The organism is Bacillus sp. Bvel1, from assembly GCF_014872755.1.
Classification (GTDB): domain Bacteria; phylum Bacillota; class Bacilli; order Bacillales; family Bacillaceae; genus Bacillus; species Bacillus velezensis.
In genome coordinates this window covers 115,344-171,264 of the sequence record NZ_JAAOBZ010000006.1, presented here as the reverse complement: position 1 = coordinate 171,264, position 55,921 = coordinate 115,344, and the positions used below count along the sequence as shown (strand labels likewise).

General features: G+C 47.6%; 61 protein-coding genes and 1 pseudogene (2 of these 62 only partly in view). 30 read left to right on the top strand and 32 right to left on the bottom strand.

Annotated elements, in window-relative coordinates; genetic code table 11:
- The 3 genes from HAP68_RS04945 to HAP68_RS04935 form a co-directional block, all read right to left on the bottom strand.
- A protein-coding gene (locus HAP68_RS04945) for a monooxygenase (protein WP_003155157.1) crosses the window boundary here: on the bottom strand, window positions 1-656 show its start. Its footprint begins 826 nt before the window's first position; 656 of the gene's 1,482 nt are visible here — the first part of the coding sequence; its start codon is at window positions 654-656; its stop codon lies off the left edge, out of view.
- A gap of 145 nt (window positions 657-801) precedes the next feature.
- Window positions 802-1,317 carry a signal peptidase I gene (lepB, locus tag HAP68_RS04940; protein WP_024085096.1) on the bottom strand — a complete coding sequence of 172 codons (516 nt, stop codon included), beginning with the start codon at window positions 1,315-1,317 and terminating at the stop codon, window positions 802-804.
- Complete coding sequence (locus HAP68_RS04935; protein WP_024085095.1) at window positions 1,314-1,940, bottom strand: TVP38/TMEM64 family protein; 627 nt, start codon at window positions 1,938-1,940, stop codon at window positions 1,314-1,316. The genes lepB and HAP68_RS04935 overlap by 4 nt, the downstream gene beginning before the upstream one ends.
- Window positions 1,941-2,092: 152 nt before the next feature.
- On the opposite strand from HAP68_RS04935, the gene HAP68_RS04930 reads away from it, so the two are divergent.
- The 4 genes from HAP68_RS04930 (at window position 2,093) to HAP68_RS04915 (ending at window position 4,597) form a co-directional block, all read left to right on the top strand.
- Window positions 2,093-2,452, top strand: a complete 360-nt coding sequence (locus HAP68_RS04930) for a YhjD family protein (RefSeq protein WP_003155160.1) — start codon at window positions 2,093-2,095, stop codon at window positions 2,450-2,452.
- A gap of 120 nt (window positions 2,453-2,572) precedes the next feature.
- The gene (locus tag HAP68_RS04925; RefSeq protein ID WP_003155162.1) at window positions 2,573-2,773 is read left to right on the top strand and encodes a DUF3311 domain-containing protein; all 201 of its coding nucleotides are present in this window, start codon (window positions 2,573-2,575) and stop codon (window positions 2,771-2,773) included.
- The gene (locus HAP68_RS04920; protein WP_015388467.1) at window positions 2,770-4,239 is read left to right on the top strand and encodes a sodium:solute symporter family protein; all 1,470 of its coding nucleotides are present in this window, start codon (window positions 2,770-2,772) and stop codon (window positions 4,237-4,239) included. Before HAP68_RS04925 ends, HAP68_RS04920 begins: the two co-directional genes overlap by 4 nt.
- Before the next feature lie 40 nt (window positions 4,240-4,279).
- Window positions 4,280-4,597 carry a YbjQ family protein gene (locus HAP68_RS04915; protein ID WP_003155166.1) on the top strand — a complete coding sequence of 106 codons (318 nt, stop codon included), beginning with the start codon at window positions 4,280-4,282 and terminating at the stop codon, window positions 4,595-4,597.
- A gap of 32 nt (window positions 4,598-4,629) precedes the next feature.
- Here the strand turns inward: HAP68_RS04915 and HAP68_RS04910 are convergent, their stop codons facing one another.
- Window positions 4,630-4,899 (bottom strand): excalibur calcium-binding domain-containing protein, encoded by a 270-nt coding sequence (locus tag HAP68_RS04910; protein ID WP_024085094.1) that lies wholly within the window; start codon window positions 4,897-4,899, stop codon window positions 4,630-4,632.
- Window positions 4,900-5,094: 195 nt separating this feature from the next.
- On the opposite strand from HAP68_RS04910, the gene HAP68_RS04905 reads away from it, so the two are divergent.
- Window positions 5,095-5,805 (top strand): YrpD family protein, encoded by a 711-nt coding sequence (locus HAP68_RS04905; RefSeq protein WP_003155170.1) that lies wholly within the window; start codon window positions 5,095-5,097, stop codon window positions 5,803-5,805.
- 134 nt (window positions 5,806-5,939) lie between these two features.
- On the opposite strand, the gene HAP68_RS04900 is transcribed toward HAP68_RS04905, so the two are convergent.
- The 3 genes from HAP68_RS04900 to HAP68_RS04890 form a co-directional block, all read right to left on the bottom strand.
- Window positions 5,940-6,311 carry an iron chaperone gene (locus HAP68_RS04900; protein ID WP_015388468.1) on the bottom strand — a complete coding sequence of 124 codons (372 nt, stop codon included), beginning with the start codon at window positions 6,309-6,311 and terminating at the stop codon, window positions 5,940-5,942.
- Window positions 6,312-6,337: 26 nt separating this feature from the next.
- Entirely contained in the window at window positions 6,338-6,706 is a 369-nt protein-coding gene (locus tag HAP68_RS04895; protein WP_003155175.1) for an iron chaperone, read from the bottom strand.
- A 144-nt stretch (window positions 6,707-6,850) separates the two neighbouring features.
- A complete protein-coding gene (locus HAP68_RS04890; RefSeq protein WP_003155179.1) occupies window positions 6,851-7,429 on the bottom strand; it encodes a competence protein ComK in 579 nt (192 codons plus the stop codon).
- A 315-nt stretch (window positions 7,430-7,744) separates the two neighbouring features.
- Here HAP68_RS04890 and HAP68_RS04885 point away from each other — a divergent pair, with 315 nt between their 5' ends.
- Window positions 7,745-7,978: an IDEAL domain-containing protein gene (locus HAP68_RS04885; protein WP_003155181.1), complete on the top strand. Its 234-nt coding sequence runs from the start codon at window positions 7,745-7,747 to the stop codon at window positions 7,976-7,978.
- A gap of 30 nt (window positions 7,979-8,008) precedes the next feature.
- On the opposite strand, the gene HAP68_RS04880 is transcribed toward HAP68_RS04885, so the two are convergent.
- Window positions 8,009-8,866, bottom strand: a complete 858-nt coding sequence (locus tag HAP68_RS04880; protein ID WP_024085092.1) for an SDR family oxidoreductase — start codon at window positions 8,864-8,866, stop codon at window positions 8,009-8,011.
- A gap of 124 nt (window positions 8,867-8,990) precedes the next feature.
- On the opposite strand from HAP68_RS04880, the gene HAP68_RS04875 reads away from it, so the two are divergent.
- From HAP68_RS04875 to HAP68_RS04850, 7 genes and pseudogenes are all read left to right on the top strand, one after another.
- Window positions 8,991-10,514: an FAD-dependent oxidoreductase gene (locus HAP68_RS04875; protein WP_024085091.1), complete on the top strand. Its 1,524-nt coding sequence runs from the start codon at window positions 8,991-8,993 to the stop codon at window positions 10,512-10,514.
- Window positions 10,430-11,170: pseudogene (locus HAP68_RS19765) on the top strand (protoglobin domain-containing protein); the annotation flags it as partial. The gene HAP68_RS04875 and the pseudogene HAP68_RS19765, both read left to right, overlap by 85 nt.
- A 243-nt stretch (window positions 11,171-11,413) precedes the next feature.
- The gene (locus HAP68_RS19760) at window positions 11,414-11,929 is read left to right on the top strand and encodes a methyl-accepting chemotaxis protein (RefSeq protein WP_369719112.1); all 516 of its coding nucleotides are present in this window, start codon (window positions 11,414-11,416) and stop codon (window positions 11,927-11,929) included.
- Between the two features lie 130 nt (window positions 11,930-12,059).
- A complete protein-coding gene (locus tag HAP68_RS04865) occupies window positions 12,060-12,617 on the top strand; it encodes a biotin transporter BioY (RefSeq protein ID WP_024085089.1) in 558 nt (185 codons plus the stop codon).
- 11 nt (window positions 12,618-12,628) lie between these two features.
- A complete protein-coding gene (locus HAP68_RS04860; protein ID WP_041482357.1) occupies window positions 12,629-14,065 on the top strand; it encodes an acyl-CoA synthetase in 1,437 nt (478 codons plus the stop codon).
- Window positions 14,053-15,144 carry an acetyl-CoA C-acyltransferase gene (locus HAP68_RS04855; RefSeq protein WP_003155187.1) on the top strand — a complete coding sequence of 364 codons (1,092 nt, stop codon included), beginning with the start codon at window positions 14,053-14,055 and terminating at the stop codon, window positions 15,142-15,144. Before HAP68_RS04860 ends, HAP68_RS04855 begins: the two co-directional genes overlap by 13 nt.
- 50 nt (window positions 15,145-15,194) lie before the next feature.
- Window positions 15,195-15,770: a histidine phosphatase family protein gene (locus HAP68_RS04850; RefSeq protein WP_014304741.1), complete on the top strand. Its 576-nt coding sequence runs from the start codon at window positions 15,195-15,197 to the stop codon at window positions 15,768-15,770.
- A gap of 14 nt (window positions 15,771-15,784) precedes the next feature.
- Here HAP68_RS04850 and HAP68_RS04845 read toward each other — a convergent pair whose 3' ends face one another.
- Window positions 15,785-16,663 carry an ABC transporter substrate-binding protein gene (locus tag HAP68_RS04845; RefSeq protein ID WP_015388471.1) on the bottom strand — a complete coding sequence of 293 codons (879 nt, stop codon included), beginning with the start codon at window positions 16,661-16,663 and terminating at the stop codon, window positions 15,785-15,787.
- Window positions 16,664-17,151: 488 nt separating this feature from the next.
- On the opposite strand from HAP68_RS04845, the gene HAP68_RS04840 reads away from it, so the two are divergent.
- Window positions 17,152-18,300 (top strand): S8 family peptidase, encoded by a 1,149-nt coding sequence (locus HAP68_RS04840; protein WP_024085087.1) that lies wholly within the window; start codon window positions 17,152-17,154, stop codon window positions 18,298-18,300.
- Between the two features lie 44 nt (window positions 18,301-18,344).
- Here HAP68_RS04840 and HAP68_RS04835 read toward each other — a convergent pair whose 3' ends face one another.
- Window positions 18,345-19,595, bottom strand: a complete 1,251-nt coding sequence (locus HAP68_RS04835; RefSeq protein WP_003155197.1) for a M48 family metallopeptidase — start codon at window positions 19,593-19,595, stop codon at window positions 18,345-18,347.
- Between the two features lie 154 nt (window positions 19,596-19,749).
- Between HAP68_RS04835 and HAP68_RS04830 the strand changes: the two genes are divergently transcribed.
- Window positions 19,750-20,145, top strand: coding sequence for a YhfM domain-containing protein (locus HAP68_RS04830; protein WP_007409201.1), 396 nt, complete (start codon window positions 19,750-19,752; stop codon window positions 20,143-20,145).
- Between the two features lie 47 nt (window positions 20,146-20,192).
- Here the strand turns inward: HAP68_RS04830 and HAP68_RS04825 are convergent, their stop codons facing one another.
- The 4 genes from HAP68_RS04825 to HAP68_RS04810 all read right to left on the bottom strand — a co-directional run bounded on the left by HAP68_RS04825 (window position 20,193) and on the right by HAP68_RS04810 (window position 24,333).
- Window positions 20,193-21,734 carry a fatty acid--CoA ligase family protein gene (locus tag HAP68_RS04825; protein ID WP_003155200.1) on the bottom strand — a complete coding sequence of 514 codons (1,542 nt, stop codon included), beginning with the start codon at window positions 21,732-21,734 and terminating at the stop codon, window positions 20,193-20,195.
- Window positions 21,735-21,865: 131 nt separating this feature from the next.
- On the bottom strand, window positions 21,866-22,510 hold the full coding sequence (locus HAP68_RS04820; RefSeq protein ID WP_024085086.1) for an SDR family oxidoreductase: 645 nt from the start codon (window positions 22,508-22,510) through the stop codon (window positions 21,866-21,868).
- Window positions 22,511-22,590: 80 nt separating this feature from the next.
- Window positions 22,591-23,586 (bottom strand): lipoate--protein ligase, encoded by a 996-nt coding sequence (gene lplA, locus HAP68_RS04815; RefSeq protein WP_003155205.1) that lies wholly within the window; start codon window positions 23,584-23,586, stop codon window positions 22,591-22,593.
- Window positions 23,587-23,598: 12 nt separating this feature from the next.
- Window positions 23,599-24,333, bottom strand: a complete 735-nt coding sequence (locus HAP68_RS04810) for an MBL fold metallo-hydrolase (RefSeq protein WP_003155207.1) — start codon at window positions 24,331-24,333, stop codon at window positions 23,599-23,601.
- A 151-nt stretch (window positions 24,334-24,484) separates the two neighbouring features.
- Between HAP68_RS04810 and yhfH the strand changes: the two genes are divergently transcribed.
- Window positions 24,485-24,625: a protein YhfH gene (gene yhfH / locus HAP68_RS04805; protein WP_012117221.1), complete on the top strand. Its 141-nt coding sequence runs from the start codon at window positions 24,485-24,487 to the stop codon at window positions 24,623-24,625.
- Window positions 24,626-24,858: 233 nt separating this feature from the next.
- Window positions 24,859-26,148, top strand: a complete 1,290-nt coding sequence (locus HAP68_RS04800; RefSeq protein WP_003155211.1) for a cation:dicarboxylate symporter family transporter — start codon at window positions 24,859-24,861, stop codon at window positions 26,146-26,148.
- Between the two features lie 40 nt (window positions 26,149-26,188).
- Here HAP68_RS04800 and HAP68_RS04795 read toward each other — a convergent pair whose 3' ends face one another.
- The gene (locus HAP68_RS04795) at window positions 26,189-27,220 is read right to left on the bottom strand and encodes a M42 family metallopeptidase (RefSeq protein WP_015388474.1); all 1,032 of its coding nucleotides are present in this window, start codon (window positions 27,218-27,220) and stop codon (window positions 26,189-26,191) included.
- A 131-nt stretch (window positions 27,221-27,351) separates the two neighbouring features.
- Between HAP68_RS04795 and HAP68_RS04790 the strand changes: the two genes are divergently transcribed.
- Together HAP68_RS04790 and fabHB are read left to right on the top strand one after the other, a co-directional pair.
- Window positions 27,352-27,573, top strand: a complete 222-nt coding sequence (locus tag HAP68_RS04790; RefSeq protein ID WP_003155215.1) for a hypothetical protein — start codon at window positions 27,352-27,354, stop codon at window positions 27,571-27,573.
- Window positions 27,574-27,710: 137 nt separating this feature from the next.
- The gene (fabHB, locus tag HAP68_RS04785; RefSeq protein WP_003155217.1) at window positions 27,711-28,688 is read left to right on the top strand and encodes a beta-ketoacyl-ACP synthase III FabHB; all 978 of its coding nucleotides are present in this window, start codon (window positions 27,711-27,713) and stop codon (window positions 28,686-28,688) included.
- A gap of 50 nt (window positions 28,689-28,738) precedes the next feature.
- Here the strand turns inward: fabHB and HAP68_RS04780 are convergent, their stop codons facing one another.
- From HAP68_RS04780 to HAP68_RS04755, 6 genes are all read right to left on the bottom strand, one after another.
- Window positions 28,739-31,072, bottom strand: a complete 2,334-nt coding sequence (locus tag HAP68_RS04780) for a YhgE/Pip domain-containing protein (protein ID WP_003155218.1) — start codon at window positions 31,070-31,072, stop codon at window positions 28,739-28,741.
- Window positions 31,073-31,146: 74 nt separating this feature from the next.
- Window positions 31,147-31,719: a TetR/AcrR family transcriptional regulator gene (locus HAP68_RS04775; protein WP_003155219.1), complete on the bottom strand. Its 573-nt coding sequence runs from the start codon at window positions 31,717-31,719 to the stop codon at window positions 31,147-31,149.
- 147 nt (window positions 31,720-31,866) lie between these two features.
- Window positions 31,867-33,300, bottom strand: coding sequence for a protoporphyrinogen oxidase (gene hemY / locus HAP68_RS04770; protein WP_003155220.1), 1,434 nt, complete (start codon window positions 33,298-33,300; stop codon window positions 31,867-31,869).
- A gap of 27 nt (window positions 33,301-33,327) precedes the next feature.
- The gene (hemH, locus tag HAP68_RS04765; protein WP_003155221.1) at window positions 33,328-34,263 is read right to left on the bottom strand and encodes a ferrochelatase; all 936 of its coding nucleotides are present in this window, start codon (window positions 34,261-34,263) and stop codon (window positions 33,328-33,330) included.
- 75 nt (window positions 34,264-34,338) lie between these two features.
- A complete protein-coding gene (gene hemE / locus HAP68_RS04760) occupies window positions 34,339-35,400 on the bottom strand; it encodes a uroporphyrinogen decarboxylase (protein WP_003155222.1) in 1,062 nt (353 codons plus the stop codon).
- A gap of 123 nt (window positions 35,401-35,523) precedes the next feature.
- The gene (locus HAP68_RS04755) at window positions 35,524-37,665 is read right to left on the bottom strand and encodes a transglycosylase domain-containing protein (protein WP_024085084.1); all 2,142 of its coding nucleotides are present in this window, start codon (window positions 37,663-37,665) and stop codon (window positions 35,524-35,526) included.
- A 122-nt stretch (window positions 37,666-37,787) separates the two neighbouring features.
- On the opposite strand from HAP68_RS04755, the gene hmoB reads away from it, so the two are divergent.
- The 3 genes from hmoB (at window position 37,788) to HAP68_RS04740 (ending at window position 41,047) form a co-directional block, all read left to right on the top strand.
- Complete coding sequence (gene hmoB / locus HAP68_RS04750) at window positions 37,788-38,288, top strand: heme-degrading oxygenase HmoB (protein WP_003155224.1); 501 nt, start codon at window positions 37,788-37,790, stop codon at window positions 38,286-38,288.
- A 117-nt stretch (window positions 38,289-38,405) separates the two neighbouring features.
- Complete coding sequence (locus HAP68_RS04745; protein WP_003155225.1) at window positions 38,406-39,791, top strand: hypothetical protein; 1,386 nt, start codon at window positions 38,406-38,408, stop codon at window positions 39,789-39,791.
- 68 nt (window positions 39,792-39,859) lie between these two features.
- Window positions 39,860-41,047, top strand: coding sequence for a M20 family metallopeptidase (locus HAP68_RS04740; protein WP_024085083.1), 1,188 nt, complete (start codon window positions 39,860-39,862; stop codon window positions 41,045-41,047).
- 23 nt (window positions 41,048-41,070) lie between these two features.
- On the opposite strand, the gene HAP68_RS04735 is transcribed toward HAP68_RS04740, so the two are convergent.
- Genes HAP68_RS04735 through ecsA form a run of 3 tightly spaced genes read right to left on the bottom strand, consistent with a single transcriptional unit; the run spans window position 41,071 to window position 43,780 of the window.
- The gene (locus HAP68_RS04735) at window positions 41,071-41,775 is read right to left on the bottom strand and encodes an EcsC family protein (RefSeq protein WP_003155229.1); all 705 of its coding nucleotides are present in this window, start codon (window positions 41,773-41,775) and stop codon (window positions 41,071-41,073) included.
- Window positions 41,776-41,817: 42 nt separating this feature from the next.
- Window positions 41,818-43,044: an ABC transporter permease gene (locus tag HAP68_RS04730; protein WP_007409219.1), complete on the bottom strand. Its 1,227-nt coding sequence runs from the start codon at window positions 43,042-43,044 to the stop codon at window positions 41,818-41,820.
- Entirely contained in the window at window positions 43,037-43,780 is a 744-nt protein-coding gene (gene ecsA / locus HAP68_RS04725; protein ID WP_003155231.1) for an ABC transporter ATP-binding protein EcsA, read from the bottom strand. Before ecsA ends, HAP68_RS04730 begins: the two co-directional genes overlap by 8 nt.
- A gap of 490 nt (window positions 43,781-44,270) precedes the next feature.
- On the opposite strand from ecsA, the gene HAP68_RS04720 reads away from it, so the two are divergent.
- From HAP68_RS04720 to HAP68_RS04710, 3 genes are all read left to right on the top strand, one after another.
- A complete protein-coding gene (locus HAP68_RS04720; protein ID WP_003155232.1) occupies window positions 44,271-44,708 on the top strand; it encodes an HIT family protein in 438 nt (145 codons plus the stop codon).
- Window positions 44,709-44,844: 136 nt separating this feature from the next.
- Entirely contained in the window at window positions 44,845-45,924 is a 1,080-nt protein-coding gene (serC, locus tag HAP68_RS04715; protein ID WP_024085082.1) for a 3-phosphoserine/phosphohydroxythreonine transaminase, read from the top strand.
- 120 nt (window positions 45,925-46,044) lie between these two features.
- Complete coding sequence (locus HAP68_RS04710) at window positions 46,045-46,563, top strand: tryptophan transporter (RefSeq protein WP_003155234.1); 519 nt, start codon at window positions 46,045-46,047, stop codon at window positions 46,561-46,563.
- A 57-nt stretch (window positions 46,564-46,620) separates the two neighbouring features.
- Here HAP68_RS04710 and yhzF read toward each other — a convergent pair whose 3' ends face one another.
- A complete protein-coding gene (gene yhzF / locus HAP68_RS04705; RefSeq protein WP_007409223.1) occupies window positions 46,621-46,812 on the bottom strand; it encodes a membrane protein YhzF in 192 nt (63 codons plus the stop codon).
- A 117-nt stretch (window positions 46,813-46,929) separates the two neighbouring features.
- Here yhzF and HAP68_RS04700 point away from each other — a divergent pair, with 117 nt between their 5' ends.
- Both HAP68_RS04700 and HAP68_RS04695 read left to right on the top strand, forming a co-directional pair.
- Window positions 46,930-47,286: a YtxH domain-containing protein gene (locus HAP68_RS04700; protein WP_007409224.1), complete on the top strand. Its 357-nt coding sequence runs from the start codon at window positions 46,930-46,932 to the stop codon at window positions 47,284-47,286.
- 179 nt (window positions 47,287-47,465) lie between these two features.
- Complete coding sequence (locus HAP68_RS04695) at window positions 47,466-48,077, top strand: HTH-type transcriptional regulator Hpr (RefSeq protein WP_003155240.1); 612 nt, start codon at window positions 47,466-47,468, stop codon at window positions 48,075-48,077.
- On the opposite strand, the gene HAP68_RS04690 is transcribed toward HAP68_RS04695, so the two are convergent.
- Window positions 48,074-48,415 (bottom strand): YhaI family protein, encoded by a 342-nt coding sequence (locus tag HAP68_RS04690; protein WP_003155243.1) that lies wholly within the window; start codon window positions 48,413-48,415, stop codon window positions 48,074-48,076. The two genes, HAP68_RS04695 and HAP68_RS04690, sit on opposite strands and share 4 nt — an antisense overlap.
- A 211-nt stretch (window positions 48,416-48,626) precedes the next feature.
- Here HAP68_RS04690 and HAP68_RS04685 point away from each other — a divergent pair, with 211 nt between their 5' ends.
- Entirely contained in the window at window positions 48,627-49,157 is a 531-nt protein-coding gene (locus tag HAP68_RS04685; RefSeq protein WP_007409225.1) for a DUF3267 domain-containing protein, read from the top strand.
- 60 nt (window positions 49,158-49,217) lie between these two features.
- Window positions 49,218-49,436: a hypothetical protein gene (locus tag HAP68_RS04680; protein ID WP_003155245.1), complete on the top strand. Its 219-nt coding sequence runs from the start codon at window positions 49,218-49,220 to the stop codon at window positions 49,434-49,436.
- 56 nt (window positions 49,437-49,492) lie between these two features.
- Here HAP68_RS04680 and yhzE2 read toward each other — a convergent pair whose 3' ends face one another.
- Window positions 49,493-49,579: a sporulation protein YhzE2 gene (yhzE2, locus tag HAP68_RS04675; RefSeq protein WP_003155248.1), complete on the bottom strand. Its 87-nt coding sequence runs from the start codon at window positions 49,577-49,579 to the stop codon at window positions 49,493-49,495.
- Window positions 49,580-49,703: 124 nt separating this feature from the next.
- Window positions 49,704-49,790, bottom strand: a complete 87-nt coding sequence (gene yhzE1 / locus HAP68_RS04670; protein ID WP_017417375.1) for a sporulation protein YhzE1 — start codon at window positions 49,788-49,790, stop codon at window positions 49,704-49,706.
- Window positions 49,791-49,948: 158 nt separating this feature from the next.
- Here yhzE1 and HAP68_RS04665 point away from each other — a divergent pair, with 158 nt between their 5' ends.
- Window positions 49,949-50,800: a peptidylprolyl isomerase gene (locus tag HAP68_RS04665; protein WP_003155249.1), complete on the top strand. Its 852-nt coding sequence runs from the start codon at window positions 49,949-49,951 to the stop codon at window positions 50,798-50,800.
- A gap of 39 nt (window positions 50,801-50,839) precedes the next feature.
- Here the strand turns inward: HAP68_RS04665 and HAP68_RS04660 are convergent, their stop codons facing one another.
- From HAP68_RS04660 to HAP68_RS04645, 4 genes are all read right to left on the bottom strand, one after another.
- On the bottom strand, window positions 50,840-51,067 hold the full coding sequence (locus tag HAP68_RS04660; RefSeq protein WP_014304727.1) for a sporulation YhaL family protein: 228 nt from the start codon (window positions 51,065-51,067) through the stop codon (window positions 50,840-50,842).
- Between the two features lie 114 nt (window positions 51,068-51,181).
- Complete coding sequence (gene yhaM / locus HAP68_RS04655) at window positions 51,182-52,126, bottom strand: 3'-5' exoribonuclease YhaM (RefSeq protein ID WP_003155251.1); 945 nt, start codon at window positions 52,124-52,126, stop codon at window positions 51,182-51,184.
- 73 nt (window positions 52,127-52,199) lie between these two features.
- A complete protein-coding gene (locus tag HAP68_RS04650; protein WP_024085080.1) occupies window positions 52,200-55,082 on the bottom strand; it encodes an ATP-binding protein in 2,883 nt (960 codons plus the stop codon).
- On the bottom strand, window positions 55,079-55,921 hold the 3' portion of the coding sequence (locus tag HAP68_RS04645; RefSeq protein WP_014304725.1) for a metallophosphoesterase family protein. It continues 381 nt past the right edge of the window; only the last 843 of its 1,224 coding nucleotides appear in the window; its start codon lies off the right edge, out of view; it ends in the stop codon at window positions 55,079-55,081. The genes HAP68_RS04650 and HAP68_RS04645 overlap by 4 nt, the downstream gene beginning before the upstream one ends.

Genomic DNA, 55,921 nt, shown 5'->3' with positions numbered 1-55,921 from the left:
GAAACGATGAGGACGCGGAAAAGTCCGTCCGTAAGAGGGATAATCACAACCGATCCCTCCAGCCGGCACGTTGAAAAAAAGGAAGATTCGGGCGGATGTTTCAAAGCGGCATCACAAAGGGTTCCTGTTAAGTCGGCATCAGTGCCCGAAAAAGCGATGCCCGCCTGTTTCCGGACAATGCTCCCCGCTCCGTCTGTACCCGCGGCATATAAGCTGTGAAGAGTGCGGATTCCGCTTTCGTCCCGGAACACCGTCTCCACTCCGTCATCCGTCTGGGTGACAGCCACCGCTTCCGCCCCGCGGATGATGTCTGCGCCGAGACTTGATGCATACTCCTCCAACATCCGCTCCGTTTCTGCCTGTGGCAGCATTAACGAATAATTCTGCTTCGTATCCAGCCGAGAAAAATCCAGCCGTGTATCCAGCATGGAAAAATGGCCGGAAGACACCTTCGTCCCTTTTTCCAAGAAGCGTTCCAATATGCCTCTCATGGCAAAAAGCTCAAGTGTGCGCGGATGCATGATAAGCGCTTTGGAATACGGCACCGTCTTCTTCAATCGTTCAATGACAGTCGTTTTCACTCCGGCCAGCGCCAGTTCTGATGCAAGCATAAGCCCGACCGGACCTCCCCCGATAATGGCAGCCTGTGTTTTCATTTCATCAGCCCTCTTTCATATTTTTGTTGTGCGCGTAACAAAAATATGAAAAATAAAACGCCTCCTTTTTTGTTGCGCGCGTAACAATTTTCATTATAGTCTTTCCTCCGCTTTTTGACAATCATTTCCGAAAAAAAGACGCCGTTCACTTGGCGTCTGATTCACTGATGACTCCGACAATGTCTTTATCCTTAATCGGACCGAAATGACGGCTGTCGAGGCTGTATATGCGGTTGTCGCCAATAACAAAGTATTGTCCCTTCGGTATGCTTTTGCGCCCGGTCGTTTCCTTCAGCGTATAATCACCGGTCACATGGCTCCCGGCGGACAATGATGACTTTAACGGTTTTAAAAACGGTTCCGCCACCCGTTTTCCATTCACATACAGCTGATCCTCCCTGTATGCGAGTGACTCGCCGGGGAGCCCGATGACACGTTTGATCAGCACTTTGCGGTGCGGGCCTTTAAACAGAACAATATCGAAACGGCGGATCGTTTTGTAACGATGGGAAAACTTGTTGACCATCAGCTCATTTCCTTGTTTAAAGGTCGGATTCATGCTGATTCCTTCGACTTTATAATCAATAAAAATGGCATTCTTTAATTGTATGGCCAAAACAACGATAAGCACGCCGGCTATAAACCAAAATCGTTTTTTCAAGATTCCTGTCTCCCTCCGTCTTTCTCATGCTGACTGATTCTTGTCTGTAAACGCCGTTCGATATGCTTTCCGGCATACCACAGCACCGCGATCACCATTATGGCGCCCGCCATCCTGAAAGGCTGTGTAATGAGTGCGTGAAGATCATACCCGATAAAACTGATCATAAAGATCATAACCATTTTCCCCATCGCGGCTGCTGATATAAACTGCAGCGCCCCCACCCGTGACAGACCGGCAACGATATGAACCGCAGCGGACGGCGTAAAGGGGAAGCAAAGTAAAATAAACAGCGGACCGAAACCGTGCCGCTCAACCCAGAGCATCATCCGCCTTATGGTCTGATGCCTGCGGATGAAACCGAAAGCTCTTTTCTGTCCGAAACGGCGGACGGCATAAAACATCAGCATCGATCCTGACGCAGACCCGAGCCATGACAGAAAAAAACCTTCCCACAAACCAAATGCATTCGTATTCGCCACCACAAATACAACGAGCGGCAAAAACGGAAGAAACGCTTCAATAAAAGGCAATACAGCCGCAGCCGCCGGGCCGAAAGCTCTATAGCTTTGGAACCATTCCGTCAGCTGTTCCTCAGTCAAATATGATAAAAAATGCTCCAACGTTTATACTCCTTAACGAGTTTGTCTATCCTTATTCTACACATTATCTCCAAAAAACGAAAATGTTTACGGGATTTTCCGTCTTGAAATATCGTGTAAGCGAGTATAAAATAAGAACAAACGTTCTCTTTTTTAAGAAAGAAGGAGTATTTATGCCTGACATTCGGAGCGGCTCCCGCGATCTCATCGAAAAAGGGCTGTTTCTGCCCATGGCGGCCGCCATCCTGAACCGGGACCTCGAAGCGCTTGATTCGTGCCCGTTCAAATTAAAACAACCCTATAAACAGCTTATCAGCTGCTCTTTAAAATTAGCACAAAAGGATTTGAGTGATGTTCGAAAAGAGTTAAGAAAGCGTAAAATTAAAATATACGAAGCGGAAAGAGACGAAGCATTTACGCTTTATATATGCACCATTAACGGCTATGAAGAAAAACACCGTTATTTCAACCCGAGAATACGGGAACAGGTAACCGCCTTATTGGAATATTACCTGTCTCTTGCGACCATTTAAAAAGCAGCCGGGACTGCTTTTCCTTTTCAAAAAATAAAATTCAGACTATTCACACTATACATTCGACATGATTTTCTTTATAATCGGGACACGCTGTTTTCAATGAAAAGGAGGAATGTTATGAAACTGATTCATGTTCTCGCCGCCCTGCCCTTTTTCGGAATTCTCGCCGGCATTCCATTTGCCAACCGGGTGACGCCTTATGTTTTCGGAATGCCTTTCATTCTCGCATATGTCGTCATCTGGGCGGTGCTGACTTCCGTTCTGATGGCCGCCGTTTACAAATTGGACAAAGAAAACAAGGCGGGTGAGACGGAATGAATGCAGCATTTCCCGTAATGGCCGCCGTGCTCCTGTTTTGTGTATATCTCGGAATCCGGGCCCGAAAAGGAAAACATATGGACCTTGAACAATGGACGGTGGGCGGACGCGGCTTCGGCACGATGTTTGTCTTTTTATTAATGGCGGGAGAAATATACACGACCTTTACATTCCTCGGCGGAAGCGGATGGGCTTACGGAAAAGGAGGCCCGGCCTTTTATATTATCGCGTACGGCTGCCTTGCCTACATTTTGTCATATTGGCTTCTGCCAGCCGTGTGGACTTACGCCAAACAACACAAACTGATGTCGCAATCAGATTTTTTCATTTCAAAATACAACAGCCCGCTCCTCGGCATTCTCGTATCGCTCGTCGGCATCGCATCCCTCATCCCCTATCTCGTCCTGCAGCTGAAAGGGCTCGGATTAATTGTTTCAGCAACGTCATACGGACAGATTCCGCCCTCCGCCGCTGTCTGGATCGGCGCTGTCTCCATCACGATTTATGTGATGATTTCAGGAATCCACGGTTCAGCGTGGATATCCGTCGTCAAAGATATCATGATTTTAGGCATCGTCCTGTATTTAGGTATTTATCTGCCCATTCATTATTACGGCGGGTTTACGGAGATGTTCAAACAAATTGACGCCGCAAAACCCGGTTTTCTCACGCTGCCGGAAACCGGACAGAGCGTTTCCTGGTTCAGCTCAACGGTTTTGCTGACCGCCCTCGGCTTTTATATGTGGCCTCATACCTTTGCCGCTTCCTATTCGGCGGAGCATCCGCGGGTGTTTCGGAAAAACGCGATCATCATGCCTCTTTATCAGCTCGTCCTGCTGTTTGTCATCTTTACCGGATTTGCGGCGATTCTGCAGGTGCCCGGTTTAAAAGGGGCGGACACGGATCTCGCCTTATTAAAGCTGTCTGTGAAAACCTTTGATCCCTGGTTTGTCGGGCTGATCGGATCGGCGGGCATCCTGACGGCGCTTGTACCCGGTTCAATGATATTAATGGCCTCAAGCACGCTGTTCGCCAAAAATGTGTACAAAGCCATTCTGCCCGGCACGACTGACGAAAAAGTCTCACGGCTCGCAAAATACGCCGTACCCGTTATCGCGCTGATTTCCGTATATTTTACGCTGAAAGGCGGAAATACCATCGTCACCTTGCTTTTAATGGGCTACAGCCTTGTCACCCAGCTTTTCCCCGCCCTCTTATTCAGCCTGCCGAAGCGGCGTTTCATCACAAGCCACGGCGCTTTTGCCGGCATAACGGCCGGGGTCGGAACAGTGGCCTTCATTACGCTGACCGAATCAACCGTCGGAACCCTCTTTCCGTTTCTTCCGCAGATCGTTAAGGATATGAATACAGGCATCATCGCGCTGGTTCTGAACATTGCCGTCATGTTTGCCGTCAGCGCCGCAGTCAGAAAAAAACAAATCAGCGCAGCCGAAAAGGCGGCTTAATGATAAAATAGCGGTAAGACACATGAAGGGGGAAAGCCGCATGATCATGACAACGACCGAAACCGTCGCCGGAAAACAGATTACGGAAGTAAAAGGCTTGGTGACAAGCAGTATCGTCCAGTCCCGTCACATCGGAAAAGATTTGCTTGCAGGCTTAAAATCTGTCGTCGGCGGCGAATTGAAAAGCTATACCGAAATGCTGGAAGACTCCAAAAAAGCGGTGAAAGAGCGGCTGATCAGAGAGGCGGAGCAGCTCGGAGCGAACGCCATCGTCGGCCTGCGGTTCGAACTGACCGCAGGACAGAACACATCCGAATTAATCGGATACGGAACCGCCGTCACCGCCGAATCCATTTAAAAAAACAAGCCTCTTTAAAGAGGCTTGTTTTTTTATTTCTCACATGCGATATAGTCTTTATCCTGGTCAAGTCTTTTATTTGCATTATAAAGCGCTTTTGATACATACGGCTTGTACTTTGTTCTGCCGCCCTTGTTTTTCACTTTCGACGATTTGGCCACGCCGCCCTTATACACCTTATTCAGCGCCTTACAGTTTTGATACGTTTTTACCTTTGTTTTCGCTTCTGCCGTCTGCCCCGCTCCGTATGAACAACCGAACACCAGGCCGAAAGACAAAAGCACAGCTGCCGTCTTTTTCATTTCTATCCTATCCCCTTTCCTGAATCATGTTGTATGACTGAACATATCATAGTTCAAATAATCTCCATTTACAAGATAAATAGGAAAATAGTTTTAATTTACGTCCGCCCGTATATCTTTTATGGAATTTTTCCCAAAACCTTTTATAATATGAATTGATAGCGCTATCTGACTATGATGATAGGAGGAGAAATGATGATGAAAAAAGGGCTTGTTGCGGGTGTTCTCACTACAGCCGTTCTATTCGGCGCATGTACGGCGGATATTCCGGGGGTGATCAGTCCCAATACGGCGGAAGCGGCGTCCCAGCTCAGTAAAGGAATCGGCGGAAGGGCCTATCTGAACAGCACGGGCTCAGTTCTCGTCACGAAAATTCAGCTTCCAAGCTCGATTCAGGTGTCAAATGGGACAGCCTATATTTACTCAGGATTTACCGGAGGCACAGAGGCTGATATCGGGCTTCAGTACAGTGACACCTATCATGTATGGAAACCGATCATGAAAGTCGGTTCAAAGGGACAAGGCCAGGTCCGGTATCTGGAAGGAGAAAGCCAATTCACTTATACGAAAGGCTTCCGGCCCGGCAGCACCGTACAGCTGACCATTTACAAAAATCTGAACGGCAATACCCGCGCCACATATTGGGGCACGAATAATGACGGATACACCGGCCGCATCATCTCAGAACTCGCCCAAACCAATGTAGGCTCTGTCTCAAAATGGAAAGCGCTCGCCACCGTCGCGGTCACATCAGAGGATCAGCGCCCTTACATCAAATCAAACTTCTCGACAGCCTTTACGAACATCACGATCGACAATAAAGCAGTCACACCTGTGATTGATACACAGGATTTTGCCAAATTGACAGTGTCAGGAAGCAGCGTCAGCATGTCTGTCGTCAAATAAAGAATTTTGAACGCACGATTTCTGTCATCGTGCGTTTCGTAAGGGTCTGCCGGATACGCAAATCCCTTATTTTTCGGATTACGTTTAATAAAAAAACAGCCCTCCTCAGGGTTGTTTTTTTAACATTTCTTTCATTATTTCCGCCAAAACGCTGAGCAGTCCGCCTTATCCTTGATATTAAATTGAATCATGCGTTCAAGCAGCTCATAATACACCGGTTCAGTCCATTGAATTCTGAACAAACGGGAAGTAGCGCTGTAGCCGGCACGGGCAATGCCGTCGGCAAAATGCGCAATTCCAGCTTCTTCGGGAGAAACACTTACATGATGCTTTGCTGCCGCAAAGCCGATAATAAAGGTGCCGTGATCGGTAAACATCGGCGTGTTCCACTTGATCTGCGGTGTTAAACCCGGGAATTGCTCAGACGTCCACGACAGGATTTCCTCCATTCGCAGACGATGGTCAGGGCTGTCGATACTTGATAAATAGTCTTTGAAAACGTCCATGTCTTCCTCCTTCAACATCACGTCCGCTAACGCCAAAACCCCGGATTTTCAGCTTTTTCCTTGATGTTAAATTCGATGATCTTCTTAAGCAGATCATAGTGCACCGGATCAGTCCACCGAATTCTGAACAGGCGTGAAGAAGCGCTGTACCCGGCTTGGGCGATGTCATCGGCAAAATGCTCCATCGTCTCTTTTTCAGGTAAAATGCTCAAATGATTTTTTGCCGCGGCAAACATAATGATATAGGTGCCGTGATCGGTAAATGTCGGTTTGTTCCACTTGATCTGCGCTTCTAAGTTCGGAAATTGGTCAGCCGTCCACGACAAAATTTCTTCTGCTTTGAGACGGTGATCCGGGTTATCGATTTCTGATACATATTTTGCAAACACATCCATGCCCATCTCTCCTAAAATGAAATATCATTACTCTTTACATCATCATAGCCAACAGACGGACACGATACAACTCTATCCGGGCATGTAAATCGAAAAAGCCCTTCCCAAAAGGAAAGGGCCCGTCCCTTCACATCACAGCTTTCTCTAATATCTCTCCCCCAGCTCCCGCAAAATAAAGTCGTAGATCATTCTTGTCCGCTCTTCTTTCGGATACAGCATGAATTCCTGCCGCTTCGGGATATGACTGCCCATCCTGTCCTGAAAAGTGGTTCTGAGATAGGCGGTTCTGTAAACCTGATTTTCAAAAGAATGATAGGATACTTCCAGTTCCATCGTTTTGCCGTTTGAGAACGTGACCGCTGTGTCATCAAATGCCGTCGGTTGAAAATCTTTAACGTGCACATGAGATATCCAGCCGCATTGAGGCCTTGCAGAAGAAAGTGTAGGGAATAAAAAGATGTGATTTGAAGGGTCCACCATAATCGGCGGCTTGTGAGAAATTTTAATCGCTTCATATGTTCCCGCTTTTCTCCCGGCATAGCTGGAGCCAAAGTAGCGGCAGCTTCTGTCGATGATGTGAATCGGCTTCATGCTGACATACAGAATGCAGTCTTTTTCAATGACCTTCGACCCCATTTTACCGTCTATTTCCTCAGGCAAAACAGCGATGGTTGAACGATTTACTTCGTAGCTTTCTAAGGGTGCGTGTGTTTTCTGGCACATGATGTGCAGCCTCCAATCCTTTTCTTGAAAATTTATACTAATAATCTATCATCTGTCATTGGAAAACGACAGGTTTTTTTTGAATATAGCTAAAAATCACCTTTTAAAGCTGTAATTTAGTCTTAAATTACTATTTAAATATTATTTTTCTTTTTCATTTCACCTCATTTATACAATGATCATTTTCGTTTTTTCGTCAATTTGCAGGATATGTCGATATATTTCCAAGTATTAGTTGTCTAAAGATTATAAAAATTAATTGATTTTTCCGGCCGTTATCCATATACTATAAAAAAGGCATTGGGGGGATTCTTTATGAAAGAGAAAAAGTCGTACACTGAGCTCATGAAGTCCCGCAACACGGAAAAAGCAAACGAATTCGATGTGACAATGGCCGATATTTACATTCAAATGGTGCTTGATGAATCCTTGTATAAACGCCGGATCGCCATGCTGACAATGCAGATTAATAAGGCGCTTGATGATAAAAATAAAGAAGCGTTCCTCACGCTTTCAAAAGAATATGCCGCTCTCAAACAGAGTGAATAAGCCAATCCATATGGATTGGCTTTTTTTACATTATCCGTTTACGATGGTGCCGCCGTTCACATGAATCGTCTGTCCCGTGACATAGGTAGAATCATCGCTTGCTAAGTACAAATAGCTCGGCGCCACTTCAACAGGCTCTCCCGGGCGCTGCATCGGCACGTCTGAGCCGAAGACTTCCACTTCCTTCGCCGAGAAGCTCGCCGGGATCAGCGGCGTCCAGATCGGCCCCGGCGCCACTGCGTTTACCCGGATGCCCTGAGTGACAAGAGATTGGGAAAGAGATCTTGTAAACGTGACGATCGCCCCTTTTGTCGCTGAATAGTCAATCAATGTTTTGTGGCCTTTATAGGCGGTAATGGAGGCCGTATTAATGATTGAACTTCCTCTTTTCAGGTGAGGGAGCGCGGCTTTCGTCAAGTAAAACATTGAAAAAATATTCGTCTGAAACGTTCTGATGAGCTGGTGGCTCGTGATTTTCTCAATCCCCGGCTGCACGTGCTGCTCACCCGCGTTGTTGACCAGGATGTCAATGGAAGGAAAGGCTTGGCCCGCCTGGCGGATGACATCGTTGCAAAAGGCTTCGTCGCCGACATCCCCTGCGATCAGCAGACACTTCGCCCCTTCTTTTTCTACATATTGCTTCGTCTCTTCGGCATCCTGATGCTCATCAAAGTAAACGATGACCACATTAGCGCCTTCCTTCGCGAATAAAACGGATACGGCGCGGCCGATCCCGCTGTCTCCGCCCGTGATGATCGCCGTTTTCCCTTCAAGTTTTTTCGCCGCTTTCGGTTTGTCAAAAACGGGGCGCGGGTCCATTACATATTCAAAGCCCGGCTGCCGATTTTGATGCTGCGGCGGCAAGGTTTTCTTCTTCTGATTCGCCATTTTGATCACTCCTTTACATTAATTACTATATTATGAGTAATTTGAGCATCTTATACGAATTTCATGTATGAACAGAGTCTTATTGGAAAAATTAAGAATATACAACAGAGGAGGTAAATCTGAATTGACTACTTTTTCAAACGAGGAACCGGCTTCCTATTGGAAAGCAACAGCTGACATTCCTTCCTTTCCCGCCCTCACTGAAGATACGGAATGTGACGTTGCGGTGATCGGCGGAGGAATTACGGGCCTGACAACGGCATACGAACTGACGAAAAGAGGTTTCCGTGTCGCTGTCATTGAAGCAGACCGGATTTTAAACGGGACGACCGCGGGCACGACCGCAAAAATCACCGCCCAGCATGATTTCATCTATGCCGATCTTATTCAGCAGATCGGCCTGACCAGCGCAAGGCTGTATTTCGAAGCCCATCTCCGCGCCATGGAAGACATGAAGCAGATCATCAAGGACCTTTCGATTGACTGCAGACTGATTGAACAAGACGCATATCTTTACACCAATACAGAATCAGGCGTCAAAAAAATGCGCAGTGAGCAGGAAGCTTATACCAAGCTCGGTATTGAACACGAGCTTGTGAAAGAACTTCCCGTCCCCGTTGATTGCAGGCTCGGCCTCGCCATGAAGAATCAGGCGCAATTCCATCCGCTTTTATATGGTGCGGCGCTCGTCAAAGAGATCGTTAAAAACGGGGCGCGGATTTTTGAACAGACGGCTGCGATCGACATAAAAAAAGAACCGCAGCCGGAAGTGGTCACGAAAAACAGACACGGCATCAAGTGCAGCTACATTGTCTGCGCTTCCCACTTTCCTTTTTATGACGGAGGCGGGCTTTATGCCGCCAGAATGTATGCCAGCAGATCCTACGTACTCGCGGTAAAACCGAAACAAGCGTATCCGGACGGGATGTATCTCAGCATAGACAAGCCGTCCAGATCACTGCGATACACCGATTTGAACGGTGAAAAACTGGTGCTTGTCGGCGGTGAAAGCCACAAAACAGGCCAAGGAAAAGAAATGTCCGGGCATTACGAAGCGCTGAAACAATTTGCGGAAGACACAATCGGAGTTGAAAGCATCCCATATCATTGGTCTGCACAAGACCTTGTCACCATTGACAAAATTCCGTTCATCGGTCCGATCTCAGGCGATGAAGAACATATTTTGGCGGCGACCGGTTTTAAAAAATGGGGCATGACAAGCTCAGCGCTCGCCGCGAAGCTTTTGGCTGATCATATTCAAAACAAAAAGAACCCGTTTTCCGGCCTGTTTATTCCGTCACGCTTCCACGCAGATCCCGGACTGAAAAAACTGATTTCCTATAATGCCGACGTGGCCAAACACCTTATCTCGGGCAAACTTGAGAGGCCGGACGCTTCGCCTGAGAGTCTTGGGCCCGGGGAGGGAAAAATCGTAACGGTAAACGGCAAACGGGCCGGCGCCTATAAAGATGAAAAAGGCTGTCTGCATCTTGTCGATACGACATGCACCCATTTAGGCTGTGAGGTTGAATGGAATGACGGCGAACGGACGTGGGACTGTCCATGTCACGGGTCCCGGTTCACACCCGACGGCGGGGTTGCCGAAGGTCCCGCCATCAAGCCGCTGAAACGTCTCGCCCAAGATTGACTAAACCATTCTGTACGAATGGTTTTATTTTTTTCCGCATTAAAATATTTTTATCAGATTCCTTCATTCAAGTTCCTTCCAAACCGATAAAAAGAAAAAGAGAATATCTGGGGGAACTAATATTGTTATTTAAAAAAGACCGCAAAAAAGAAACAGCATATTTTTCAGAAGCCGATGGAAAAAAACGCATCGCGCTTTCAAATCAATATGCAGATGTCCAAAAACAGCTGAAAATGGTCAGGCTCGGAAACGAAGAACTTCATGTGCTTGAAGAGCTGCAGCCGTTAATTAAAGAACATATCTCAACAATCGTCGATTCCTTTTACCGAAACCTGGATCACGAAAAATCATTAATGACGATCATTAACGACCACAGCACGGTCGAGCGCCTGAAAAAAACATTACGGCGTCATATCCATGAGATGTTCGCCGGCACAATTGATGATGAATTCATTGAAAAAAGACAGCGCATCGCTTCCATCCACTTGCGGATCGGCCTTGAACCGAAATGGTATATGGGAGCGTTTCAGGATCTGCTTCTGTCGATGATGAACATATATGAAGCAACCATTCCGGATTTGCATGAGCTTTTAAAAGCGATCAAAGCGACGACGAAAATATTGAATCTTGAACAGCAGCTCGTCCTTGAAGCATTCCAGACTGAATATAACTGCCAGCGTGACGAACAAGAGGAAAAGAAAGCCCGTCTTCATCAGAAAATCCAGGAAACATCCGGATCACTCGCTGATTTGTTTTCAGAAACGAGCAGAGCCGTGCAGGAGCTGGTCGATAAATCCGAGGGCATTTCCGAGGCGTCAAAAGCCGGCACCGTCACTTCCGTACATGTCGAAGAAAAATCAATCGGCGGGAAAAAAGAGCTTGAAAGCCAGCAGCAGCAGATGAATAAAATCGACGCCAGCCTTCTGCAGATTGAAGAAGAAATGGACAAGCTGAATGACATCGCCCAGCAGATCGAAAAAATCTTCGGCATCGTGACGGGGATCGCCGAGCAAACGAATCTCCTGTCACTCAACGCTTCAATAGAATCCGCCAGAGCCGGAGAGCACGGCAAAGGGTTCGCCGTTGTCGCGACGGAGGTAAGGAAGCTTTCAGAGGATACGAAAAAAACCGTTTCCACCGTATCAGAGCTTGTGAACAATACCAATACACAAATCAACATTGTGTCCAAACATATTAAAGATGTAAACGGACTTGTAAGCGAAACGAAAGAAAAAATGACGCAGATCAACCGTCTGTTTGATGACATCGTCCAAAGCATGAAAACGAGCAAAGACCAGACAGGCAAAATCGACGTTGATTTGCAGGCCTTTCTCGGCGGCCTTCAAGAAGTCAGCCGCGCCGTTTCCCACGTTGCATCATCCGTTGATTCACTTGTTATCCTTACAGAAGAATAAAGATAAACCGACCGGCCTTTTTCATAAAGGGCCGGTCTTTTTAATGTTAACTTAAAATATAATAGAGTTGACATATATAAAGACTCGCTTTATTGTATAAACATATTTTGATAAGCTGGAGGAATACATAATGAAATTGACAGAAATGATGCATATTGCCGTGTTTACCGCCATTATGGGACTTTTGGGGCTGCTTCCGCCGCTTTTCTTATCCTTTACGCCGGTTCCGATTACGCTCCAGACGATCGGTGTGCTCTTATCAGGAAGCATCCTGAAACCGAAAGCGGCATTTTTAAGCCAATTGCTTTTTTTGCTGATTGTGGCATGCGGAGCGCCTCTCCTTTCAGGCGGAAGAGGCGGGTTCGGGGTTTTTTTCGGGCCGAGCGCCGGATATCTCATCGCATATCCGCTGGCGGCATTACTGCTGAGCCTCAGCATCCAAGGCCTTCGCTCAGCTGCTGTCCCCCATTTGTTTATCAGACAGTTCTTGTTCGGCGTGCTGTTTTTGTATGTCATCGGCATTCCCATTCAAGCTTTTATAATGCACATTGATATCTTGACTGCCGTAAAGCTCAGCCTCATCTATGTGCCCGGAGATCTGCTTAAAGCGGCCGCAGCCTCATTCGCAGCCGTAAGAATCAGAAAAACTCTTCAAGCAAGCCGGCTTTTGCCGACGAAAGGAAGCTGATTTTAGTCACCATGATTACATCATCATATTCAGATACAGCCGGACAAGCGCCGGAACAGATCGCAATTCAGACAGAAACAGAACAGATCACCTATCAAACTTGGAACAGGCTAGTAAACCAAACCGCAAACTGGCTTGGCAGCCTTTCAGATAAACCGGAAAACCTTGCGATATTACTGCCGAACGGCATCCCATTTTTACAACTTTTCGCAGGGGCGGCGCATGCCGGCTGCACGGCGGTTCCGTTAGATCCCCGCTCGGCTGCGGCGGAACTCGCGGACCAGCTGCACATCAGCAAAACCGACCTCGTCATCTGTGACCGCCGGCTGAGCGGCAGACTGGACGGCATCAAAACGCCTGTCATCCTGTGGGATGAATGCAGGCCTTTGATCGAGGCGGAAAAAACGGAAGGCGCTTTTATCAAAAACACCGGCCTGCCCTTTTATACCGGATTCACCTCGGGATCGACCGGTAAGCCGAAAGCCTTCACCCGCTCTCACCGTTCGTGGCTGGAGAGCTTTTCTTGTACGAAACGTGAGTTCGGCATTTCCCCTGATGACAAAGTGCTGGTACCGGGCACGCTTCGCTCGTCACACTTTTTATACGGCGCCGTCAGCACTTTGTTTATCGGCGGAACCGTCCTCCTTCAAAGAAAATTCAATCCGGCCGGAATGAAAGACCGGCTCAGACAAGCTGACGTTCTATATACCGTTCCGACAATGACGGACGCCCTGCTCTCACTAGAGGCGTTTCCGGATACACCGCTCAAGGTGATTTCTTCCGGTGCAGACTGGCCCGCTTCGTCTAAACAAGCGCTGTCAGAGCGCTATCCCCATTTACGGTTGTACGATTTTTACGGAACGTCTGAGCTGAGTTTCGTGGCGTTCTTATCGCCTGAAGACAGCGTCCGGAAGCCTGACGCGGCGGGCCGTCCGTTTGAAAATGTTACAATCGAAATCCGCCGGCCCGGCGGAGAACGCTGCATGCCGGGCGAAACGGGGAAGATTTTTGTGAACAGCCCGATGAAATTTTCCGGATACATCAACGGCGCAAAACCTGATGATTCCGGCTGGATGACGGTTGATGACATGGGATATATCGATCGTGAAGGCTATCTTTATATCGAAGGACGTGAAAACGGGATGATCGTATCAGGCGGCCTGAATGTATTCCCGGAAGAGATAGAACGTGTGCTCAACCGCTGTCCGGGCGTCAGAAAAGCGGCCGTCATCGGCATTCCTGATGATTATTGGGGCAGCATCGCCGTTGCGGTGATCGACGGACATGCAAATGTAAAGGAACTGAAGAAACAGTGCCGCGAGCAGCTGGCGGCATATAAAATCCCGAAAAAATGGCTGTTTTCAGAAATACCGGAAACAGCCGGCGGAAAGATCGCCCGTGCCGCCGTACAAAAGCTGGCAAAGGACATGATGGAATGGAAGCTGTAATTACGGATGCGAAGCGGACGATTTTCGCCCGGGAAAACGGCCTGTTAAAAGACTGTCTCCCCGAAGATTTGGCAGCTCCGCTGATCCGACATTTGAGCCGGAACATGCCCGAAGACATTGATGAAGTCCTGATCGGAAACGCGACGGGCCGCGGCGGGAACCTCGCCCGGCTGTCAGCCTTGGCCGCCGGGCTTCCTTTGAGCGTGTCCGGTACGACCATCGACAGGCAGTGCGGTTCCGGATTGGACGCCGTGAGGGTCGCGTGCCACTTTGTTAAAGCCGGCGCGGGGAGCACATACATCGCGGGAGGAGCGGAGAGCAGCAGCCGTTCCCCTTTCTCATCCCGGGCGCGCTTTTCTCCTGAACACATCGGCGATCCTGATATGGGCATAGCGGCCGAGTATACGGCACAGGCTTACGGCGTAACGAGAAAGATGCAGGACGAATATGCCCTTCTCAGCTATGAACGGAGCGTCAAAGCGCACGAAGACGGCTTGTACCGCCGGGAAATTCTCCCCTGTCACGGATTCGCCGCTGACGAAAACATGCTGAAAAAGCGGAACATGGAGCCTCTCATCGCCCGCGCCAAACCCGTCTTTCAGTCCGGAGGCTCTGTCACCGCGGCCAACAGCTGCGGAATTTCTGACGGGGCGGCGGCAGTTTGTGTGATGGAAGAACAAAAAGCGCGGTCTCTCGGTTTAAAGCCGGGATTGCGTTTTATCGGAAGCGCGGTAAGCGGCGTCCATCCGCATTATCCGTCAGCAGCTCCGGTTTATGCCGTCAAAAAGCTTTTGAAGGAACGGGACCTGTCACCGGATGATATTGATATATACGAAATCAACGAGGCGTTTGCCGTCAAAATATGCGTTTTTTCACAGCAGCTTCAAGTGCCGTATTCTAAAATAAATGTCCGGGGCGGCGCTCTGGCCGTCGGGCATCCGTACGGGGCTTCCGGGGCGGCGCTTATCACCCGGCTTTTTTATGAAGCAAAAAGACGCCCGGATGCCCGCTACGCAGCAGCAGCGATCGGCAGCGGAGGCGGAGTCGGACTGGCGCTTCTCTTTGAAGTGTTAACGTAACGGCAGTATAATAGATGATATCGATAAAAAATGATCGGAGTGGAGACTTTATGACTGCCGTTTGTTTAGTAAGACATGGAGAGACTGATTGGAATGCCCAAAAGAAGCTTCAAGGCAAATCGGATATTCCGTTAAATGCGACGGGAGAGCGTCAGGCGAAAGAAACAGGAGAGTACTTAAAGGGGTCCGAATGGGATGTCATCGTCTCGAGCCCGATGAAACGGGCCAGAAAAACAGCTGACATTATTAACGGGTTTTTGAATCTTCCCATTGTCGTCATGGAAGATTTCAGAGAACGGAGCTACGGTGATGCGGAAGGAATGTCTTTGCCGGAACGGTCGAAGCGCTACCCGGATAAAAACTACCCGAACATGGAGACCGCAGAAGAGCTGACAGACAGAATGCTTGCCGGTTTAGTGAAAGTTCAGGAGCGGTTTCCTGATCAAAAAGTACTGATCGTCGCTCACGGCGCAGCCATTCACGCCCTCTTGTCCGCTATTTCTGACGGTGATACCGGCATACAAAACGCAAAGCTTGTCAATGCGTGCCTGAGCAATATCGAACGAATTGAAAATAAGTGGCGCGTCAAAGATTACAATGTAAGCAGCCACCTATCAGAATCATAACAAAAAGGCCCGAATTAGTTTTGGGCCTTTTTGGCGAGCATTTTTTTCTGAAGATCATGTAATACGGCGTCCGCACCGTCAATGCTCCGGCGCTCCGTCCATACCGCCCTGTCCGCGCGGTAAACGCGGCCGTTTTTTACGGCAGTCAGCTGTTTCCAGAGGTGATTTTTTTCGAGTTCTTTCTCACCGTCCAATAGTACGATGTAATCAGGATCGATATGCAAAAGCTGCCCGGGCGTCATTTTGATAGCGCCTGATTTCCCGCCGGAATCCGTCTGGACCGCATATGTAAACCCTGCGAGCGTCATAAGCCGGGATGTGAAAAACCGGTCATCCTTTACGGAAATGCTGCCATTTGCAGCGTCAATTAATAAAATCGTGCCGCCTTCTGCATCCAGCTTTCTTTTGATGTCATTCAGCTTTTCTTCCTGAGCCGACAATTGTTTCTCTATGATGCCCTCTTTACCGACCGCCTTTTCAATGGTAAGGGCAGCATCAACCGCATCCTGATAATCCGCAGCTTCATTTTTCAAAGCGATTGTCGGAGCGATCTTTGTCAGCTCGTGGTATATCCCCCTGTGCAGGCTTGAGTCAGCAATGATGAGATCGGGCTTTAACGAAGTGATCTTTTTCAAATCGGGATGTGACGGGGGCCCGACGGACGGACTGCCGTCGTTTCGCTCTTTCCGGTTATCCGCCGCGGCCGCCGGCTTTATACCGAGATCATGGAGGGTGTCAATAAAGCCCTCATTCAATACGGCGATGCGCTGCGGGTGCGCAGCCACATGCGCCGTCCCCAGATCATGCCTGACGGCGGTTTCATGTTCCTGTTCTGAGCATGCCGTTATGAAGAGAACGGATAAGATCATCAGCATACTGAAAATTGGTTTCATCTGTTCCCCCTCTTTCGTTTTTCCGCAATTATATCATTGACAATATGAGTATCAATGATATTCATTATCATTATTTTTATAAAATGGTTTCACAGCTTTTCTCCCTCAAGAAAGCCAAAGACTGATTCATGCCGGCCGCTTTATTTCATTCCGCTTTCGTTTCCATCAGACTTCTGCATTCAACAAAAGGTGACATTTATCCTGTTTTTGCCTCAGCTTCCAAAAATGGAATCAAACCGTTCGACCCAGTAAACAAGAGAGCGATTGCGGCTGTGTACAAATACTCATGTCCTTCCATCGGTTTTTTCCATTAAAATTTAAATATTTCGGGTTCCTATTAAACGAAAGAGAGATGATATACCTAAATAGAAATAAAACAAACTGAAAAAAATTGGGTCTACTAAAATATTATTCCATACTATACAATTAATCCACAGAATAATCTGTCTATTGGTTATTCTGCAAATGAAAAAAGGAGTGGATAAAGAGTGAGAGGCAAAAAGGTATGGATCAGTTTGCTGTTTGCTTTAGCGTTAATCTTTACGATGGCGTTCGGCAGCACGACTTCTGCCCAGGCTGCAGGGAAATCAAACGGGGAAAAGAAATATATTGTCGGATTTAAGCAGACAATGAGCACGATGAGCGCCGCCAAGAAAAAAGATGTCATTTCTGAAAAAGGCGGGAAAGTGGAAAAGCAATTCAAATATGTAGACGCAGCTTCAGCTACATTAAATGAAAAAGCTGTAAAAGAGCTGAAAAAAGACCCTAGCGTCGCTTACGTTGAAGAAGATCACATTGCACAGGCGTACGCGCAGTCCGTGCCTTACGGCGTATCACAGATTAAAGCCCCTGCTCTGCACTCTCAAGGCTTCACCGGATCAAATGTTAAAGTAGCGGTTATCGACAGCGGTATCGATTCTTCTCATCCTGATTTAAAGGTAGCAGGCGGAGCCAGCATGGTTCCTTCTGAAACAAATCCTTTCCAAGATAACAACTCTCACGGAACTCACGTTGCCGGTACAGTTGCGGCTCTTAATAACTCAGTCGGTGTATTAGGCGTTGCGCCAAGCGCATCTCTTTACGCTGTAAAAGTTCTCGGCGCTGACGGTTCCGGCCAGTACAGCTGGATCATTAACGGAATTGAGTGGGCGATCGCAAACAATATGGACGTTATTAACATGAGCCTCGGCGGACCTTCTGGTTCTGCAGCGTTAAAAGCGGCAGTTGACAAAGCCGTTGCTTCCGGCGTCGTAGTGGTTGCGGCAGCCGGTAACGAAGGCACTTCCGGCGGCTCAAGCACAGTGGGCTACCCTGGTAAATACCCTTCTGTCATTGCGGTAGGCGCTGTTAACAGCAGCAACCAAAGAGCATCTTTCTCAAGCGTAGGTTCTGAGCTTGATGTCATGGCACCAGGCGTCTCTATCCAAAGCACGCTTCCTGGAAACAAATACGGCGCGTACAATGGTACGTCAATGGCATCTCCGCACGTTGCCGGAGCGGCTGCTTTGATTCTTTCTAAGCACCCGAACTGGACAAACACTCAAGTCCGCAGCAGTTTAGAAAACACCACTACAAAACTTGGTGATGCTTTCTACTATGGAAAAGGGCTGATCAACGTACAGGCGGCAGCTCAGTAAAACATAAAAAACCGGCGTCGGCCATGGCCCCGCCGGTTTTTTTATTATTTTTCTTCCTCCGCATGTTCAATCCGCTCCATGATCGACGGGTGGCTCCCTCTGAAAATTTTGACGAGAAACGGCGGGTTGACCCGGCTCAGTCCCGTATCGGCCAAGTCCTGAAACGTCTCAATCGCCGCTTCCCGGTTTCCGGTCAGCTCGATGCCGTAACGGTCGGCGGCGTTTTCCTGATACCGGGAGACGGCGTTCGTAATCGGATCAGAAGCAAAACTGAGAACGGATATGAGCAGCAATAACAGCGGGAGGGCGGCCAGATCTTCAGGCCCCTTTATATGAAGCATTCGGCCGAAGAATTTGGACAGCCGCTTATAAAGCTTGTCAATGATATAAAACCCGGCTAATGACAGCAGCAGATACCCGGCCAGTCCGATGTACACGTGCTTCATCACATAGTGCCCCATCTCATGCCCCATAATGAACAAAATTTCCCGATCCTTCAGTTTGTTAAGCGTCGTATCCCACAAAACGATCCGCTTATTCGAACCGATGCCCGTCACATACGCATTCAGCGCATTCGTTTTCTCCGACATATTTACTTCATACACATGGCTGGCCGGAATGTCGGCCTTGTCGGCAAGCGACAAAATTTTGCTTTCCAGCTCCTTGTCTTTCAGCGGATAGAAATCATTGTATAAAGGATCAATCACGACCGGCTGCAGGAAAAACAAAAACAGGGTAAACGGCACAGTAAGACACCAAGCGTAAAACCACCATTTTTTTGTATGCTTTGTGATCAGCCAGTAAAACACAAGCACACACACGGCAAACAGCGGAAAACTGATCCAGAAATCAATGACATGGTCTCTTATCCAGCTTGCTGCTGTCTGCGTCGAAATATGATACGCAAGCGAAACCCGATATCCGATCCACTCAAGCGGAAGCGATGCCGCCGTAACGATGAGTGAAATCACAAATACGAAGCTTACGATTTGCAGCACCCGAAAGCGCACCGCTGCTTCCAGCCAATGCTTTATTTTTTTTGCAAGCCCCGTAATGAGCAGCAGAAAAAATAAAAACCAATCTAACGGCGCTCCGATGAAAAATAAAAAATCCTTTACATTTGAAAAGTTTTCAGCGGCTGCCAGGCGGCCCGGGTCCATGAACGAGGACGGATCGGCTTTCGTTCCCTTTACAGCCTCCGGGACGGCGGAGTCTCCTGTCATAAAGAAATACCAATAGAAAAAAAGGCCGTACAGCACATAGGCAAGTCCCGCTGCCGCTATCCATTTGCGCATGGAAGTCTCCCTCCTTAGCCTTATGACTTACTCCTATTGTAAGCATAAATGCAAATAAATAGAACCAAGCCTCCGAAACGGATGTTAATCTTTTCACAACAGAAAAGAATGGAACAACAGGAAGCGGGAAAGACTAAAAGACGGAGTGATGAATATGAAAAAAATAATCGCGTTTATTGTAGTAATCGCCCTTTTGGTTATTGCTTTCTTTTATGTATACAGCCGGACCGGCGATGTGTTTCCATCAAGCAACGCAGATCTGATTATTCTGTCAGAGCACGGAAAAAAAGAAATCAAAATTAAAGACAGGCAGAATGTAAAAGATATGCTCGATATCTTGAACCAAGGAAAACAAGTCAAACTGACCAAAAGCGTGTCTCCCGATTACGACGGAACGGTCAAATACCATGAAGACCGTTTTGATTCATTCAGTATGTGGCTCGAAGGCGGCAATTATATGATGTACAAGTATAAAAACACGTATTACAAACTGACCCGGCATGATACGAAGCTTGTGCAAAGCATCATTAAGGAAGAATCGCAGAGCTGACCGGATCAGCATGTAAAAGCGAAGCCCCCGGCTTCGCTTTTCGTCCGTCATTTCGGAAGCATGTCCCGGACCGCCCTTCTCAGCAGCTTCCCGGTCGCGTTCTTCGGAATCTCATCAAGAAAAACCACTTCCGCCGGCCGCTTATATTTTGCCAAATGTGTTTCACAGTAATCGAAAACCGCCTGCTCTGTCAGCTCACCGTCCGCAGGCACTATATAAGCATGCACCGCTTCCCCCGTTTTGGCGTCAGGAACGCCGATGACCACGGCTTCTTTAATGCCCTCATGGCTGTAGAGCACTTCTTCTACTTCGCGCGGATAGACATTGTATCCGCCGACGAGAATCATATCTTTTTTTCTGTCGACGATATAAAAATAACCGTCTTCGTCGCGCTTCGCCAAATCACCCGTGTACAGCCAGCCGTCTTTCAGCGCGTGCTCCGTCTCCTCGGGCATCTTGTAATAGCCTTTCATCACATTCGGCCCTTTCACGATCAATTCTCCCACTTGATGGTCGGGCAATTCGCGTCCGAGCGTATCGACGACTTTATTTTCGACATGTAAAATATTCGTCCCGATCGAGCCGGGCTTTCTCCCCCGGTCAAACGGATTAAAACAAGTAACCGGAGACGCTTCAGAAAGTCCGTACCCCTCCAGAATGGTGACGTCAAAGGTTTGTTCAAACGTCTGCAACAGAGCGACCGGCATGGAGGCCCCGCCTGAAATGCACAGTCTGACGGACGCAAAATCCTCCGCCTTGCCGTGCTCGTATTGATACAGATAGTTATACATCGTCGGAACGCCGGCAAAAATGGTTGCCTGACGGCTTTTAATCAGTTTAAACACAGAGGCCGGGCTGAATTGCGGCTCGATTAAGACACACGCTCCGCTCATCAGAGGCGCATTCATACAAACGGTTAAACAAAAAACGTGAAACATCGGCAGTGCCGCCACAATTTTGTCTTTCTCATTCATTCCTAAGTATCCGGCGACATCATTTGCATTGGAGAAAAGATTCTGATGGGTGAGCATGGCGCCTTTCGGTTTTCCGGTCGTCCCTGAGGTGTATAAAATGACGGCAGTATCGTCTTTGGACAATGTCGGATAAGTTCTGCTGCGCTCCACCGGGCGGAGCATTTTTGTAAACGTTGTCATTTTTAAGCGCAATTGAGGGTCTTCTGTCGATGGAGCGTTCTCTGCTGTCTGGCTGATAATGATATGCTCCAGCAGCGGCAGCGAGCCGTGCAGGCTTTCAAATACGGGAATTAATAGGTCGATGCCGGCGATCGCTTTGACATCGCCGTTTTTCAGCATGTATGCGATTTCTGAAGGTGTGTATGCCGGATTAACAGGTATGACGACAATTCCCGCTTTTAACGCGCCGAAAAACGCAATAACAAAGTCAGGCGTATTTCCGAGCAGCAGCGCGAGATGATCCCCTTTTTTCAGTCCCCTGTCCTCCAAGCCGTTTGCAAATGCTTTGATTTTACCTGCCAGCTCCTCATACGTCATGTACTGATCTTGAAACAGACAAGCTGGTTTTTCCGGTTTCTGCGATGCCGTTTCTTCCAATTTGGAAACCAGATTCATTTTCCCACCCCTTTAAAAATATAATGAATGAATAGTCATTCATTTATCCGGAATAAACGTTCACTTTTATTATAGAAAAATATAGAAAAACACTCAAGGGCAAAAAGCCCCGAGTGCCGTAAAACCGGAAACTATAATTGTTTCAGCGCTTCACTGACCGGCGTGCCGCCCGCTGTCAGATCGAACGCTTTTTCATACGTATTCGGTTCATCAAGGGATACGATAACGGTCTTGGCGACATCGTCTCTTGAAATGGAGCCTCTTTCTAAATCGGCCGCGGCTTTGATATTTCCCGTGCCGGGATCATTTAATAACCCGCCCGGCCGGATAATCGTATACGTCAGACCGCTCGCTTCAAGAATTTTATCCGCATAATGCTTTGCGGCATAATACGGCTTCAGTGCTTCATTCCAATTGTCGCGGTTATGAGCCTGAAGGGCGCTTACCATAATGAACCGCTTGATGCCGGCTTTCTTTGCCGCTTCTATCGCTTTCGCCGCTCCGTCAAGATCAATCAGAAGCGTCTTATCGTATCCGGTGCTTCCTCCTGATCCGGCGGTAAATACAATCGCGTCACAGCCTTCAGCGGCTTTCGCGATGTCTTCCGTGCTTCCTTCCAAATCTGCAAGAACAGCTTCTGTTCCCGCGGTTTGAAGCGCTTCTTTCTGCTCTTCTTTCCGGACCATCGCCCGCAGCGTATGCGTGCCGTCTTTTTGAAACAGCCCGGTCAGACGCTGTCCGATCTGCCCGTTTGCTCCGATGAGAAATACTTTCATCATGATCCCTCCCCATTCATTATGGTTCTATCATTTCACAAAAACGGGCGCTGATTCAAATCATGCGTTCGGCAAATGTTCTAATAAATCAGCTCGAGGAAATCTTCCAGCTCTATTTTGCCGAAATACTGTTTCAGATCGATTCCGGCCAGCGCCTCCCTGATAGCGGTTCTGTCATACTGTTTTCCGGTCAGCGCCTGTTCGACTTCACTCACATCTTTCGCACCGAAGAAATCACCGAAAATTTTGCAGTCCTGAATGATTCCTTTTTTCACTTCAAGACGCAGATCAATCGATCCGACCGGATAACGTTTCGAATGCTGAAGGTTGAATGCGGGCGACCTTCCGAAATTCCAGTCCCAGTTTTGATAGCGCTCTTCGGAAATCTTCCGGATCGCTTTCCAGTCTTCATCGGTCAGTTTATATTCCGGCACTTCGGAAAGATCATTTGTATTAAAAATATGGTGAAGCAGATGCTTTTTGAATTCGTCCGCCGTCATTTTGTCATCAAGAAACTCGCTGATATTGGCGACACGGCTTCTGATTGACTTAATGCCTTTTGATTCGATTTTGTCTTTTTTCACTTTCAAGGCTGACACGACATGATCAATGGCGGAATCCAGCATTAATGTTCCGTGGCTGAAAATACGCCCTTTCGTCGAAAATTGAGCATTGCCGGAAATTTTTCTGCCGTCCGCGACGATGTCGTTTCGGCCGCTTAATTCAGCTTCCACACCGAGCTGGCGCAGCGCCTGAATAACGGGTTCGGTGAATTTTTTAAAATTGTGGAAGCTGTCGCCGTCATCCTTGGTGATAAAACTGAAATTCAGATTCCCGAGGTCATGGTAAACCGCGCCGCCTCCTGACAGCCTGCGGACGACGATGATTCCGTTATCTTCTACGTATTTCGTATTGATTTCTTCTATTGTGTTTTGGTTCTTCCCGATGATAATCGACGGCTGATTGACATAAAACAGCAGGTATGTCTGTTCAGGGTCGAGATGCTTCACGCAATATTCCTCGATTGCGAGGTTGATCCTCGGGTCGGTTATGTTTTGGTTGTCGATAAATAACATGGTGCTCCTCCTTTATTTCTCCCACTTCAATCCGGAAGCGGCGATTGTCACTTCGCCCCCGAACACGGATTCCGCTTCTTCTTTCAGCTTCCGGTGCTCGCCGAAATGAGGCAGATGTGTGAGAATCAGTTCCCCCGCTCCGGCCTCCTCCGCGATACGTCCGGCTTCCAAACTGTTCATATGGCCGGCTGACGTGCCGTCCTGGTCCGCGTAAAAATTGCACTCGCAGATCAGCAGATCGGCATTTTCCGCAAACGGGATAAACGCGTCCTGGTAGCTTGAATCAGCCGTATACACAACAGAAGCTGAACCGTCAGTAATCCGCATCGCATAACAAGTGACCGGATGCACCGTTTTCAGGAAGGTAATGGTGAACGGCCCGGCAGAAAGCGGGCGGTCCGGCTGATAGGCCACTCCTTTCGTATGCGTTTTATATGTAAGACGCTCAAACTGTTCTATATCAGCATCATGCCCGTAAATCGGCAGTGCATGCGTCCCTTTTCCGAGAAAGGAGCCGACCTGTTTGGCAAATTGAAGCGGCCCGATATCAGCGATGTGATCATGGTGATAATGGGACAAAATGACGGCATCAAGCTCTTCTGCCGGAACATAGGCAAACAGCTTTGATAATACGGCGCTTCCGCAATCGACGAGCAGAGAATAGCCGCCGGACTGAAACAGATAGCCTGAAGTTGCTTCGTTTGCGGCCGGAAACCCGCCGCAGCATCCAATGACTGTAATTTTCATATGGTCCTCCGAATGTTTATGATAAAAAGATCCTTTCCTCCAATATACCTATTTTTCGTACAAATTGCATGTTTTAAACATTGTGCCAAAACAGCCGTTGATTTTCCGAAACTGTTATAATACAATGTAGAGACAAAACAATGAAAGAGGGATGGGTATGTTAGAAAAGATGTCGGATTTTTTCAGAAATTTACCCGGTAAGAAATGCGAAGAATGCGGAAATGAGATTGTTGAGCAGTATGAGTGTCACATTAATTTGTGCAATGACTGCTTGAAAATTAAGGATATGTGACAATAGGGCGCCGCACAATTCTAAGTTGTGCGGCGCCCGTTTTTTCGGCCGTCATCATACTTTCTGAATAGGGCGTTATTCACCATTATTAGCAATTATCTGTACGTTTTAAAAGATTCAGTATTTTCAATCTATATTTTTCTATAGACGGATTGTTTTCTTTTCTATTATAATTTGTTCTAATAGCTATCTTTTTAGATACTTATTGCACTTTTTTCTTCGGGAGGTAATCTATGAAAAAATTACGCTTTGGACTAGCGACGCAAATTTTCGTCGGACTCATACTAGGGGTTGTAGTCGGTGTCATCTGGTACGGCAATCCCGCCATTCCAACATATTTACAGCCTATCGGCGATTTGTTTTTACGCTTAATCAAAATGATAGTGATTCCAATTGTCGTCTCCAGCTTAATCATCGGCGTTGCCGGCGCGGGAAGCGGAAAACAAGTCGGAAAATTAGGCTTCAAAACGATTTTGTATTTTGAGATCATTACCACTTTTGCCATTATTCTCGGGCTGGCTTTGGCGAATCTGTTTCATCCGGGAACAGGCGTTAATATACATGAAGCTCAAAAGACAGATATCAGTCAATATGTTGAAACAGAAAAAGAACAAAATAACAAATCTATCGCAGACACATTCCTGCATATCGTACCGACAAACTTCTTCCAATCATTAGCCGAAGGAGATCTGCTTGCCATCATCTGCTTTACCGTGCTGTTTGCACTCGGCATCTCGGCAATCGGTGAAAAAGGAAAGCCTGTCTTGGCCTTCTTTGAAGGTGTTTCTCATGCGATGTTCCATGTTGTGAACCTCGTCATGAAAGTTGCGCCGTTTGGTGTTTTTGCGTTGATTGGTGTTACCGTTTCCAAATTTGGGCTCAGTTCCCTGCTTTCACTCGGTAAACTGGTCGGTTTAGTGTATGTAGCTTTGGCTTTCTTTCTCATTGTTGTATTCGGAATCGTCGGAAAGCTTGCCGGAGTAAACATTTTCAAATTCCTCGCCTATATGAAGGATGAAATTTTATTAGCGTTCAGTACGTCAAGCTCCGAAACCGTACTCCCCCGCGTTATGGAAAAAATGGAGAAAATCGGCTGTCCGAAAGGTATTGTTTCCTTTGTTGTGCCGATCGGATATACCTTTAACTTAGACGGATCTGTGCTGTACCAATCTATCGCCGCTTTATTCCTCGCTCAGGTATACCACATTGACTTGTCCATTTGGCAGCAGATTACCCTTGTGCTTGTCTTGATGGTCACTTCCAAAGGAATGGCTGCCGTGCCCGGGACTTCTTTCGTCGTCCTGCTTGCGACATTAGGCGCATTCAACATTCCTGCAGAAGGCCTTGCATTCATCGCCGGTGTTGACCGGATTATGGACATGGCCCGCACGGTCGTCAATCTGACCGGAAACGCGCTGGCATCCGTTGTGATGTCAAAATGGGAAGGCCAGTATGATCCCGTTAAAGGCGCGAAGGTCATGAGCCTCGCCAAAACAGAACAAAACACAACCATTTCAGGTTAAAATGAAAACCCTGCACGGAATGATTTCCGCGCAGGGTTTTTTATGCCATCGGCGATAGAACGTACCGGTGCAAAAGCTTCGCCGTATTAAGAAGCGATAATTCATGCGTGCGTTCAAAAGCGTGTGAAGCGTCAATTCCCGGGCCGATCAGCCCGTGAACGATGTCATGGCCCGAACGGATGGCTGCTGAGGCATCAGAACCGTAATACGGATAAATATCAAGCTGATAATCAATGCCATAGCGCTCCGCAAGCCCGGCCAGATGTTTTCTGAGCTGATAATGGTACGGTCCGCTCGCATCCTTCACGCAAATGGAGACGGTATATTCATCCGTAGACTGGCCGTCGCCGATCGCTCCCATATCAACAGCCAAGTATTCGACGGTCTCAGGAGGAATGTTGGAATTGCCGCCGTAGCCGATTTCTTCATTATTAGAAATCAGAAAATGCGTCGTATACGGAAGTTCGATTTTCTCTTCCGTGATGCGGCGGATTAAATTCAAGAGCAGAGCCACGCTCGCTTTGTCATCAAGATGCCGGGACTTAATAAAGCCGCTCGGCGTAATCTGCACGCGCGGGTCAAATGAGATGAAATCGCCGACCCTGATGCCGAGATCGGACGTCTCTTCCTTCGTCCGGACAGGCTCATCAAGGCGGACTTCCATATTCTCCTGATTCCGCTCTGCCTTGCCGGCGTCCTTGTAGACGTGCACTGAAGTCTGATGCATTAAGATGGTGCCTGTATAGGTTTTGCCGGAAGAAGTTTGGATCTCGCAATATTCCCCTTCAATCGAGTGATATCGGAAGCCGCCGATCAAGTCAATCTTCAGCCGGCCGTCCGACTTTATTTCCTTTACCATCGCGCCGAGCGTATCGACATGCGCCGTCAGCAATCTGTGTTTCTTGTCATCACGGCCGGGAATTGTGACAAAAAGACCGCCTTTGCGGTTTCTGTAAGAGGAGACGCCCCATTCTTTTAAAAGACTTTCTGTATAGGCGATAACCTCGTATGTATTGCCCGTCGGACTCGGAATCGACACCAGTTCTTTAATCAGTTCCATCGTATGTTTCATATTTTCCACAGGTCATTCCTCCTATCAATTTTATTCTTCTTAAAATATACTCTTTTGATCCATAACCCGTCCAATCTTTTCCTGCTCTTTTTTCATAGAATGAAGGGAGCATGAGCATAGGAGGGAAATGTATGATCAGCCGTAAACCGCACAAGCGGAAAAGGTTTCATAATGATTGGTTTGAGGATTGGTTTGAGGATGATTGGTCTGGTGCAGCCTTCTGGTGCTGTAAAAAAGAAAAAGATCACTGTAAAAAGAAAAAAGAAGACCCTTGTAAAAAGAAGAAAGACAAAAAGAAGAAAGACAAAAAGAAGCATCATCATTCATGCCGCCGCTGCTGCCGTCATTGGTAATCGTTCACACAAGCCCGTTTTACAAATAAAATTCTCATGCTCCCCAAACAGCGGATGCTGCTTGGGTTTTTTTATTAAAATTAGTATCAAGTAATAATATCAGGTGTTATAATCTGATATAAAGGAGTGATTTTTTCATGTCAAAATCTAAAATTACAGCAATCGGTACATATGCTCCGGCACGCCGATTAACAAACGCGGATTTGGAGCGCATCGTCGATACATCTGATGAATGGATCGTCCAGCGCACCGGTATGAAGGAAAGACGCATTGCCGGCGAACATGAATTCACATCGGATTTGTGTGTGGAAGCGGTGAAAAACCTTGCAGAACGATACAGCGGAACTCTTGATGATGTCGATATGATTCTTGTCGCCACAACGACGGCGGACTATGCGTTTCCAAGCACCGCGGCACGCGTGCAGGCTTACTTCGGCTGGCCACACACGGGAGCGCTTGATATTAACGCCACATGCGCCGGACTCACTTACGGCCTTCAGCTCGCAGACGCATTAATTACCGCCGGTTCCCATCAAAAAGTGATTGTCATTGCCGGTGAAACATTATCAAAGGTAACGGATTATACTGACCGGACGACCTGCGTTCTTTTCGGAGATGCTGCAGGCGCCCTATTGGTGGAACGCGACGAATCAGCGCCGGGCTTTTTGGCAGCCGTGCAAGGAACAGCGGGAGGAAGCGCGGACGTGTTGTATCGCACGGGACTGAGCGCAGAATTAAACGGCGAGCCGCTTAAAGGCGGAGGAAATATGGTGCAAAACGGGCGCGAAGTATATAAATGGGCGGCCAGAACCGTGCCTGAGGAATGCAATGCCCTTTTAGAAAAAGCCGGCTTTTCAAAAGACGATCTGGATTGGTTCGTTCCTCACAGCGCCAACATGCGGATGATCGAATCCATCTGTGAAAAACTGCCCTTCCCGCTTGAACGGACATTGACAAGCGTTGAATATTACGGCAACACTTCATCGGTTTCTATTATTCTCGCTTTGGATGAAGCTGTGAAAGCAAAAAAACTGTCGGAAGGCCAGACGCTGGTATTGTTCGGGTTCGGCGGCGGATTGACGTATACCGGACTTTTGGTGAGATGGGGATTTTAATCGAAATCAAAAAAAAGAGGCCCTGAGCATCTGCTCAGCGCCTCTTTTTCTTATGCTGTTATTTCTTCTTCCGTTTTGTGTTCTTTTTTGCTTTGCACCGTAAAATACACGATGGTCAGCGCGATCATGACAACGGCGATACCCAACAGAATGGATGCCTGCTGCCACATATAGCCGTAATCGCCATTTGAAATGACGGCACGGAACCCGTTGATGCTGTAAGTCATCGGCAGTGCCCCGTGAATCACTTGATAGAATCCCGGCAGGAGTTCAAGCGGGAAGGTTCCTCCGCTTGCCCCAAGCTGGAGCACCAGAATGATGACAGCGATAAAGCGTCCCGGATTTCCCATCGTTGTCGCCAATAATTGAATCATCGACAGGAACGCGATGCTGGTAATCATCGTAAAGAGATAGAATCTCCAAGTGCTTTCCACATCAAGCCCGATTCCTTTTAACAGAACCGTGGCGACTATAACGGATTGAATCAGTCCGACGAGCAGAATGACGCTGAATTTGCTGAGGAACCATTCAAAACCGTTTCTCGGACGCCCTGAAGCTTCACTCAGAGGGAATACGACCGTCAGCATCAATCCGCCGACATACAAGCCCATAGAGAGAATATAAGGCGTCAGTCCGGTACCGTAGTTAGGCACGGAATGAATCGCGTTATCGTCCGTTTTTACCGGATCGGCAAACATGCTGTACGTTTTGTCATCTGTCTTAATGTCCCCGGTTTGATCAGCCGCATCTTTCAGCTGGCTGGACAATTGTCCGGTGCCGTCTAAAAGCTTGCTTAAACCGGTGCCGAGAGACGCTTGACCCTGCTCAATTTTGGACGAGCCGTCATGGATTTTGTTTTGCGCGTCCAGCAGTTTCGTTAAGCCGCCAGACACCTGGCCGCTCCCTGACACTAACGCTTCTGATCCTGTTTTGAGCTGTCCGAACTTGCTGTTGTATTCGCCGATACCGGCCGTCAATTTGTTTTGGCTTTCAAAGACGGTCTGCGCTCCGCTGTACAATTTATCAGTTCCAGCCGTCAGCTGGTTAATCGCGTCTTGTACCGCCGCCGCGCCGTTATACAGTTTCGATGTGGACTGAGGCAGTGCTTTCAGCTGATCAGCCTTCGCTTTTACATCTGCCAGCGCGCTTTTTATGACTGACATATCCGGAAGCTGGATATCTCCGCCGGACGGAAGCTGGCTGACGATATTGTCTAAATCCGGAAGGTCGGCCTTCGGAAGCTTCTCATTCAGAAGCTGAACAAGTTTCGCTTTTTGCTCATCCGTTAAGAAATCACTGTCCTTAATCACCTTTTTGACCGCGTCATCCCGGGCATCCAGGCTGTTTTTCAGATCAGAAAGCTTTTTCTTAAACTGCTGCAATTCCTTTTCAGTCTGCTCAAGCTCCCCAACCGCTTTTTCAATATCTGAGAGGTTGACTGAATTGATCGCATCTTCAAATGCCGCCGCTTTTTGCGACACTTCCTGCGCCTTGCTGTTTAACGCGCTTAATCCATTCGTTAAATCCGGAAGCTTTTGCTGGAGCTGCTTTTGTGCGTCAAGGCTCGTTTTCAGCCCGCTGGCCACTTGGCCTCCTCCTGAAGCAATCTGTCCTGATTTATCTTGAATTTCGGCGCTTGCGCTCTGAAGTTTTGCGATAGAGCTGTCAAGCGTTTGAATTCCGCTTGTCACTTTCGCCGCTCCGTCTGCAAGCTGCTGCGTTTTATCGCCGATGGTGGCGGTGCTTTCAGTAAGCTTCGCTAAATTTTCCTTCAGCTTGGCGCTGCCGTCTTTCGCGTTTTTCGTGCCGTCGTCTATTTTCTTGGCGCCGCTGCTGGCTTTGCCGAGTCCTTTGGCAATATCTTTAAAATTGTCAAAAATGACTTTTGCGTATTGCTCCGTCACTTCTTTCGACACGGAGGCTTTCAGCTTGTCGATCGCCTTTTCGCCGATTGTCGCGCCGACATAGTTTGATCCGGCATTCGTATGATATTTCAGATCCAGCTTCTTCGGATTTTTATCCATTACCGTGCTGGCGTTTTTAGAAAAATCTTCAGGAATCTCGACCAATAAATAATATTTAGCATTTAATAAGTCCTTTAACGATTGATCAAGATCGTTTGAAAAATGCCAATCAAAATTATCATTTTTCTTTAACTCTTTCACAAGATCGTCACCGATCTGAAGATGTTTCCCTTCGTAGTCCGCCCCTTTATCCTGGTTGACAACGACAACCGGCAGCTGATCCACCGTGCCGTACGGGTCCCAGTACGCCTTCAAAAACACTCCGCTGTAGATCAGCGGAACGAATAATATGGCAATGATGGGGATTAACAGTTTCTTGTTCGTTACAATGTCTTTCCACTGGCTTTTTATTGTATTCAACCCTGTTGCCTCCTTCCGCAAACTGACTCATTTGACAAAACGGTCACGGCACCTAAAAAGTGAAGGATCATCTATTATTTAGATAATCCTTGACCAACATACATTTCCAGCAATTCGGCGATCGTCTCTTTTTCAAGAGGCGGATGGTTTTTTTCCCAGTCAAATATCAGCGCGATGTAGAGCTTGAGCATCACAAAAGCGGTCAGTTCCGGATCACACGGTTTAATGCTTCCGTTTTCAATGGCTGTTTCTATCTTTTCTTTAATGTATGACAGAATGGCCCGCTCCATTTTCGCAATGACATCCTGAACGGCTATTGTACCAATCTCGGCGTTCTCCTGAAAAATTTTAATAGTCAGCTGGTGTGTTTTTCTGAATTCCAAAATCGCGACAAGCGCCCGGTGAACATTTTCGTGAAATGAAAGCTCCGGTTTCATCGCTTCGTCTGCGTGTTCCTTCATTTCTCTTAAAATAGTGGTGAAAATATCATCAAACAGTTCTTCTTTGTTTTTGAAAAACGTGTAGATGGTTCCCTTCCCCACATTTGCAAGCTTTGCCACCAGATCCATTGTCGTTGCTTTGTAGCCGAATTGTGTAAAAGACTTCGTTGCCGCTTCCAGAATGAGCTTTTTCCGATCGACGGACATGTTTCCCACCTCGTTAAATTGACCGTTTGAACGTTTTAGTCATTTTGTACATAAGATAACTTATCACAGTCGCAAAGAAGATTCAAATGTTTTTTCTCTTTATTGGTGTTCCCTTTACAGAACGGGAACATGCAAAAAACCTCCGTTTTACGATAACGGAGGCTGGTACGTTTCAAATAAATAAGCGAGTGAATCATATACGGCGGCTTTTCCCTGGTCGATACAGTCGGGGATGCCCACCCCTTCGAAAGACGCGCCCGTCGCGTATACGCCCGGATAGGAAGCTTTCAGCGCATCTCTGAACTCTTTGATGCGCTCCTTATGGCCGACATGGTATTGCGGCATGCTTTCGTTCCAGCGGGTCACACAGGTCATTTCCGGTTCGCCATTTATTTTCATTACTTTTTTCAAATCTTCCATTACGATTTTAATGATCTCGTTATCTGAAAGATCTACGATGGATTCATCTCCGGCCTTTCCGACGTACGCCCTGAGAAGTGTTTTGCCCTCCGGCGCCGCGTGCGGCCATTTTTTATTCGTCCATGTGCAGGCCGTGATGGAGAAATCGCTGTTTCTTGAGATAACGAATCCCGTACCTTCATGCTCCATTTTGACGGCTCCCTCAGGAAAACCTAAGGCGACGTTGGCAACGGACGTAGAATGCATATCTTTGAGACATGAAACCGCCGGCAGATCAGAAAGCATTTTCGCCGCGGCTTTATGCGGGGCTGTCACTATGCATCCTTCCGCATAGAGCACTTTGCCATTATCAAGCGTCACGGAATATCCTTTCTCCTCGCGGCCGATATGGGTGACTTTCGTTCCTTTCATCACCTTTGTCAGCGTAAGCTGCTTTTCCAGCTCCTCCACCAACGTTTGAAGTCCTGTCGTCAGCGTTAAAAACTGGCCCTGCTTTTTGGCCGTCAGCTGCTGTCCCGAAGGCTGCGGACGTGATTTTTTCATACCGAGAATCAGGCTTCTGTGCTTTTGCTCAGTCTGATAGAATTGCGGAAACGTGGACATGAGGCTCAGCTTATCAATATCTCCGGCATAAATCCCTGATAATAGCGGTTCTATTAAATTCTCAACGACTTCGTCACCGACGCGTCTGCGGAAAAATTCACCCAGAGACTGATCCTCCTTCGGTTTGCTCGCAGGCAGGACAAAGTCAAGCGCCGCCCGCGCTTTTCCGGGTACAGAAAATAAACCGGTGGAGATGAACGGAGCGATTTTGGTCGGAATGCCCATCACCGCGCCCTTCGGCATCGGATGAAGCGTCTCATTGACGAGCACGTAAGACTGGCCGGTCGCATTGTTGACGAGCAGATGCTCAAGCCCCAAATCCTTAACGAGCTGCGGCGCGCTTTTTTTCCTTTCCAAAAAAGAATCCGGCCCCCGCTCAATGATGTAGCCGTCTTTATGCGCCGTCTGAATTTTACCGCCCGCTCTCGGGCCCGCTTCGATCAGGGTGACCTCAAGCGGCAGCTGTTTTTCCTTGATTTCTTTTTCCATGTAGAAGGCGGCGGCTAATCCCGTTATGCCGCCGCCGATGATGACCAGATGTTTTTTATCGCCACTCATTTTTATCGCCTTCTTTACCGTTTAATTCTACTTGTCCAGCTCTTTCAGCACGACCGCTGCAAGCGCGTCGATAAATTCAGGCTGTGCGTTCGGCATGGCCGGACGATAGTAGCTTGCGCCGACTTCTTCGGTCACAGCTTTGCATTCATAATCATTATCGTAAAGCACCTCTAAATGATCGGCAACGAAGCCTGCGGGCACGTATACAAATGCTTTATAAGGATGCTTTTGATACAGCTCGCGCGTGAGATCCTGCACATCCGGCCCGAGCCACGGATCAGGGGTGTTCCCTTCGCTTTGCCAGCCGACTGCGTAATCGGTAATTCCGGCGCCTTCGGCAATCAGTTTTGCGGATTCCTCCAGCTGGTCAGGATACGGATCGCCGTATTCTTTAATTTTTTCAGGAAGGCTGTGCGCTGAGACGATCAGCATCGCGTCATCCCGTTCTTCTTTCGGCATTGATTCATACGTTTTCTTCACCTGGCCGACCCAATAATCAACGAATTTCGGTTCATCATACCAGCTTTCAACAGACTTGATGGTCAAGCCGCCGAGCTTCTCCGCTTCTTCTTTCGCGCGTTTGTTGTATGACTGGACGCTGAATGTTGAAAAATGAGGGGCGAGCACAAGGCTGACAGCTTCTGTAATGCCGTCTTTATGCATGTCCGCCACCGCGTCTTCAATAAACGGTTCAATATGTTTTAATCCGATGTACACTTTGAATGTTACGTCGTCCTGGATTTCATTTAAACGCTGTGCGAGCTTCTCCGCCTGCTCCTGCGTGATTTTTGCCAGCGGAGAAATGCCTCCGATCGCTTCATATCTGTCTTTTAAGTCTTGAAGCATGTGCGGCTCCGGCTTTCTTCCGCGTCTGATATGTGTATAATAACGTTCTATGTCCTCTTCTTTGTAAGGCGTTCCGTAAGCCATGACGAGAAGTCCCATTTTCTTTTTGCTGCTCATTTTGTTAAACACCTCTTTTGATGGTCTGTCTACCTTGATTTTGACAGGAAAATCTTCTTATAACCAACGATCTGCTCAGGAAGATTGTTCCGTTTTTTTGGCCGCGGAATATTCATGTACAAACGCCGTCAGCTTTTTCAGCGTTGCCGGATTGACATCAGGGAATACGCCGTGACCTAAATTGAAAATAAACCCGTCCGTTTTCATGCCTTGATCAAGTATCGCTTTCGCTTTTTTCTCGATGACTTCCCAAGGCGCAAGAAGAAGCGACGGATCAAGATTGCCCTGAACCGTTTTTGTAATGCCTTGTTTTCTGGCGTCATCTATGCCGAGTCTCCAATCAAGACCGACGACATCAAGAGGAAGGTCATGCCAATCCCCGGCCAGGTGGCTTGCGCCTACGCCGAACATGATCAGCGGAACTTGCTCTGCTGAAAGCTCCCGGAATATTCTGTCCATCACCGGTTTTATAAACTGCCGGTAATCTTCGCGGTTCAGCGCGCCGACCCATGAATCAAAAATCTGAATGGCTTTTGCGCCGGCATTAATCTGCGCTTTTACATAAACGATAATCATGTCCGCGAGCTTGTCCATCAGCATTTGCCACGCTTGCGGCATACTGTGCATAAACGCTTTTGTTTTGTTGTAATTTTTAGAAGGCCCGCCTTCAATCATATAACTGGCCAGCGTAAAAGGCGCTCCCGAAAAACCGATGAGCGGAACATTCAGCTGTTCGTTTACGAGTAATCGGATCGTTTCCAGCACGTAAGGAACATCCTGTTCGGGATTCAGTTCGCCGAGCTTTTCAATATCCGCAGCAGAGCGCACCGGCTGATCGATCACCGGGCCGATTCCGTTTTTTATTTCAACATCCACTCCGATATAAGGAAGAGGCGTCATAATATCTTTATATAAAATGGCAGCGTCCACTCCGTACTGCTCGACCGGGAGCCTCGTCACATACGCGCACAGCTCGGGCTGATGCGTAATTTCGACTAAGCCGTACTTTTCTTTCAGCTTGCGGTATTCCGGCTGAGACCTCCCCGCCTGCCTCATGTACCAGACAGGGACGTGATTTGTTTTTTCTCCCCGTGCCGCTTTTAAAAACGTATCATTAAACGCTTCTCGTTTACTCATCTGAATTTCCACCTTTCCTCCTGCAACCATACGTTCGTGTTCTTCGCCCATTACACTATACCTTGTTTTTTCTGAATGGTATAGAATTGAGGCTTAATGTTCAAAAAATCGCCGAATTCATGATTAAGAAGAAAAAAGCTTCGGCTGAACGTATTCCGTTCCCTCTCCTTCTTGATTCGTCTGCGAATTAAATGGAACGACTTTGTATGAGGCCCCTGAAAACAGATTGGCGTACGGTATGTCAAAGCTGCCTTTTCCTTTCACCGAATCCAGAAGCTTGTCTTTTCCGTCTTTCTTCTCATATATTCGGTAAACAACCCGATCATCCTTTTGAATATCCCATTTTAATTGAACCGTAATCAGTCCCATCGCCTTAAATGTATAACGGGCCGACAGGGATTTTACCGCCTCCAGCTCAATCGGGCTGCCCAGTTCCTTCACATTTTCAGGCTTTTTGAATGTCCGGCCGTTTTCACCCGCTTTTGTGACGATATCTTTAAAGAGTCTGACCGGGTACTGGCTTCCGCCTTTCAGGTAATGGGTTTTATCCGTTTTGTCATAGCCCATCCAGACGGCTCCCGTCAGTCCGGGAGTGTATCCCGCAAACCAGGCGTCCTTTGTCGCGCCGGGGATGCCGGTAAATGTGGTCGTGCCGGTTTTCCCCGCCAGGTCACCTCGATAGCTGCCTTGTGAAGCGGTTCCTTCTTTTACGACCTGCTGAAGCATTCTCGTCATATTCCATGCCGTCTGTCCGCTGAAGACGCGCGTTTTGCCGTTTTTAGGCCCGGATAGCGTTTCTCCGTCTTCGTCCGTGATGTTCTCTATAAAAAATGGCTTCGTATACATTCCGTTTGCCGCAAAGGTATGATAAGCTCCGGCAAGCTGAAGCGGAGTGACGCCTTCAGACAGACCGCCCAGCGCAATCGCGAGTCCGTTGTCAGAAATGTTCATGCCGTTTTTCTCAAGATACGATTTTCCCGTATCCACGCCGATCTGCTTCAATGTCCAGACAGCGGGCGCATTTATGCTGTAAGTGATCGCATCCTGCATCGTCACTTCCCCCTTGTACTGTCCGTCATAATTTTTCGGTTCATACCCGTCGTAGGACGTCAGTTTGTCTTGGAGAAGCGAATACGGTTTGAACTTGTCTTCCTGCATGGCGGGCCCGTATACGGCAATCGGCTTAAACGTTGAGCCCGGCTGCCGCTTCGCCGTAACCCTGTTGTATCCTTTTGTCACGTAGTCGCGCCCGCCGACCGCCGCGCGCACGCCTCCGGTTTTATTATCAATAAAGACGGCGCTTCCCTCTGCCGCCTGATCCGTCCCCGGAAAATAGCCGCTTTCCTTCATGAGGGTATATGCCGTTTTCTGCAGCTTGGAATCAAGTGACGTCCGGATCGTATAGCCGCCTTGAAGCAGCTGTTCTCCTGACATCGAATAACGGTCTTCCGCCTCCTTGATGACAAGATCGATATAACTGTCAAACCAAGGCGTTTCTGATGTTTTCTTGACATTAAGCCCCAATGTCCGGCCCTGGGCTCTGACGGCTTCCTTGGCGCTGATATAGCCTTGATCGTTCATCATTGCAAGAATCGTATCGCGCCGTTCTTTATTTTTATCCGGATGCTGAATCGGCGAATAAAGAGATGGCGCCTTCGGAATCGCTGCCAGAACGGCTCCTTCTGCAACGGTTAAATCTTTTACTTCTTTATTAAAGTAGTAGTGGGACGCGGCTTGAATGCCGTAAACGCCATGGCCGAAATAAAGCTGGTTCAGGTACATTTCAAGCAGCTTGTCCTTGCTGTAATCACGCTCAAGATTGATGGCGATAATGACTTCCTTCGTCTTGCGCAAAAATGTTTTATCATGAGTCAGAAAAATGTTTTTCGCCAGCTGCTGGGTGATCGTGCTTCCGCCCTCCACCTTGCCGCCTGCTAAAACATCCCGGAACACCGCCCGGCCGACAGACTTCACATCAATGCCGTGATGTTCGTAAAACCGTTTATCTTCAACGGCGATAAAGGCATCTCTCACATCTTCCGGAACCTGCTGAATGGATACCGGCTCACGATTTTCCGTATAGAGGCTCGCGATTTCATCACCGTCTTGATCGACGATTTTTGAAGATGCGTGCAGTATTAATTTCTTTTCATCGATGACATAATGGCCGAGAAATATAATGATAATGTATCCGATTAACGCGAGAAAAGCGGTTGCCGCCGCAATTACAGCCGGAATAAAGAATCTTTTTTTCTTTTTCAGCATAAGTCACCTCGCCTTTCTTAACTTGTAGTATGGGAAATATTGTTTCGAATTATGTCAGAATGAGTCGCCAATAGAAACTTATACCACTCTTTTGATATACTAGCAAGCAGGAGGTGGCTGATATGAAGGTTTATATTACATACGGGACAGCCGATTTTTTAAAGACGATTGCCAAGAAACACCCGAGTGAGAATATGGTGCTGATGCAAGGGGAGGATAATGCGGTTTTAATTCATGAAACAAATGGAGAAACCGTTTTTCAGGCGCCCCATTCCTATGAAAGCATCGACAGCGTCGGGGAAATCAAAAATCCGGGCTACGCCGTCCTCAACAACATCGCCGTTACCCAGGAAGGCCGTCCGCTGTTTGAAAACCGGTTTAAAAACCGCGCCGGCAAAGTGGAAAATGAACCCGGTTTTAAAGCCATCCGCGTATTAAGACCGCTCGAAGGCGATACGTATGTCATTTTGACCCTGTGGGAAGAGGAAAAAGCCTTTCAGGATTGGCAGCAGTCAAACTCTTATCAGGAAGCTCATAAAAAACGCGGAACATCTGCCGGTATCGACACGACGTCTATTTTTTCCCGTCCGTCTTATGTAACCGCTTATTACGCAATAGACTGAAAACCGCCGGAGATACTCCGGCTTTTTTGATGTCCCGATTTTACGCATCCTTCTTTGCACCTTCCGCCCGCCTATGAATACCCTGTAGCAATCCTATTTATAAACGGAGTGGTTCAATTGGGGATCGGCGTCTACTCGGTACATCTGCTTTATGTTGCTTTTATCGCGGCCATTATCGTTTTTATGCTTCTCAGAAAAGATACAACCTTTATTTCACTCGCCGGCATTTTTGTGATTGCGCTATGGACGACGCATTCATTCTCCGCTTCGGTCAGCAGCCTGTTTCACAGCTTTACGTATGCCGCCGGAGAATTGCTGCCGACGATTTTTATCATTTGTTTTATCGTGGCGATGAGCGGCCTTTTGACCAAAACCGGTATTAATGAAGCGATGATTTCTCCGTTTGCAAAGCTGATGAAAGGGCCGGCTGTCGCGTATTGGGTTATCGGCTGTCTGATGTTTGCCATCTCTCTTTTTTTCTGGCCGTCACCCGGGGTGGCGCTGATCGGCGCTGTGCTGCTTCCCGCAGCGATCCGGGCGGGCCTTTCTCCGATCGCTGCGGCTATGGCGATGAACCTGTTCGGCCACGGATTCGCTTTATCGGGGGATTACGTCATTCAGGCGGCCCCGAAATTAACGGCCGATGCCGCGGGCATCCCAGTGAGCGATGTCATGCAGGCAAGTATTCCGCTCGTTTTGATCATGGGGTTAACGACGACAATCACCGCTTTCTTCCTCATCATGCGGGATCGAAAAAAAACGAAGGCCCCCCTCTCCTTGGACAGCTCCGGTTCTTTGGACACAAGTATGTATCTGCCGAAAAAACTCAGGGTGATCCTGGCGGTTTTCATTCCGCTTGTTTTTCTCGCCGATATTATCTGCATGATCGTATACCGCCTCCAAGGAAACGATGCGACGGCACTCGTCGGAGGAACCGCGATCGGCATTCTCCTGATCATTCATTTCATTGTATATAAAGAGCGGCATTTAGAAAAGATCACCGAGTATTTTATCGGCGGTTTTCAATTCGGCTTTAAAGTATTCGGCCCCGTCATTCCGATCGCGGCCTTCTTTTATCTCGGTGACGCGGGGTTTAAAAATATTTTGAACACCCCGCTGCCGAAAGGGTCTGCGGGAATCGTCAATGACCTCGGACTGGCCCTGTCCCATTCTTTTCCGATGTCCGGAGAATTCGCCGGCATCGCCCTGGCCGCAGTCGGTGCGATTACCGGGCTCGACGGGTCAGGGTTTTCCGGTATATCTCTTGCAGGCTCGATGGCAAAGCTGTTTTCTGCCGCGCTTCATACGGACCCGGCCGTTTTAACGGCGCTGGGCCAGATTTCAGCGATCTGGGTCGGGGGCGGAACATTGGTCCCTTGGGCACTGATTCCCGCTGCGGCTATTTGTAAAGTTGACCCGTTTGAGCTTGCCAGGAAAAACTTTATCCCTGTTGCGGCCGGACTTATCGTCACGACCATCGCCGCCATCATCATTCTCCCGTAGCAAAAAGATTGAAATCTTCTGACATTTTCTATACAATCATGGGAAAAGCAGACGAGGGGGCATCGCTTTTGACGTTAACGACACTTCAAAAAAGCTTAAACGCTCAGCTTGACGGGCTGTATGAGGAAATGGTTGAAATCAGGCGTCACCTTCACATGAATCCCGAGCCATCCTTTAAGGAGAAAAAAACACCGGCGTTCATCGCCTCATTTTATGAAAAGCTCGGCGTCCCCATCCGGACGAATGTCGGGGGCAACGGTGTCACAGCCTGTATTGAAGGCGGTGAACCGGGACCGGTCGTGGCACTCAGAGCTGATTTTGACGCTTTGCCGATACAGGATGAAAAAGATGTGCCCTATGCTTCACAAATTCCCGGCGTCATGCACGCCTGCGGGCATGACGGCCATACGGCGGCTCTGCTCGCGGCCGGAAAAGTGCTGTACCGCAACCGGGAAAAACTGAAAGGGTCATTTGTGATGATCCACCAGCACGCTGAGGAATTATCTCCCGGCGGAGCAAAAGCAATGATTGAGGACGGCTGCCTCGAACATGTCGATGCCATTTTCGGCACACACCTATGGGCGACTGAACCCGTCGGAACGGTCTTATGCCGCCCGGGCCCAGTAATGGCCGCCGCTGACGGCTTTACGATTAAAGTCATCGGCAAAGGCGGTCACGGTGCGATCCCTCACGATACGAAGGACGCCGTTTTAATCGGCTCACAAATCGTCACGGCTCTTCAGCATATCGTCAGCCGGCGGGTAAATCCGGTGCAGCCGGCCGTCATCTCAGCCGGCTCGTTCACCGCTGAAAATCCGTTTAATGCGATTGCCGATCAGGCAGTCATTTCAGGCACCGTCCGCTCGTTTGACGAAAGTGTGCGCGGCCTGCTCGAAGCAGAAATAGAAGCCGTCGTAAAAGGAATCTGTTCCATGCACTACGCTTCCTATGAATATCGTTTCAAGCGCGGTTATCCCGCCGTCGTTAATCATCCTGAGGAAGCGGCGCACGCGGCGGCAGCCGCAGCTGAAACAGACGGCGTTACGAAAGTCGTTGAAGGAGATCCGCAGATGGCGGGAGAGGATTTTTCCTATTATCTGCAGCATACAAAAGGCGCTTTTTTCTTTACGGGCGCCGCTTTAGAAAACGCGGAAACCGTTTATCCTCATCACCACCCGAAATTTGATTTTAATGAAAAAGCGATGCTGACGGCCGCCAAGGTGCTTATCGGCGCCGCGGTAAGCTACCCCCGCTGACATAAAAAAAAACAGCCGGTACATTACGTACCGGCTGTTGTAATTCTTAAATGAAAAACGTGCCTTGCCGTCTCACCGAGCTGTGACAGCAGTTTATAATTGGCCGCTCCGCCCACGGCGGCTCCGACGACCGGCAAAAGCTGAAACAATTTCACCACGTCCAGATAATCGCGATATTCCTGCTGAAAAACTCTCCAATCGACATCATGCTTTTTCGAATCCCACTGTTCAATCATTGAGTATATGCGTTTCCGCTGTTCACCGCTTGAGAAAGCCAGCTGAAAAATAAACAGCAAAAACAATCGCTCATCCCTGTCTTTCACATCATAGCCGTAAATGGAGGCAAGATCGAACAGACATTTCATTTTAATGGATAGCAGCAAAGGAAAATCAGCCATTCCTAAAAAAATTCCGCCGGCCCCCGTACCGATACCTTCAGCTGCCGCGACCTTTTGGTACGATGCGATGGTTTGTCTGGCGAGAGCATCTTTTTCAGCAAGCGTCATACCGTTTGTATCCCGCTTGCTTTTCACCAGATTTGAACCCGCCATTGTTGCTTCGGTCATTTTTTTAATGCTTTCTGTGATGACGGCATGAATTTTTTCGGGAATCCGCTCATTTATTTTCGCCTGCATTCCTTTAGAAAAGCGTTCAAGCATGGAATCTTTGCGCAAAAAACGCGCTTTCCATTGCAGTGCTTCCTGTACCAGCTGCTGATCGTCGGTCATCTGTGTCTCCTTCTTTCATTGAGGTTTCAAAAACCCGATTGATTACAGCTTGCCGTACTTTTTCAATCTTCCGCCCATATACGATGGCATGATCACAAAAATCAGAACGGCTGAAGCAACGGCCGCATACAGCGCCCCGCTGACTCCCGCGGCATAGGCTGACGCTGCGCAGAACAGCAGCGCCTGCACGGTTAATGCCGATTTCATCAGCGAAAAGAAACTTTGCAGCTTCGCTTTCTGATTGACCGGGTAAAGCTCCTGCAGAGAAAGATGATGAAAATGCCCGAACAGCGGAAGAAGCTGTATTCCCGTAATAAAGACGGTAAATACGGTTAACGCCGCCGTGATCCACGGATTGGCGGAAACGAGCATAATAATCAGGATAAAAATAATCGTGAGCCTGACCTGAATGCCGAGATAATCATTTGAACGCAGAAAGGCCCGCGCATACATATAGGAGAACGTTTTCCGCTGCTCAAACGGAATCATTCTGAGCAAAAAGTCGAGATACGCCCGGCGTTTTGCCTGTTTTTTCAGGTGAGGCACATCGGTAAACAGATTGGCGATTCTGTAAAACCGCTGCTTCCTTCTTAATTCATATTCAATATGAGCTTCCCATTTTAATGATTTATGTTTTGCGGCCGATGTGAAATACACATAAAGGCCGGCCATCACAATGTAGACGGCGGCAGCGTACACATAAAACGACTGTAAGACGAAGTATAAAAGCAGCATATTGCAGATAAAGCGTATGACCGCATCCATCATTTTCATGCTTCTGTCATTCATAAACGTCATCCGCCACTCCATGGCCTGATTCCACGCTTTTACCGCCAGCATCTGAATAAATACGGCGGCATACGACGCAAGCGACGCCCCCGGACTTACAGCGAAAAACAGAGGCATGCATACAAGAGACAGAGCAATAAGCGGAAACAGCTGTGACAGATAGCTGTACTTAAATGAATGCTTAAAGTATGTCCCCATTTTCGGTTCAAGCGGCAGCAGAAACACGAGGTCCGCTTCCTTTAACAGCGTCCGGACGTATGAACCGGTCAGCACAAATGAAAAGAGCACCGCCATCACCCAAAAAGAGGGAAAATGAACGGGAATGTCTTTGACCCACTTGCTGTACCAGCTCGCCGCGCCGGCAATAAAAAAGATCAGCACAATGACGAGATGATCATTGAGCATATATTTCATATACATTCTGGTTTCCTTTATATGCTCTTCAAGCCGGGACTGCCAAATAGTAGACATATTATTCATGGCCGGCGTCTTCCTTCGTCAGTTCAATATACAAGTCATCAAGAGCTGCGTCTTTCATGCCGAACTGCTCTCTCAGTTCTTCCAGTGTGCCGCTTGCCCGCACTTCGCCGTTATGTAAAATAATGAAAGCGTCACAGTAGCGCTCTGCCGTAGCCAGGATATGCGTTGACATCAGCACGCTTGATCCGGCTTTTTTCGCGGCGTCCATCCGCTCCAGCAATGCATTGATCGCAAGCGGGTCAAGGCCGAGAAACGGCTCGTCAATGATATAAAGCGAGGGCTCCGCGAGAAACGCGCACATGATCATGACCTTCTGCTTCATCCCCTTGGAAAAGTGAGCGGGAAACCATTTCAGCCTTTTTTCCATTCTGAATTCTTTCAAAAGCGGAGGAAGCCTTTTTTCAAGCGTTTCTTTGGAAAGGCCGTACGCCATGGCCGTCAGCTCCAGATGCTCTTTGAGCGTCAGTTCTTCATACAGCACCGGCGTTTCGGGGATGTACGTAAATTGCGAGCGGTAGCTTTCCTTATCCTCCGAAAACGTCTTGCCGTTCAGCTCGATCGAGCCTTTATGCGGGTCCATTAATCCGATAATATGCCGGATCGTCGTGCTTTTGCCCGCGCCGTTTAATCCGATGAGTCCGACAATCTGGTTCGGCTCAAGGGTGAATGAAACATTTTTTAAGACCGGGTTTCTCGTATAACCGCCGGTTAAGTCTTTTACCGATAGCAGAGACATAATTTCTCCCCTTCTGATTCGTTTTTCTTCATAGTACCAAAAATAAAGTCTGATTTGAAACGATTCCCTTTTTTTCTCACGTGAAAAGCGTGCATAGTTATCGTTTTGGCGGACATCATAATGTATGTAGAAGGAAACAGCTTTAATCAACTGAAAATGAGGTGTTTATAAAAGACGTCTTAGAACAGTTGGATGAAAATCAACATGTCCTGTGCTTACAATTTCTTCACACACTGCTTTGATGATGTTCTTCATTCATGATGAAATAATCAAATGAGGTGTTTGTCCCAGGAATGATTAAGCAGACCCATAAGTCTTCATTTTAAAAACAAATGAGGTGCTTACAAAAGGCATATTTAATTTTCTGTGATAAAGCTCGTACTTCTGCATCAGGGTGAACGCGCAGCCGTTCATCCTGTTTTTTGTTTTGACCGTTTTTGTGGTACGATGAGAATATACATATATTTCTTTTCAGGGAGGAAACCCATCTATGCACAAAGCGGACGATTGTATTTTCTGCAAAATCATTGCCGGTGACATTCCGTCTTCAAAAGTATACGAAAATGAACATGTTGTGGCGTTTCTTGATATCAGCCAAGTCACAAAAGGCCATACGCTCGTGATTCCGAAAACACATATCGAAAACGTGTACGAGTTTACGCCTGAGCTTTCTAAAGAATATTTCGAAGCGGTGCCGAAAGTCGCACGCGCCATCCGCGATGAATTCGAGCCGATCGGGCTGAATATTCTCAATAATAACGGTGAAAAAGCGGGCCAATCGGTGTTCCATTTTCACATGCATATCATTCCGCGTTACGGAAAAGGCGACGGTTTCGGGGCTGTCTGGAAGACCCACGCCGAAGACTATACGCCTGACGATCTTCAGGAGATCGCTTCAACCGTCAGAAAACGGCTTGCCTCATCTTAAAGATGAGGTTTTTTTGCGTCCGGCAACACAAAAAACATAAAATTATATTTTTTCATATCAAAAAAATCAAAAAATTGTGATAGGATAATTGTATTATTTCTTACACTAAAGCGGAAAACAGGGAGAGATCGTAAACATGGAACGTACAACGAATTTCAATGCAGGACCCGCAGCCCTTCCACTGGATGTGCTGCAAAAAGCACAGAAAGAATTTGTCAACTTCAATGACACCGGCATGTCCGTCATGGAGCTGTCCCACCGGAGCAAAGAATATGATGCGGTGCATCAAAAAGCAAAAAGCCTTCTGAAAGAACTGATGGATATTCCCGACGATTATGATATTTTATTTCTTCAAGGCGGCGCAAGCCTTCAATTCTCCATGCTGCCGATGAACTTTTTAACGCCGGAGCAAACGGCTCACTTCATCGTAACGGGCGCATGGTCTGAAAAAGCACTCGCCGAGGCGAAACTGTTCGGAAACACATCCGTCACGGCAACAAGCGCAGATTCAAACCACAACCATATACCGGAAGCGGACCTCACAGGAATCAAAGACGGCGCCTACCTGCATCTTACGTCCAATAACACGATTTTCGGAACGCAGTGGAAAGAGTTCCCGAATTCACCGATCCCGCTCGTAGCCGACATGTCAAGCGACATCCTGAGCAGAAAAATTGATGTCAAAACGTTTGATGTCATCTATGGCGGCGCCCAGAAAAACCTCGGCCCGTCCGGCGTCACGGTCGTCATCATGAAAAAATCATGGCTTGAAAACGAAAACGCCAACGTCCCTAAAATTTTGAAATACTCCACTCATACAAAAGCCGATTCACTGTATAATACGCCGCCTACATTTGCGATTTATATGCTGAGCCTCGTCCTTGAATGGCTGGCTGAAAACGGAGGTGTCAAAGCGGCTGAACGGCGCAATCAGGAAAAGGCCGACGTCCTGTACGGCACAATCGACGCAAGCGGCGGTTTTTACGCGGGGCATGCCGCAAAAGACAGCCGTTCTCACATGAACGTCACGTTCACCCTCCGCGACAGCAGTCTCACGAAAAAATTCGTTGAAGAAGCGAAAGCGGCTAAAATGACCGGACTCGGAGGCCACCGCTCAGTCGGAGGATGCAGGGCGTCTATCTACAACGCCGTCAGCCTGGCTGATTGTGAAAAACTGGCTCAGTTTATGAAAAAGTTCCAGCAAGAAAACGAATAAATTTCTTCTAACATAACGGTTCCTTTGATATACTGTTTGCATATCAATTTTTCCGGCCATCGCAATAAATGACGAGCATATTATTGGATGGCGAAAAAGCTTAGCAGAGGAGAGCTTAGTATGAAAACAAAAGAATTAGTCATTATGGCCCTGTTTGCGGCAATCGGAGCGGTGCTTCATTCCATTATGCCGCCGGTATTATTCGGAATGAAACCCGATATGATGCTTGTGATGATGTTTATGGGTATTCTGTTATTCCCCCGTGTGCAGAACGTGCTGATGATCGGGATTGTAACGGGAATCATTTCCGCACTCACGACATCTTTTCCGGGCGGACAGCTTCCGAATATCATTGAAAAACCGGTAACGGCGTTTCTGTTTCTCGCGCTGGCGCTTTTGGTGAAAAAGAGCGTGAAAACAGCGGCCGCCGCCGTCATTACAATAGCCGGCACCTTCATCTCCGGTCTGCTCTTTCTGGCGCTGGCCCTTCTGATTGTCGGCCTGCCGGGCGGATTCACCGCCTTGGTGCTCGCGGTCGTCCTTCCGGCGGCTGCGCTGAATGCAATCGCCATTATCATTATGCATCCGATTGTGCAGACGATCTTAAAACGATCCAATATGATTGAAACGGTGAAATAACCGCATACCGAAACCTCTTCCGGCCGGAAGAGGTTTTTTAATGTGTTTCAGCATGTTTTATACGAGAAGTTTTGTGAAAAAGATAAGGAACAATGCGAGGGCGGTTCCTGCTGAGCAGACGATGGCCTTTTGGCGGACGACCCGCTTCGGCGGATAAGAAGCGGCCTGACCGAGCAGTTTCAGGTAATAAACGGCGCCCGCCGCAAAGACAAGAGCCATACAAGATAAAACAATCATAAAGACAGACAACCTTCTCCCTCCTTTTCCCTTAAAAAATATGCTAAAATAAAGCAAGCTATGTATAGAAGTTTATTCTTCTGAACAAAAATGATAAAAGTTATGAGAAAAAAAACGGGGTGATTTTAAATGGCTGACGGACGTTCCCTTTTAACAGGCCTTTTCGTAGGCGGATTGATCGGAGGCGCAGCGGTGTTACTTTCGGCTCCTTCATCCGGAAAAGAGCTGCGGGGCAAAATCAAAGCGAATTGCAATTCAATTGAGGACACAATCAAACGGTTAAAAAAAGACGGAATGGCGCTTAAGGACCAGCTTGTCCAAACGGCGAAAGAAAGCGCAGAAGTCATTAAAGACGTAGGCGGAGAGCTTCAGACCAGCATTAAAAGGTGGCAGGAGGAAATCAAGCCGCACCAGCAGGATCTCCAAAAGGAAATCGCTGATATTGAAGAGAAAATCAGACAGCTGGAGAAAACCTTACAAAACTAATATCCTATACAACCAAAAAAAGTGCGGGCATATTGCGTTCCGCACTTTTTTTTGCGGTTTAAAGCCTTTCACAGCAACGGATTAAGAATTTATTATAAAATTCTTAAATTTTCATCTTTATTAATCTTTATTTTATTGGCATAATAGAGGAAAAGAAAATGTGAAGCAGGTGATCTGTATTGAATCGTGTTGAACCGCCTTACGATCTAAAAGAAGCTTTAATCTATACCCAAAAAATGGCGCAGCTGTCCAAAGCACTCTGGAAATCTATCGAGAAAGACTGGCAGAACTGGCTGAAGCCGTACGACCTTAATATTAATGAGCATCATATATTATGGATTGCCTATCAGCTTAAAGGAGCTTCTATTTCAGAAATCGCCAAATTCGGCGTTATGCACGTATCAACTGCATTTAACTTTTCAAAAAAGCTTGAAGAACGGGGATATCTGAAATTTTCCAAGCGGCTGAATGATAAACGGAACACGTACATTCAGTTAACAGAAGAAGGGGAAAATGTATTCGAAAGCCTGCTTGAGGAGTTTGACCCGTCGAGAAACGCGGTGTTTAAAGGCTCACAGCCGATCTACCACTTATTCGGGAAGTTTCCGGAAGTTGAAGAATTAACCTGTGTCATCCGCCACATTTACGGCGAAGATTTTATGGAGATATTCGAGAAATCATTGACAAACATAAACAATGATTTTGATAGTGAAGACGGAAGGCTGAAGAAAAAAACGGACGAATCGGCTGTCCATGAAACGGCTGAAGAGCTGGAACCGATCAACAGTTAATCAAAGTGCTTCATTATCTCAATAAATTCTTCCATCAGCGCTGTATAAAGCCCCTGCTCATACAGAGCAAAAATCGTTTCATGAACATCTAATTTTTCGTTCAGCTGTCCCGCAAAAAGCGCAAGGAGCTTGTCAAACGTCACAAAGCCTTGCGCTTTTTGCGACTCCAGCTCGTCCTCCAATTCGCGGCAGATCCGCCCGACCTCTTCTCCTTCTTCTTCGGTCAGCCCTTTTTCAATCATCATCGCATAAAAAGGGTACTTATCCATATCCACCGTTTTCACCAGCAATTGTATGTAATATTCTAAACGCCCGATACGCTGATCCATTGAATCCATCCGTTTCACTTCTTTCTATCTTTAATCTTATTTTAGCTGATAATGAATGGAGAAGAAAGGTTAAACCGTACATTTCCATGTTTCACCGAGCTCTTCTGTTCTTCCCTTTCCGGGGTTATTTTTTTTCTTTAAAAAAGGATTGATTTTTTCTCCTGAAGAGAGTAAATTATTTTGAGATTGTATTCCATCTTTGTACGGAAGGATGACTCTGATGAATTGCTGGAAAACCATTAATCTGATCAAAGATTATGGTGCGGTTCGTTTATTATTGACTGCTGTAGGTTTTATGATCCTGTTTTTTATATGCAACTTCTTGGCATTCGGGCTGCTGCGTCCGAATATCAGTTTAAGTGACGGGCACGTGTTTGCTTTTTGTGTTCTGCTCGTTGTTACTTTATTTGTACATAAAGTCATACATGTCCTGCCGATGATCTGTAAAAAAAGAAAAAAGGAAATGAAAATGTACTTCTTGCGGATGCCGACATGGAAAGGCATACCGAAAACGACGATGCTGATTTCTACGATCAGCCCGTTTTTATTCATTACGCCGCTATTGTTTTATGCCGGACTGGCATTTCCGAGACACGCTCATTACTTTTATATGATTTCGAGCATTCATGCGGGTTATTGCCTGCCTGATCTTCTGTTTGCGCTGCACCTGGTCAAAGCGCCCAAATCATGTCTGATTGACCAGGAATCCGACGGTTTTGATATTTTAGTAAAAAAAGTGCCGGAGTCTTGATATCCCGCTGATTTTTCAGGTTACATTCTATCTTTTTTAATAAATATTTGGTAATGTAATATGGGAGCAGTTCAGAGAGAGGGGGAATCTCCCATCATTTTATTCTATTTTATCGTGGCTGCCCTGTTTATTCTTTATTTCATAAACAGGCTCACAAATACATTATGCCTTGTCAGAGAGATTCCTGAAGACCGGCAGGATAAGGTATTCCGTTTTATTAATGTATCTATTTTAATTTTACTGATCTCTTCATTCGTCGAGATCTCCTTTACTGTGTAAACAGGCAAAAAAATATGGCTGACGGAGGTCTGACCCCCGACAGCCATATTTTTTTCTTAATAAAGCCAAGAAGCGCCGATGATGATCAATAAGATGAACAGAACAACCAATAATGCAAAACCGCCTGCAAATACTTCACCCATCTCCAAAAGCACCTCCTACAAAACGTTTTATTTTTCCAATTACATCATATGCAATTTACTTCTGAAACGATTAGGCGCCCGGGTAAGAAAACGGACCGCTTTTAGAAAAAGCGATCCGTTTCGCTTAACAAATGTAAGCTGCACCTACGATGATAAGCAATATGAACAGTACTACGAGCAGTGCGAAACCGTTTGAATATCCTCCGCCCATGGTTCATTACCTCCTTTTCATGATCAATATATTTGTATGTATCAGGAAAAAGTTTGACTAGACGAATGCCCTTTATTTAAAATCTTTTTACAGAAAGCCACAATATGTTATGATACGCATATGCAATTTAATTTGGATGATTAGGAGTGTTTAAAGGAATGAAGAAAATCGCGATAGCAGCTATTACGGCAACGAGCGTCCTGGCTCTCAGCGCTTGCAGCAGCGGCGACAACGACGTGATTGCCAAGACGGATGCCGGAAATGTAACAAAAGGCGAACTCTACACGAATATGAAAAAAACCGCGGGCGCAAGTGTGCTGACACAGCTCGTACAAGAAAAAGTATTAGCAAAAAAATACAAAGTATCGGATAAAGAAATCGATAACAAGCTGAAAGAGTACAAAACGCAGCTCGGCGATCAGTACAGCGCCCTTAAACAGCAGTACGGCGAAGATTACCTGAAAGATCAGGTGAAGTACGAACTGCTTGCACAAAAAGCGGCGAAAGACAACATCAAAGTGACTGACGCTGATACGAAAGAATATTACGACGGCTTAAAAGGTAAAATCCGCGCGAGCCACATTCTTGTCGCTGACAAAAAGACAGCTGACGAAGTGGAGAAAAAACTGAAAAAAGGCGAGAAGTTTGAAACGCTTGCGAAAGAATATTCAACTGACAACTCAAAAGACAACGGCGGCGACCTTGGCTGGTTCGATAAAAAGTCAATGGATGAAACATTCAGCAAAGCTGCATTCGGTCTGAAAGTCGGACAAGTCAGCGATCCGGTCAAAACAAAATTCGGTTATCATATCATCAAAAAGACAGAAGAACGCGGCAAATATGATGACATGAAAAAAGAGTTGAAAGAAGAAGTTCTTAAACAGAAATTAAACGACAACTCAGCTGTACAGGCGGCAATTCAAAAAGTCATGAAAAAAGCTGACGTAAAAGTGGAAGACAAAGACTTAAAAGACACGTTTAACACTTCAACTTCTTCTGAATCTAAATAAAAAAAACTGTGCGGGCTCTTGGCGAGCCGCACAGTTTTTTTATGCGATGGAATGATTGGAGTTTTCTTCTGCATCCGTGTTTTCACTTGCGGGCGCCGCCATACGGCGCTCGCGTTCCTGTTCCATCCGTTCAATATACACCCTTCCTTCTTTTTCAATAAACGACTGGTCAAGCTTTTCCTCTTCTTTAGCTGTTGTGAAAAGCTTATAGGCGCTGAAAATAATTCCGATAATGCAAAGGTATACCCACCAAGGAAAAAATAGCACGTCGGTTTCCTCCCTTTTTCACCCAGAGTCTTTATTCTAAGCTATGCTTGATAAAGACAAGTTATGAGAGCTGAACGTAAAAAAGACCGATCATAGAGAATCGGCCTTTTTATCTTATTGATGGAACGTCGGTTTGTAGAAAGAACGGTTTTCCAGCGCAAATACACGCTCTGTGTATTCGCCCGGCTTCACCCGTTCCAGCGCTCTGTCCATCATGATCATTTTTGCATCCAGATTGTCAATGTAGTGCAGAATTTCCGCTTCTTTCACCATCGGCGGTTTCGGGCTTCCCCATTCTGCTTTTCCGTGATGGCTTAAAATCAAATGCTTCAGAATCAGCACTTCTTCAGCGTCAATCTGAAGCTCTTCGGCTGCTTTTGAAAGCTCTGTCACCATGATCGAAATGTGCCCGAGCAGATTCCCTTCCACGGTGTACGTCGTGGAGACGGGGCCTGAAAGCTCTTTTACTTTGCCGAGATCATGCAGAATGACCCCGGCATACAGTAAATCCCGGTCAAGAGACGGATACAGATCGGCAATCGCTTTTGCCAGGTTCAGCATGGACACTACATGATACGCGAGCCCGGAGACGAACTCATGGTGGTTTTTAGCCGCCGCCGGGTAATCCATAAACTCAGCCGCATATTTTTTGACCAGATGTCTTGTGATCCGCTGGATATTTGGATTTTTCATTTCAAAAATGTATTGAGTGACGGTTTCCATCATTTCATTTTTCGGAATCGGCGCCGTTTCCAGAAAATCATCAATGCTGACATTTTCGTTCTCGCCGGCCGGCCGGATGTTTCTCAGCTTAAGCTGGTTTCGTCCGCGATAGTGATGGACATCTCCGATCACCTTCACGATCGTCTGCGCCGCGTACGTTACTTCATCAGTCGGCTTGGCATCCCACAGCTTCGCTTCGATATCTCCCGATTGGTCCTGCAGCATTAACGTCAGGAATGGTTTTCCGTTGCTTGCGATTCCCTTAGTCGAAGATTTAATCAGAAAGTACTGATCGACCTGCTCGCCGACCTCGTGCAGCATAATACCTTTTGCCATTCTATTAAAAGCTCCCTCCATATCTTACATAATACCAGTATAGCACATACCTCTTTTTTGAAAATAAACTCTTTTATGACAGGAGCCGCATGACTTGTCCGCTGTGAAAAGACCGGCTGACATGCTCATGGCAGGTGAAATAAAGTATCTGCCGCCCGCCTTCTGAAAGCTGATTCAGCACATCAAACAGCCGCTCCAGCCGCTGCCTGTCAAAATGGACAAAACTGTCATCAAGTAAAAACGGAAGTGATGCCGCAGATTCCCTCTCTGACGCAAGGGCAAAACGGATCGCCGCATAAAGCTGCTCGCATGCCGCCTGTGACAGTTCGCCTGCTGAAAACACAGTTCCGTCTTTCCGCATGACCATAATGGAATCATCCGCCTCGGAGAAATACAATTTATGGTAACGTCCGTCCGTAAGCGGTCCGTATAATGCACCGGCGGTTTCTAACAGACGGGGAAGCGTCACTTTTTTATGCCGCTCCATTTTTTCCCTGATGATGTGTCTGACCGTCTGTAATGCGGCCCACTCTTTAGCGGTTTTTTTCACGCGCTCCTTCTGCATTTCTGTCTGCTGTTTTAAATCGGATACAAGCCCCGAGGACTCCAGCTGCTCTTGTTTCACCATTAATAAAGCGGTTTTCTCACGGAGCTGCGCGCTTTTTTCCTCAAGCGTTTTTTTCTCTGTTTCCTTCTGAACGACTGTATGTTCAAGTTCGGACACTGTGCGGCTCATATACGGCTCAAGCTGTTTTCCGCCTATGCCGGACAAGTGCGTTTTGATTTCGCGCAGCTGCCGCTCTGTTTCCCGGCGGCCTTCATTCAGCCTGGCGAGTTCACAAAAGTGTTCGCGATTTTTTGCGCCTGCCGCCATGAAAAGCTGTTTGACCTGCTGTTCGTAGTAATGGACTTCTTCGTTTAATTCACGCATTTGCTCTTGTGCATGCAGCAGATCCGTTTCGAGCGCCTGCTTTCGTTTTGCTTCCTCACGGGCCCGTTCCGCCTGTACCAGCAAAACGCGCAGTCTTTCTTTTACGGACAGCTCCCTTCCGTCTGAAGGACTCAGCTTTTTGACCCGGTCCTCAAATGCTCTTTGCAGCTTTTGCAGCCGGCCCGCTTCAATGGTCAGCTCATGCTTATTAAGGATTTCTTTTTTGACATCTTTCATCACATGATATGCGTCAAGAAGATGGGAAGGACTTCCTGAAAAACCCAGTTCCTTCATAAAAAGTTCCGCCTGTTTTTCAGACGGCGCCATTTCCGCCTCCCATTCTTCATATTGGCGGATGACTCTTTCATATGCCGCTTCTTTCTGTTCAAGCACGGCTTGATCCGCAATCAGCTGCTGCCGGTGCCGGCCGTCACGCCAAAGCTCTTCCTGCAGAAGGTCAGCCGCTTCTTTGGAGATCGTCGGCTTCTTTTTCTTGTGACCGGCCCCTCCTCTTTCTGACGGCAGCGGTTTTTGCATGCCGGACAGCATATACAGCAGCAGAGCGCCGGTAAAAAGGGCGGCGGGCAGCCATTCCTTTAACATAGCGAAAATCGCAATGAACAGAATGCCCGCACCGAGAAAGAGCTTTTTTTGTTTGGCGCGCTGTTTTTCCAGCTGCTGTACATGTGCCTGCCATTCGTTTCCTTCTGTATCAGCCGTTTGCTTATATGATTGTAAAGCGGCTTCTTTTTCTTTCCTGACAGCGGGGTCCAAAATGTTTTCCGACGTCAAGGCATGTTTTCGTTCGGCTTCTTCCAGCTCCAGCCGCGCTTGTTCGAAAATCGCATCAAGCTGTGTCTTTCTTTCTCTTGCCTGTCCGGCGCTCTGCACGGCTTCCTGCAGCCGCCATTCATATTCATAATCGGTGTTCAGTGAAAGAATGCCGTCTTCCTCATGTCTTCCGAGCTGCTGCAATCCTGACAAAACGCGGGCAGATGTCTGCCGGATCTGTGATTGGATGGCGGCAAGCTGTTCGCCGCGCGATTCGTACATATGCTGCTCGCCGGAAAGCTCCTGCAGCTGCCGCTCTGTTTGCAGCAAGTCCTCATTTGGAACGAGCAGCTCAGCCTGCCGCCTGAGTTCAGCCGCTTTTGCCCGAAGTCCCTCAAGACGGGCAGCTTTCGGATGGAGATGCGATTCGTATTTTTCAAGCTGATGCATCCCGTCCTTCGGGAATTGCTTCAATGCATCCGGATAAGAAGAAAGTTCGCTTTCCAAGGCTGTTTTTTTGTCTGCGAGCGGCTTTGCTTCTATCGCCGATTTTACTGTTTTGATTTCTTCAGCTATGTCTTTCAATCGTGCTTCGGCATCCTGCAAACGGCCGCCGGCGCTTTTTTTCTCTTCCAGAAGGCTGTGATAGCCCGCTTCCGCAGCTTCCGCCTGTTTCAGCTGGGCGCTGAGCCGCTTTAATGTATCCAACTCCTGATTTAAGCGGGGGTTCCGCCCGTTCGGCTTATACATCCTGTCAAGTTCTTTTGCCAGCCGCCCGTCAAGCTTTGCCGCCGCTTCCGACCCGAATAAGCTCGAATACAGGAGAAACTCGCCGATTTTGTCCCGGTTAAAAGCTTGAATCTCCTGCAGTCCGAATACATCGAACGAATAGATCGCCTCGTACAGCGCCCGATCTGTATCGGAAAGAAGCTGTTTGAGCCATTCTCCGTCCTTGATTTCGCCTGAAGCCGTATACACTCTGACTTTTTCGGCAGCGCCTTTTGTCCGTTCGATTTTGACGGCACCGTGATCGCCATGCTTCAATTCCACAGTGCCGCCGTAAACCCCGCCGTTTTTCGGTTCGTATTTTTTTGATTTCGGAAAACCGAACAGCACGCTTTTGATGAAGGACATCAATGTTGTTTTACCCGCTTCATTTAATCCGTAGATCACTTGCACGGGAGAATCTGACAGCTGAAAACTTTGGTCGGAAAATTTTCCGTATTGGTAAATATGCATTGCCGTTATTTTCATCGCTGAAGCTCCTTCATCTGGCGTCTTAAAACGGCTTGAGCCTGCCGCTTAATATCCAGTATCTCTTCATCTGTAAATGAAGTGATCTGACGCCGATATACGGGATGACGCTCAAGGGCTTCAAATACACCGCTCATGTCCGCGCATTGTTCTATGTCCTGAAGCAGCCCTTTAAAAAACGGATCGGGCGGCACGCTGTCTGTTTCATCCGTCCGATCCTCAAGCGCAAGCGGCCAGACGAAACATTCCTCTTCGGCCTCTTCCTCCTGTAAAGCGGAAAGAAACTCCTCTGCGATGCCTGCGGGCGCCTCCGTCCAAAAGCGGGGCGCCGCGCCGCGAAGCACCAGCCTGACACATGCCGGGCGGCCCGCCGCGCGCAAGCCGGAGAATGTATCCGATGCGGCTTTCAGAAGTGAAGTCATATGTTCAGCTCCTGAGATATCAAGATCAATTTCCTCCCATAACACATCATGCGCTTCTTTGAATTCCCAAGACATCTCACCGTTTGCCGCCCGGACGAGATAATATCCCTTAGGCCCGGTTTCTTTTAAATGCCGGGCTTGAATATTCCCGGGGTAAATAGCGGCGGGATGCTGGGCGGACAGAACCTGCCGTTTATGAATGTGTCCGAGCGCCCAGTAATCCATGCCGCTTTTTTCAAGGTCTTCTTTCGTAAACGGGCAGTACGGGTCATGCCCTTCCGCTCCTGATAACATGCCGTGGAGCATGCCGATATGATAAGGCGCGCCGGTCATTTTCCGGTAACGGGCCGCCTGATTGACCGTTACGCTTCTTTCCTGATAGCTGCATCCGTATATGCTTGCCGCAAGCTCTCCGTT

Excerpts from the sequence above, each read along its gene's own strand:
- HAP68_RS04930 (WP_003155160.1), top strand. The coding sequence starts at position 2,093 with ATGCCTGACATTCGGAGCGGCTCCCGCGATCTCATCGAAAAAGGGCTG.
- HAP68_RS04925 (WP_003155162.1), top strand. The coding sequence starts at position 2,573 with ATGAAACTGATTCATGTTCTCGCCGCCCTGCCCTTTTTCGGAATTCTC.
- HAP68_RS04920 (WP_015388467.1), top strand. The coding sequence starts at position 2,770 with ATGAATGCAGCATTTCCCGTAATGGCCGCCGTGCTCCTGTTTTGTGTA.
- HAP68_RS04915 (WP_003155166.1), top strand. The coding sequence starts at position 4,280 with ATGATCATGACAACGACCGAAACCGTCGCCGGAAAACAGATTACGGAA.
- HAP68_RS04910 (WP_024085094.1), bottom strand. The coding sequence starts at position 4,899 with ATGAAAAAGACGGCAGCTGTGCTTTTGTCTTTCGGCCTGGTGTTCGGT.
- HAP68_RS04905 (WP_003155170.1), top strand. The coding sequence starts at position 5,095 with ATGATGAAAAAAGGGCTTGTTGCGGGTGTTCTCACTACAGCCGTTCTA.
- HAP68_RS04900 (WP_015388468.1), bottom strand. The coding sequence starts at position 6,311 with ATGGACGTTTTCAAAGACTATTTATCAAGTATCGACAGCCCTGACCAT.
- HAP68_RS04895 (WP_003155175.1), bottom strand. The coding sequence starts at position 6,706 with ATGGATGTGTTTGCAAAATATGTATCAGAAATCGATAACCCGGATCAC.
- HAP68_RS04890 (WP_003155179.1), bottom strand. The coding sequence starts at position 7,429 with ATGTGCCAGAAAACACACGCACCCTTAGAAAGCTACGAAGTAAATCGT.
- HAP68_RS04885 (WP_003155181.1), top strand. The coding sequence starts at position 7,745 with ATGAAAGAGAAAAAGTCGTACACTGAGCTCATGAAGTCCCGCAACACG.
- HAP68_RS04880 (WP_024085092.1), bottom strand. The coding sequence starts at position 8,866 with ATGGCGAATCAGAAGAAGAAAACCTTGCCGCCGCAGCATCAAAATCGG.
- HAP68_RS19760 (WP_369719112.1), top strand. The coding sequence starts at position 11,414 with ATGAATAAAATCGACGCCAGCCTTCTGCAGATTGAAGAAGAAATGGAC.
- HAP68_RS04865 (WP_024085089.1), top strand. The coding sequence starts at position 12,060 with ATGAAATTGACAGAAATGATGCATATTGCCGTGTTTACCGCCATTATG.
- HAP68_RS04860 (WP_041482357.1), top strand. The coding sequence starts at position 12,629 with ATGATTACATCATCATATTCAGATACAGCCGGACAAGCGCCGGAACAG.
- HAP68_RS04855 (WP_003155187.1), top strand. The coding sequence starts at position 14,053 with ATGGAAGCTGTAATTACGGATGCGAAGCGGACGATTTTCGCCCGGGAA.
- HAP68_RS04850 (WP_014304741.1), top strand. The coding sequence starts at position 15,195 with ATGACTGCCGTTTGTTTAGTAAGACATGGAGAGACTGATTGGAATGCC.
- HAP68_RS04845 (WP_015388471.1), bottom strand. The coding sequence starts at position 16,663 with ATGAAACCAATTTTCAGTATGCTGATGATCTTATCCGTTCTCTTCATA.
- HAP68_RS04835 (WP_003155197.1), bottom strand. The coding sequence starts at position 19,595 with ATGCGCAAATGGATAGCGGCAGCGGGACTTGCCTATGTGCTGTACGGC.
- HAP68_RS04830 (WP_007409201.1), top strand. The coding sequence starts at position 19,750 with ATGAAAAAAATAATCGCGTTTATTGTAGTAATCGCCCTTTTGGTTATT.
- HAP68_RS04825 (WP_003155200.1), bottom strand. The coding sequence starts at position 21,734 with ATGAATCTGGTTTCCAAATTGGAAGAAACGGCATCGCAGAAACCGGAA.
- HAP68_RS04820 (WP_024085086.1), bottom strand. The coding sequence starts at position 22,510 with ATGAAAGTATTTCTCATCGGAGCAAACGGGCAGATCGGACAGCGTCTG.
- lplA (WP_003155205.1), bottom strand. The coding sequence starts at position 23,586 with ATGTTATTTATCGACAACCAAAACATAACCGACCCGAGGATCAACCTC.
- HAP68_RS04810 (WP_003155207.1), bottom strand. The coding sequence starts at position 24,333 with ATGAAAATTACAGTCATTGGATGCTGCGGCGGGTTTCCGGCCGCAAAC.
- yhfH (WP_012117221.1), top strand. The coding sequence starts at position 24,485 with ATGGGTATGTTAGAAAAGATGTCGGATTTTTTCAGAAATTTACCCGGT.
- HAP68_RS04800 (WP_003155211.1), top strand. The coding sequence starts at position 24,859 with ATGAAAAAATTACGCTTTGGACTAGCGACGCAAATTTTCGTCGGACTC.
- HAP68_RS04795 (WP_015388474.1), bottom strand. The coding sequence starts at position 27,220 with ATGAAACATACGATGGAACTGATTAAAGAACTGGTGTCGATTCCGAGT.
- HAP68_RS04790 (WP_003155215.1), top strand. The coding sequence starts at position 27,352 with ATGATCAGCCGTAAACCGCACAAGCGGAAAAGGTTTCATAATGATTGG.
- fabHB (WP_003155217.1), top strand. The coding sequence starts at position 27,711 with ATGTCAAAATCTAAAATTACAGCAATCGGTACATATGCTCCGGCACGC.
- HAP68_RS04775 (WP_003155219.1), bottom strand. The coding sequence starts at position 31,719 with ATGTCCGTCGATCGGAAAAAGCTCATTCTGGAAGCGGCAACGAAGTCT.
- hemY (WP_003155220.1), bottom strand. The coding sequence starts at position 33,300 with ATGAGTGGCGATAAAAAACATCTGGTCATCATCGGCGGCGGCATAACG.
- hemH (WP_003155221.1), bottom strand. The coding sequence starts at position 34,263 with ATGAGCAGCAAAAAGAAAATGGGACTTCTCGTCATGGCTTACGGAACG.
- hemE (WP_003155222.1), bottom strand. The coding sequence starts at position 35,400 with ATGAGTAAACGAGAAGCGTTTAATGATACGTTTTTAAAAGCGGCACGG.
- HAP68_RS04755 (WP_024085084.1), bottom strand. The coding sequence starts at position 37,665 with ATGCTGAAAAAGAAAAAAAGATTCTTTATTCCGGCTGTAATTGCGGCG.
- hmoB (WP_003155224.1), top strand. The coding sequence starts at position 37,788 with ATGAAGGTTTATATTACATACGGGACAGCCGATTTTTTAAAGACGATT.
- HAP68_RS04735 (WP_003155229.1), bottom strand. The coding sequence starts at position 41,775 with ATGACCGACGATCAGCAGCTGGTACAGGAAGCACTGCAATGGAAAGCG.
- HAP68_RS04730 (WP_007409219.1), bottom strand. The coding sequence starts at position 43,044 with ATGAATAATATGTCTACTATTTGGCAGTCCCGGCTTGAAGAGCATATA.
- ecsA (WP_003155231.1), bottom strand. The coding sequence starts at position 43,780 with ATGTCTCTGCTATCGGTAAAAGACTTAACCGGCGGTTATACGAGAAAC.
- HAP68_RS04720 (WP_003155232.1), top strand. The coding sequence starts at position 44,271 with ATGCACAAAGCGGACGATTGTATTTTCTGCAAAATCATTGCCGGTGAC.
- serC (WP_024085082.1), top strand. The coding sequence starts at position 44,845 with ATGGAACGTACAACGAATTTCAATGCAGGACCCGCAGCCCTTCCACTG.
- HAP68_RS04710 (WP_003155234.1), top strand. The coding sequence starts at position 46,045 with ATGAAAACAAAAGAATTAGTCATTATGGCCCTGTTTGCGGCAATCGGA.
- HAP68_RS04700 (WP_007409224.1), top strand. The coding sequence starts at position 46,930 with ATGGCTGACGGACGTTCCCTTTTAACAGGCCTTTTCGTAGGCGGATTG.
- HAP68_RS04690 (WP_003155243.1), bottom strand. The coding sequence starts at position 48,415 with ATGGATTCAATGGATCAGCGTATCGGGCGTTTAGAATATTACATACAA.
- HAP68_RS04685 (WP_007409225.1), top strand. The coding sequence starts at position 48,627 with ATGAATTGCTGGAAAACCATTAATCTGATCAAAGATTATGGTGCGGTT.
- HAP68_RS04680 (WP_003155245.1), top strand. The coding sequence starts at position 49,218 with ATGGGAGCAGTTCAGAGAGAGGGGGAATCTCCCATCATTTTATTCTAT.
- yhzE2 (WP_003155248.1), bottom strand. The coding sequence starts at position 49,579 with ATGGGTGAAGTATTTGCAGGCGGTTTTGCATTATTGGTTGTTCTGTTC.
- yhzE1 (WP_017417375.1), bottom strand. The coding sequence starts at position 49,790 with ATGGGCGGAGGATATTCAAACGGTTTCGCACTGCTCGTAGTACTGTTC.
- HAP68_RS04665 (WP_003155249.1), top strand. The coding sequence starts at position 49,949 with ATGAAGAAAATCGCGATAGCAGCTATTACGGCAACGAGCGTCCTGGCT.
- yhaM (WP_003155251.1), bottom strand. The coding sequence starts at position 52,126 with ATGGCAAAAGGTATTATGCTGCACGAGGTCGGCGAGCAGGTCGATCAG.
- HAP68_RS04650 (WP_024085080.1), bottom strand. The coding sequence starts at position 55,082 with ATGAAAATAACGGCAATGCATATTTACCAATACGGAAAATTTTCCGAC.